We start from the raw sequence: 54981 nt of genomic DNA on the forward strand, positions 1-54981 counted from the left end.
TGGAAAACGCCGTGCCGTACGCGTGCGCCAGTTCGACCGCGCCCGCTTGCGGCAGCAAGGTACTCGCATGGCGCAGCTCGCCCAGCGCCAGGAAGGGGCCGGCATGCGCTGCCTGTTGCGCGCCGATGCCGGCACCGCCCAGCGCCGCGACGGTGAAGGTGCCCAGCAGCGCGCTGACGATGGCCAGCGCCAGGCCTTCGCCCGCCACGCGCGTCGTATTGAAGATGCCGGCCGCCATGCCGGCCCGCTCGACGGGCACGACGCTGATGGCCAGGCCATCCATCAAGCCCCAGGGCAGGCTGATGCCGCAACCGATCAGCAGCAGCGGCCCGATCAGGGTAGCGGGCGGCTGGCCCGGCGCGCAGGCGGACAGCCATAGCAAGCCGCCCGCCGCCAGCAGCAGGCCGCTGGCGCAAATGTGCGCGGCGGCAATGCGCTGCGCCGCCAGGCCGGCCAGGATGGGCAGCACCAGCATGGGCGCCGACAGGGCGATCATCATGCGCCCGGCCTCCAATGCGCTATAACGCTCGATGCCGATGAAGCGGGCCGGCAGCAGCACCAGCAGCACGACGAAGGAAAACGCGGGCGCGGCGGCCAGCAATTGCACGCCGGCAAAGGCGGGCAGGCGGAACAGGGTCAAGTCCAGCATGGGCCGCGCGGCGCGCCGCTCCACGCGAATGAACGCGGCCAGCAGCAAGGCCGCGCCACCAAGCAGTCCCAGGCTGGCGGCGCTGCCCCAGCCACTGTCGGGCGCTTGCAGCAAACCATACGTAAACAGGGACAGCGCGCCCGTAAACGTCAGCGCGCCGGGCCAATCGACGCCCTGCGCCTGCGGGTCGCGCGATTCGCGCATGGCGCGCGCGGCGGCCAGCAGGGCGGCCAGGCCGGCCGCGGCCGTGGCGATGAAGATGGCGCGCCAGCCCGTGTGCGTGATCAAGGTGCCGGCCAGGAAGGGGCCGAAGGCCAGGCCCGTGCCGAAGGCCGTGCCGATCAGGCTGAAGGCGCGCGCGCGGGCCGGGCCATCGAATTCCTGCGCCAGCGCCGCCAGTCCGCTCGACAGGGCCATGGCGCAACCGAGGCCCTGGACGGCGCGCAGCACGTCGAGCCACACAATGCCGGGTGCGGCCGACAGCGCCAGCGCGGCGGCGGAAAATACGGCCATGCCCAGCAAGAACACGCGCTTGCGGCCATAGCGGTCGGCCAGCGCGCCGGCCACCATCAGGCAGCCGCCAAAGCTGAGCATGAAGGCATTCGTGATCCACGCCAGCGCCAGCGGCGTGCCGTGCAGGTCGGCGGCGATGGCAGGGATGGCGATGGCCGGCCCCGTAAAACTGAGTGGCATACATAGCGCGGCCAGGCAGACGGCAGCGAGCACGAAGGCGCGCCGGGCCGGTGAGGCTGGCGTCATACGGTGATTTGTATTCATGGGTAAGGATTCCAGAAAGAGGGAATCTGATGATAATATGGACGCAATCCATGAAAAAGTGGCTGAAAAGCCACTCATAACGGACAAATATTCCCTAATTGAGATGGCGAGACGGCATGGATAATCTGAACGGCATTGCCGCCTTCGTGCGCGCGGCGGAAACTTCCAGCTATGTGGCGGCCGGGCGGCTGCTCGGCGTGTCTGCCTCGGCGGTGGGCAAGAGCGTGGCGCGGCTGGAAGAAAAGCTGGGCGTGCGCCTGCTCAACCGCAGCACGCGGCGCATCAGCCTGAGCAACGAGGGCGCGCTGTTCTATGAGCGCTGCCAGCGCATCCTGGCCGACCTTGGCGATGCCGAGGCGGAATTGTCGCACCTGGCCGAGGCGCCGCGCGGCAAATTGCGCGTCAGCTTGCCCGTGATTGGCTACCGCATCATCCTGCCCCTGCTGGCGGACTTTACGCGCAAGTATCCGGAGATCGAGCTCGACCTCGATTTCAACGACCGCCTGGTCGACGTGGTGGCCGAAGGCATCGACGTGGCCGTGCGCAGCGGTACTCTCACCGATTCGCGGCTGATGGCGCGCGAACTGGGGCCGTTCGCGTTTGCCATCGTCGGCTCGCCCGCGTATTTTTCCCGCCATGGCGTGCCGGCCACGCCGCGCGCGCTGGAAGGGCACGCCTGCGTGCGCTATAAATTCCCCACCACGGGCAAGTTGCAGGAATGGGCGCTGCAGCGTGCCGAGGGAGACAGCGGCGGCGAGTTGCGCTTGCCGACCGCCTTGACCTGCAACAATATCGAAGCCTTGATCGGCGCCGCCACGCAGGGCGTGGGCCTTGCCTATTTGCCCGACTTTATCGTGCGCGACGCCATCGGACGGGGCGAACTGCAAGCCGTGCTGGGCGACTATCTGCTGCACGCGAGCAAGTTCTGGGTGCTGTGGCCATCGAGCCGCCATCTGTCACCGAAAATCCGCGTCTTTGTTGACCATCTGTGTACCCACCTGCATTTTTCAGCGCTACCTCGCGTCCCCTGAACGGTCTGGCAGCCGCCATGGCGGCCAGTTGAGGAATATTCCTACCCCAAAAAGATTTTCCTGACATTGCAGAATATTTATTTGCTGCGATGCGTCACGCCACGCCGCGTGGCGTCAACTTATACCCTTTCTGAATACCCATCATGCGTTAATTAAATTGCCATAAGGAATTTATTTATGTTAATTTAATATTTGTTTCCACAACATTGCATCAACTTCATGGTTGTGGAGATAAGTGCAAGATAAAGCGCAATAAGCATGTAGTAATCAACAATCAGGGCGTGAGCCCGGTTCCGTTCAGGGAGTGTGCATGAAGACAGTCAGTAGGACGCCGCTACATCCGGCGCCAGGCGCGCAAGCTGTACGACACTGGGTGCGCTCCATCATCACGACGCTGATGAAGATTTCCAAGAGCGAACTGCGCCTGTTCGAACTCGATCTGATGGGCGGCATCGCGGAGCAACATGGGCCCGACACCCTGGACTGTTCCAGCTCGAACATGCAGCTGCCGTTCGATCTGCGCCGCACGCCTGACGCCGCTGCATTGGCGGCCTGAAGCGTGCCGCCCATCCTCCTCATTCCGGCCACCCGTCGGCAGCTTTTCGTTGTACCTGGCCTTGCCAGGCCACCTTTTTTACTGTGAAACACATGAATATCACCAAGCAATTAATTCTGACCCTCACCATCGCCTTGCTGGCCCTGCTATTGCTGGGTGCCGGCGGCGCCATCCAGCTGCAGCGCGCCCAGGAACGTTTTGATACCGTGCAAAACCGCATCATCCCCAGCATCCAGGGCTTGAATGCGGCCAAGGGTTTCCTGGCCGATTCGCGCCTGGCCGGCTATCGCCTGTCCGTGTTCTCCAACCTGGCCGACAAGACGGCGCTGGACAAGGCCGTGGCCGACGCCAACACGAATTTCGACAAGGTCATCGCCACCTACCGCGCCGAGCGCCTGTACGACGCGACGGACAGCAAGATGCTCGACGCCGACCAGGCCGCCATGGAAGCGTACCGCCGCGCGCTGGTGCCGTTCTTTGCCGCCGCCTACGCGGGCGACATGGATGGCGTGCGCGCCACCTTGCTGGCCGGCACGCCACTGGCCATCACGGCCGCCGCCGCGAAAAAGAGCATGGATGACCATATCGCCTACAACAACAAGCTGGTCGATGACGTGAAGGCCGAAAGCCTGGCCGCCTACGACACGGCGTTCAACACCATGCTGGCCGTGCTCGGCGTGGCCGTGCTGCTGACGGGCGCGCTGGCCTGGCATATCTACCGCACCATCAGCGGCGGCCTGGGCAATATCGAACACACCTTGGAGCGGGTCAGCGCCTCGCTGGACCTGTCCGCCGCCATGCCCGTCGAGCGCATGGATGAAGTGGGCCGCACGGCCACGGCCTTCAACAAGTTCCTCGAACGCATCGTCGACGTGATCGCCACCGTGCGCACCTCGGCCGATACGGTCAGCGTGGCGGCCGCGCAGATTTCTGCCGGCAATGCGGACTTGTCCGTGCGCACGGAACAGCAGGCGTCGTCGCTGGAAGAAACGGCATCGAGCCTGGAAGAGCTGACCTCGGCCGTGCGCCAGAATACGGACAATGCGCGCCAGGCGAATACCCTGGCCGTGTCCGCCTCGGACGTGGCCCGCAAGGGCGGCGCCGTGGTGGCGCAAGTGGTGGGCACGATGGGTTCGATCAATGAATCGGCGAAGAAGATCGCCGACATTATCGGTGTGATCGACGGCATTGCCTTCCAAACCAATATCCTGGCGCTGAATGCGGCCGTCGAAGCGGCGCGCGCGGGCGAGCAGGGCCGTGGCTTCGCCGTGGTCGCCACCGAGGTGCGCAACCTGGCGCAGCGCTCGGCGGCGGCCGCCAAGGAAATCAAGGGCTTGATCGAGGATTCCGTGGATAAAGTCAACACGGGCAGCGTGCTGGTCGACCAGGCCGGCGCGACGATGGAAGAAATCGTCGCCAGCATCCGTCGCGTGACGGACATCATGGGCGACATCGCCAACGCCAGCCACGAGCAAAGCGCCGGCATCGAGCAAGTCAACCAGGCCATTTCCCAAATGGACCAGGTCACCCAGCAAAACGCAGCCCTCGTGGAAGAGGCGGCCGCAGCAGCGTCCTCGCTGCAAGACCGCGCCGTGGAGCTGGTCGACGTGGTGGCCGTGTTCCGCCTGCGCGGCGATGCCCAGGCAAAACCGTTGAAAGTGGCGGGCGGCTTGCCGGCCCCGGCAACAGCCGCCGCCAGCCGGCGCCTGGCGTTGCTTGGCCGCAGCGCTCGCGCTTGAACCTTGTGACTGCCCCTGTACGCCGGGGGTTTGGTGCTGGCGTCGTCGGATGGGGGCCTTGAGTTCTGCAACTGTGGCGAGTGGCAGTAAAGTTGTTCGGGCTGGCAGGGCGGAGGGAGGGGTACCGCCCGGCTCCTCGCCAGTCAGGGTGTCTGCTTCATTGTCGGGCGTGAGTTCGCTTTCGCCCCAAAGCGGACACAGCTCAACATTTTGCGCCGGCTTTTTCGCCACCGTCGAGACTTTTCACCAATGCGGCTCGATTTTCGAAAAATCGCATATTTTTCATTGTAGCGATGCCCCCACAGCGGGTACAGGTGCATGTCTTCGTTTGCGTAAATGTGTTTTCCTCGCTAAGTGCCTGGCACATTTCGCAGCGCCAGACCCACGGAAATCTTTCAGGTAGAGATACAGAACAGAGGAAAACGAATTGCTGAGCGACTGTCTGGATGCACTCTTCGGGTTTATTTAGGTCAAGCGCTCCGTTAAATTTTATGCAGTCGGTTTGAGCTTTTGCTGGATCGAGATCGTTTACGAGATCCAGCCAGATCCAGTGGATATAAGGTTCATTGTAATCATCAGAAATTGTTAGCATTTCCTGCACGCATTCCCAAGGCATAAGTAGGCCTTGAAGCATCTTTTGGCAAATGCTACTAGAGTAAGTACATAGAGCGCTGTACCAGTCGCTCGGCAGTTCCAATCTTAGTTCGTTTATGGATGACTGAAATAATCGTTCAACTTGATCCGAATCGACGTAGTCGTCCCAGCGGCACACAGCGAGTTCCCAAATGCTAGGCGCATCACAACCGCCTTCCAGCAACTCATTTGCCCAATCGACGTAGTCGAGTGTCTTTATCCAGGATCCATCGATCCTCTTAAAAGCAAGTTCTGTGAAATCCAAGTGTTTCCTTGCAAGGCTTCGGTTTTAGAATGGAATGCGTATGACCGCTTCTGGCCGGAATCAGTCACCAAAATTTCCAGCTAGGCTTCTTCGCAGGGGCTGTGGCTGGGCGAGCTCTAAGCTGGCGGTGTAATTGCCCCATCAAGCTTTGGTAGACCAGCATGGAGAATACCTGCAAATTCCCGACCTTCATATCCCCGCCCAAGTAAGGATGCACTCTCCAACCTAAGCATTCGGCCTCGTCTGGCAGTAAGTTACTTCCAGCGGCAATAGTTTGCCAGTCGGCGCAAAACTCTTCGCTCAGCCATTCCTCCGACCTTTTCATACAATTGTATTGCTCGGCATTTTTGGCAATTTGCACGTAATCCCCCTCCAGCGCAGACAGTCGCCAGATTGCTCCATCAGGGGAGCCAAATACCCAGTCGGCCACTACTGTCAGGAAAAGAGGAGTATCCCGCTCGGGGACCAGCCAGGTCCATTCCGACAAAAGTGCCGAGAGGTCATACTGTTCGGCTGGAACCATAAAGGCGCGTTCGCTCATTAAGTCTTTCTCACTAAATTCCGGGTAGTACGTCAGTCTGCTTTTGGCCGAACTCGGCCTTTAATCAAAGACAATTCGCTGCCCCACCTCGTATGCATTTTCATGGCAATAAAACAGGATGCACGGCGTGTCGTTCGAATAGACCATCGCGTCGTCACGCGAAGGGACAAAAATATCCGACCAATTCTCGACCAGGAACACACTGCTGCAGACGAAGCATGCGTCTTCTCCAAACACCACCACGACCTGCTGACTTCCTGGCATACGGGCACGTAACCACCTGGTCGCGCTGACCACGTCATCACCGAATGCGAACCGCTCGACTGAGCCAACGGTGTTAACGTCCAGGCCGAGATGCGTCTTCGAATCATGAAGGCGCACGACATCATAGGCACGGCGAGCACCTTCGGCATCAAGCCAGACGATATGCGCAGCGTGATGCTTCAGCTCTTCAACCCGCCAATGTGTTGCGTTCATAATCTCTCAACATCCAATAGGCTCACGGTCATGACGAGCGGCAGCTTGTGGTTCCTGCTCGCCGGCGCATCCCTTCATCTTGGCGCCAAATAAGGCTGTCATGATGGTCCGGCTTTGTCTGCGACAAGTATAACCAGAAACCAACTTTATTTATATGATAAGAAAACAGTGTATCCTGCAATCGCAGCAGCTATATTTTTTATCGATGCACAGGAAAAGCGGCACTGTTTGTTCCTGCTGGCGGAGTATCTTTTGATAATTGCTCTGCCGCTGACCAATACCCAGGCTCTGCGCGATGCGGATAGCAGACGCAGTTACTTTTATCACAATGATAGGGAGATCCCCAAATTGGCGCATATCGAAGAAAGCATCCACGTTGCAGTCCCGCCCACGGTCATCGATCAAATCTGGAGCGAAGTCGACCGATGGCACTTGTGGGATCCGGATACCAAGCAAGCCCGGCTCAATGGACCATTCGCCGCTGGAACGCAGGGCAGGATAGTGCCGAACAAGGGGATGGGTATTCCGATGGTGGTTACCGAGCGCTCCGCAGGCCGCTCGTTTACCGTCGAGGGCTACATCCCCCTGTTTCGTATCCACTTTGAGCACACGGTTGCCGCGGTGGATGGCGGAGCGGAAGTCGTTCACCGCGTGTGGTTCACGGGAGCGCTTGCCTTTCTGTTCGGGCCAGGCGTTGCCAGACAAGTCCGGCTAGGGCTACCCAAGACGATGCGCTCACTCAAGGCCTATGCCGAGAAACGCCACGCGACTCTCCATGATGGCGAGGTGGATGGGGCGAAGGCGACAACAGCCTGACATATAGTTTCCCCTCGTCAATTCCTTGCAAAGCACCGCGTCAAATTAACGTGCCCTTCCCGTCATGATGGAATACAATTCCTGCGTGGCAGCCAGCTTGCCTGGCAAGGCCGGGCACGGCGTCACGCTTTGACCTTGGAAAGATGTTTGCTTATGACGCTGCAGTTCCCCCTGCCGAATGTACCTCTTGCGCCGCGCGTGCCCTCCATTCTGTCCAAGCCATTCGGCTCCCTGTTTGCCTTGACCCTGTTCTGCCTGATTCCTGCCGCGTCCGCCTTGGCGGCCGCGCCTGCCAGCAGCAGTGTCATGCTGGAAGAGCTGACCAGCACGGAGCTGCGCAGCCGTATCGACCACGGCGCCACCACCGTGCTGGTGCCGATCGGCGGCGTCGAGCAGAGCGGGCCGTATATTGCGCTGGGCAAGCACAATGTGCGCGCCGCTCTGTTGGCGCGCCAGATTGCGCAAAAGCTGGGCAATACCATCGTCGCGCCCGTCGTTTCCTATGTCCCCGAAGGCAGTATTTCTCCACCGGCCGGCCACATGCGTTTTGCCGGCACGATCTCGATACCGCCAGCCGCTTTCGAAGCCGTGCTGGAAGGGGCGGCGTCCAGCCTGCGCCAGCATGGTTTCCGCGACATCATTTTCCTCGGTGATCACGGTGGTTACCAGAAGAACGAGCAGAATGTGGCAAATAAACTCAATCGGGCCTGGGGCAAAGCTTCTGCGGCGAAAGATGCGCGCGCGTATGCCTTGCTCGACTACTATGACATTACGCAATCGCAATATATTGCCGAGCTGCAAAAGCGCGGCCACAGCAGCGCCGAGATCGGCCTGCACGCGGGTTTGGCGGACGCGGCGCTGATGCTGGCGACGGACCCGTCGCTGGTACGCAGCGAGGCCATGGCCCACGGCCCGAAGCCCGGTGTGGCGGACGGCGTGCGCGGCGACGCGACCCGTGCCACGGTGGAGCTGGGCCAGATCGGCATCAAGCTGCAGGTGGATACGTCGGTGGCTGCCATCAGGCAATTGCTGCAACGTAACAAGTAAATTCTTCGCCGGCAGTGCTGAACTTCCGGCTTTTGCAACGAAACGACGCGAAATCACATGAAAAAATCTCAACGACGCACCATCGTCACCTTGTCCGCCCTGGCTGCCGCACTGGCCGGCCTGGGCGTGGCCAGCCAGGTCATCGGCGCCAGCACACCGGCCCCTGCCGCTGTAGCGCCGGCTGCCGCGTATTCGCCGCTGCCGGGCATGCCGCCGCTGGTGGATCCGAAAAACGTGTATGGCAGCATCGGCAGCAGCAATATGAGCGCCGTCGTCAAGGATCACTTGCGCCGGGTCTACGTGCCCAACCTGCGCTCGAACGATGTGTACGTGATCGACCAGGACAGCCTGAAAGTGGTCGACAAGTTCAAGGTCGGCAGCGGCCCGCAGCACGTGGTGCCGTCGTGGGACTTGCGCACCTTGTGGGTGGCGAACAATGCCGAACGCACGGACAAGGGCAGTCTGACGCCGGTCGACCCCTTGACGGGCAAGCCGGGCAAGGAAGTGCCCGTCGATGATCCCTACAATATGTATTTCACGCCGGATGGCAAGTCGGCCATCGTCGTGGCCGAAGCGCGCCACCGCCTCGATTTCCGCGATCCGAAGACCATGGCGGTGCAGTATTCGATCGACACGCCCCAGTGCGGCGGCATCAACCATGCGGATTTCTCGAATGACGGCCGCTACGCCATGTTCACCTGCGAGTTCGACGGCACCATCGCCAAGATCGACCTGGTGGGGCGCAAGGTCGACGGCTACCTGAAATTGCAGATGCCGGCCAAGCGCTTTGCCGAGTCCGGTCCCGTGGGCGGCCTCGCGAATGAAATCTGCAGCGTCAAGAAGGGCATGCCGCAAGACATACGCATCTCGCCGGACGGCAAGAAATTCTTTATCGCCGACATGGACGCCGACGGCGTGCACATCGTCGATGGCGCCACCCTGAAGGAAATCGGCTTCATCCAGACGGGCGTGGGCGCGCATGGCTTGTACCCGAGCCGTGACGGTAAAAAATTGTACGTGGCCAACCGCGGCACGCACCGCATCCACGGCAAGCGCAATGGCAAGGGCAGCGTCAGCGTGATCGATTTTGCCACCGAAAAAGTGGTGGCGAACTGGCCGATTCCCGGCGGCGGCAGCCCCGACATGGGCAATGTGAGCGCAGATGGCAAGTATCTGTGGCTGTCCGGCCGTTTCGACGACGTGGTCTACCGCATCGATACAAACAGTGGCGACGTGTCCAAGGTGAAAGTCGGCCAGGAACCGCACGGCCTGACCGTGTGGCCGCAGCCTGGCCGCTATTCGCTCGGCCATACGGGCAACCTGCGCTAGGCGAGGCAGGTGCAAGGTAATGGCGATGGGGTAACTGCGCGTGCAAGGTCCGTCCGCACAGGACCTGCTGCTTTGTTTGCCTAAAAGGCAATATTGGCGCATACTGCATTTCCTGTCCCGTCCCCTTACCTGCGAGGAGTACCATCATGATTCTTGATCACATCGGTTTGAATGTCAGCGATGCCCAGGCCAGCAAGGCCTTCTTTTCGGCCGCCCTGGCGCCCCTGGGCGTGTCGGTGGTGATGGAAGAGCAGGGCTGGGTTGGTCTGGGCAAGGATGGCAAGCCCGATTTCTGGTTCGGCGTGGGCGGCGCGCCGCATGCCGGCATGCATCTCGCCTTCGCGGCGGGCAACCGCGCCCAGGTGGACGCGTTTTACCAGGCGGCACTGGCAGCGGGCGGCAAGGATAACGGCGCCCCCGGCATCCGCGCCATGTATCATCCGAATTACTACGGCGCCTTCGTGCTGGGCCCGGACGGTCACAATGTCGAAGCCGTCTGCCACCATCCCGAACCATGACACCGGTCATTCCCAGAAGAGAGCAGCATGAAGCAAAGTGCCACCCTGTTTGCCGACGACGCGGGCCGCTATGCCTACGTGAAAACGGGATTTTCCTGGCCGGCCCTGTTGCTGGGCTCGCTCTGGGCCGTGGCCAAGCGCCGCTGGTGGCTATTGCTGCTCATGCTGGCAATGGATGTCTGCCTGTGGTTTGGCAGCCATCTGGCCAGCGAACTGCACATCGGTCCGATGATGCTGCTGATGGCCGCTGCGGAGCTCAGTTACCTGCTGGCACGTGGCTGGTATGGCAACCGCTGGCTGGAAGCTTCGCTGCGCAGCCATGGCTACAAGCCCGTCGTCCCGGGCACCGGCACCGCGCGTTGAGCGTGCGTGGCACAGATTTTCCTTCCTGTTACTGACGTTTGCCAAGGGCAAGCGGTCCAGCCAAAACTTTCTGCGCAGCTTAGCGCACGTTTGATCCAGATCATCCTTCACCTGCGGTGCTCACGTAGCCTTGGGACTCGCGTTGCAAAGCATCTTCCCACCAATCGGATATGTTTTTCGCGTTTCGTGGCGTAGCCCGGTCGTCTGCTTTACCGTTCGACAGCCGGGGGTGTCGCCCTGTGTTTACCCAACCGCTATTTAATGAGGAACTCCATGTATCCATATTCCCGTAGTGTTACCCCAGCCGCCAAAAACCACCTGGAAGCGCAACTGGCTTTTTTCAATAGTTTGTCGAAGTCCATGTTCCAGTCGGTGCAGCACTTCAATGACCTGAACATGCAGCTGGCGCAAGGCTTGCTGGAAGAAAGCACCGTTACCAGCCAAAACCTGCTGACGGTCGAGCGCGCTGAAGATGTGTTTCAGGTGGCTGCCGCAGCGGGCCAGCCAGCTGCCGAGCAATTGCGCAAGTATCAGCAACAGCTGTCGCGTCTGGCCGCCGATACGCAGGTCGAACTGGCCAATGTGGCCGAGCAGCATGTGAATGAAACGAGCCGTACTGCCAAGGCGCTGGCCGAAGAAGTGGCCCGCACTGCTTCGGAAGAAACGGAGAAAAACGTGCGCAAGCAGCAGGAAGCCATGCAGCGCATCGCCGAACCGTTCCAGGCTTACCATCAAAATGGCGCCAACCGCGATCAGCAGCGCGGCACGCACAGCCGTGACGGTCAAAGCCTGCAAAGCGCCAGCCAGCAGGGTAGCCAGCAGTCGGCCGGCAGCGAAAGCTCCGCCAGCGGCAGCGCCTCGCAAGCGGGCTCCGCACAAAGCAAAACCAGCAGCACCAGCCGTAAAGAGTAAGCGGGCCGTCGCCGGTAGCTGAATGGCAGCTGAATGGCAGCTGAATTCGCATCGCGAGGGCCGAGCCTTGCGATGCGCTTGGTTTGCGCAGCATCGTGCGTAGTGGTCCGGGCAGAGCGCCCGTCCTTCAGGGGGCGGGCGTTTTGTCGTGGGCGCGCGCGACGCCAGCCTGCGTGGCGGCGCTTTGCGCCATGGCTGGACGTGGCGGCGTGGCGGGAATTTCCCGCCCGTCCGTGCCCGCGCCCGCGCCCATCTTCTTACGTGTCGGTACAGTATCGACCTTGCTGTTGGCATCGATAAAGGCGCTCACGGCGTCCAGCGTGGGGGCCAGCATGCGCAGGGGGCTGGCCAGCGAGGCGACCAGAGTGGTATGGCTGACCTTGTCAAAATACGTTTCCGTCACGGGCCGGTTCAGCGCCCGCAAGGCATTGGCCAGGCCGCCCGTATTGCGTAGTGGATTGACCAGCTTGTCCTTGCCGGGCGTTGGGGCGATCAGCAGGGCGGGCGGGGCGTCGGCCGTCACGTGGTGGATGGGCTGCGAAGCGGCGGGCGTGTCCGGGTAAAAGAAGACGGGCCGGGTGGTGGTGTTTTCGATCGGCAAGAAATCGTAGGGACCGGCCAGGCCTATCCAGCCGCGCAAGTCGTGCGGGTGCATGCCGTGGCGCGCCAGCAGGCTGGCGTCGAGCGCCAGCATCGCCGCATTGTAGGCGCCCGCGCTATGGCCCATCACGAACAAACGGGTGGGGTCGCCGCCATGGCGGCGCGATTCCATCGCGGCCCAGGCCACGGCGCGGGCCGCATCCTGCAAAATCTCCGGGTAGTGCACGTCCGGATACAGCCGGTAATCGGCGATCACGGCCAGGTAGCCGCGCGCCGCCAGCGCGTGGCCAACGAAGGCATAGTCGGCGCGCTCGCCCGTCGTCCAGTTACCGCCATAAAAGAACACCACCACGGGTACGGGCCCCGTGCGGATTTTGGGGGCGTACACATCGAGCTTTTGCCGTGGCAGGGGGCCGTAGGCCAGGCCCCGCGTCACCTGCGAGGCACTGCCGGACGACAAGGCATTGATGGCACTCAAGGGTGAGCAGGCGGCCAGGCCGGCAGCGAGCGGGATGGCCGCCAGCAAACCGAGCAATGTAGTGCGCAGGATCGTCATGCCAGCTCCTGATGGTGGTGGTTGATGCTTGCAGTGTAGGCCAGGCAGGGCAGGGCGCACACGGGGAAGTTGCTGTCTAGTATAGATAAATGTTGCATGCGTCAATCAATCCTGCAACAGCCATTTGCGCGCCGTGGCGATGACGGCGTCCGACAAGGTGCGCGTGAGGGGCGTCTGGATATCCCAGGCATGCCAGGTCAGGGGCACGTCGAGCGCCTGACCGGCCGCCACGTCGACCAGCCTGCCAGCGGCCAGCGCCGTTTCCGCCTGCAGCAAAGGCACCATGCCATAAGCATAGCCCGCTTCGATGAAGCGCACGAAGTCGCGCGCGGAACCGAGCACATGGTGCGGATAGCGGCCCGTGTAGCCAAGCCGGTGCTGCAGATAGCGCTCGTGCAGCGCATCCTTGCTGCCAAACGTGATGGCCGGCGCCTGGCTGACGGCCTCCACCGTAAAACCATGGGGAAACCACTGCTGCGCGAACCCTGGCGAGGCCACGCACAGGTAGCGCATGCCGCCCAGCGGCGTGGCCGTGGTGCCGGCCACGAGGTCGTTGGCGCTGGTGACGCAGGCAAACACGCGCCCTTCGCGCAACTGGCTCAGGGTGTGGTCCTGGTCGTCAAGGCGGATATCGAGCAGGCAGGACGGCGGCGAGAGTAGCGGCCCCAGCGCTTCCGGGATCCAGGTGGCGGCGCTGTCGGCGTTGACGGCGATGGCCAGCTCCGGCAATTGCGTGGTGGGCCCGGGCTGGGCGTCGAGCGCCGCTTCGAGCAGCTTGACTTGGCGGTAATGGGCGATCAGGCGCTGGCCCGCTTCCGTCGGCAGGGGCGGGTGGCTACGGATGATCAATAAAGTGCCTTCCAGGTTTTCCAGGGTGCGGATGCGCTGCGACACGGCCGGCTGGCTGATCGCCAGCGCCTGCGCGGCCTTTTCAAAGCTGCCCAAGCCGATCACGGCGTCGAGGGCGGCCAATCCACGGTAATCGACGACGCGCATAAGATTCTCTTATATATGGTTAGAATCATTCATTATACTTATATTTACTTTTTCTTTACACTGTTGAAATAGGGTAACAACTCCACTCTCCCGCGCGGTTCCCCTGGTTCCGCACCACCCTCCACCTACCTCTGATGACTTTGCCGTTGCCGGCAGAGCGTGGGCGGCCGTGCGCGTGATGGAAAGCAATAGAAAGGAATCGATATGGACAGCGCAATTTTCTTGAAAGGCATGGGGCTCGGAGCGAGCCTGATCGTGGCCATCGGCACGCAGAACGCCTTCTTGCTCAAGCAGGGGCTGAAGCGTCATTACGTGCTCACCTGCATCCTCGTCTGCTTGCTGTGCGACGCCATCCTGATCACGGCCGGCGTGGCCGGTATGGGCACCTTCATCGCCGACAACCCGAATTTCCTGCTGTGGGCCAAGGCTGGCGGCGCGACCTTCCTGATTGCGTATGGCTTGCGCGCGGCCAAGTCGGCCTGGCGTCCAACAGCCCTGACGGTGTCGGCGGCCAAGTCGCCGGAAGGCTACTGGGCCGTGATCGGCGCGGCACTGGCGTTCAGCCTGCTGAACCCGCACGCCTTCCTCGATACGGTGATTTTGCTCGGTTCGATCGGCGGCCAGCATGAAGGCGTGGGACGCTTCTACTTCGCCGGCGGCGCCATCATGGCTTCGGCCCTGTGGTTCTTCCTGCTGGGCTTTGGCGCCCGCTACCTGGCGCCCGTGTTTGCCAAGCCCATGGCCTGGCGCGTGCTCGACGGCATCATCGCCGTCGTCATGTGGGCCATCGCCGCCTCGCTGTTCCTGTAATCAGCGGGTCAGGAAGGCCAGCACGCGGCTGGCCAGCTTGCCATACGGCGGCCGCAACAGTGTCAAGGCGCTGTAGCGCGCCTGGTAAAACACGGGCCGCAGCTTGCTGAAAGTGTGAAAACCTTCCACGCCGTGGTAGTGGCCCATGCCGGACTCGCCCACGCCGCCGAAGGGCAGGTCGTGCTGGCCCACGTGGAACAGCGCGTCGTTGACGGACACGCCGCCCGACATCACCCGGTCGATCAGCAGCTGCACAGTCTGCTTATTGTTGCTGAACGGATAGATGGCCAGCGGGCGCGGCCCCGCGTTGATGCTGTCGATCACGGTGTCAAGGTGGGCATAGCCGCGCAGCGGCAGGATGGGGCCGAAGATTTCGCGCGTCAGCAGCAGGCTGTCTGCGGGCGCGTCGAGCACGATGTGCGGCGCGATCTTGCGCGTGGCGCGGTCCCATGCAGGGCCGGGCAGCAGCGAAATCACTTGCGCGCCCCGTTCCCGCGCTTCGTCGAGCGCCTGCAGCAGGCGCTCAAAGGCGGCCTCGTCGATGATGGAGGTGTAGTCGGGCGTGTCCAGCCGCGGGTAGCGCGTGGGCATGATCTGGCGCGCATGCTCGACGAAGGCGGCGATGCTGGCCTCGGGTAGCCAGGCGTGGTCGACGCTGGTGCAGATCTGTCCCGCGTTGAGGTATTTGACAAACAAAATGCGTTCGGCTGCCGTGCGCACGTCAAAATCGGCGCAGACGATGGCCGGCGCCTTGCCGCCTAGCTCCAGCGTCACGGGGCACAGATTGCGCGCGGCCGCCGCCATGACGGCGCGGCCCGTCTGGCCGGAACCCGTAAACAGCAGGTGGTCGAACGGCAGTTGCGAAAAAGCGATGCCAACGCCGCCCGTCTCGTCAAAGAACTGCAGTTTTTCAGGCGGGAAATAGGCGGGCATCGTCTCGATCAATAGCTGCGCCAGGTGGCGCGAATTCTCGCTCATCTTGACCATGGCGCGGTTGCCGGCGGCGAAGATGTAGGTCAAGGGCACGAAGCTCAGGTTGACGGGGAAATTCCACGGCACGATAACGCCCACCACGCCCAGCGGCTGGGGCAGCACGCGGTTGCGGGCGCCTGGAAAATTGCGCCAGTCCACGCTGCGGCGTTGCGGTTTCATCCATTTTTTCAACTGTTTCAGTACGTGATCGATCCCGTCGATGGCGGGGAATATCTCCGCCAGCAAGGTTTCGTGCCGGGAGCGGTTGCCATAATCGGCGCTGATCGCCTCGCATAGCGCGTCTTTATGCTCGCGGATGAAGCGCTGCAAGGTTTGCAGGTCGCGTTTGCGCTCGGCCAGCGTGGGTACGGGGTGGGCCCGGCAGGCGGCACGCTGCACGGCCAGGGCGGCAGCCAGCTCGGCGTTCTTCAGCTCCATGTTGTTTGCGACATCAGGCATTGTTTTCCTTGGCTGGCCGGGCAATGTACGCGCCGTTCCAGCGCACTATAGCGGACTATGCAGATAAGCGCCGCCGCACGATACGCCGTAAAATGTCCGGCAACTGTACGCTACCCTTTCCAGGAATGCCATGACCCCGACCACGCCAGACTCCCTGCACATCGTGTGCCCCCATTGCGACGCCGTCAACCGTTTGCCGGCCGCGCGCCTGATTGAACAGCCCACTTGCGGCAAGTGCCAGAAGGATTTGTTTACGGGCCAGCCCGTGGACCTGGCCAGCGCCCGTTTCCTCAAGCATATCGAACGCAGCGACATTCCCGTGCTGGTGGATTTCTGGGCGCCCTGGTGCGGCCCGTGCCGCAGCATGGCGCCATTCTATGTGCAAGCCGCGAAGACCCTGGAGCCGGCATTTCGCGTCGTCAAGGTCAATACGGAAGCGTCGCCGGACCTGGGCAGCCGTTTCAATATCCGCAGCATTCCCACCTTGGCCCTGTTTTTGCGCGGCGTGGAAGTGGCGCGCCAGCCGGGCGCCATCGATGCGAATGCCATCGTCGCCTGGGCCAGGGACAAAGCCCGCTTGTGAGGCGAGAGGAAAACCATCGCGGTTTTCCATTTGACATTTTGTATGGCGCCATATTATATTGCGCCATATGATCAAACTCGAACAGAAATACACGGCCCTGCTCGCTGACGTGCAGCGCCGCGCCAGCGGTCTCGACATGACGCAGTCCACGGCGCGCCTGCGCCTGTGCTTTGAAGTGCTGGGCCTGGCGTCCGCCATCGATGGCGATTGCGCCTCACGCCTGGGCCGGCATGGCTTGTCGGAAGGGAAATTTGTCTTGTTGTCCCTGCTGCGCGACGTGCCGGGCGGCCTGTCGCCGCATGAACTGGCCGAACGGGCAGGCGTGACGCGCGGCACCATCACGGGCTTGCTCGACGGCCTGGAACGCGACGGTTTCCTGGCGCGCCATCCTGACCAGGTCGACCGGCGCAAGCTGCTGGTGCGCCTGAGCGTCAAGGGAGAAGCTGCGGCAGCCACCCTGGTCGATGAGCACGCGCAGTGGATCGCCAGCCTGTTTGCCGATTTCACGGCCGAGGAAATGCAGTTGTTGAGCGCGCTGCTGGAAAAAGCCTGGCGCAAGACGGACCGAGGTGCGGCATGAGTCGTGGCGTCGCCGACATCGCTCCCGCGCGCCTGGCCCTGCTGAATGGGGGCAGCGTGGCCAGCGCTACCCTGACGGAAGGGCTGGCCATCGATTTCACCGAGCTGCTGGCCGCGGCCGTGCCCGGTATTGGCGGCGCCCGGCTGGACCGGATGCGCGCGCAGGCCACCGCCGGCATCACCAAACGCATGGCCTTGGCGGCGCAATTGCTGCTGGAAGCCGGCGCCGACCCGGCTGTGCTGCAAGCCCACCCGTCCGACACGGTGCGCGGCTGGGTCTGCTTTGTCATCGCCGCCCAGGCTGGCTTGAGCTTACCGCAGCGGCTGGCCGCCATGCGGCCGCTGGCCGACGATGGCCACTTCGGCGTGCGCGAATGGGCCTGGCTGGCGCTGCGGCCCCGTCTGGCGGCGCAGCTTGACGAGGCAATCACCTTGCTGGCGCCGTGGACGGCGGACCCGTCGGAAAGAGTGCGCCGCTTTGCCTGCGAAGCGCTGCGCCCGCGCGGCGTGTGGTGCGCGCATATCGCCCAATTGAAGGAACGGCCGCAGCTGGCCTTGCCCCTGTTGCAGCCCTTGCGCGCCGACCCGGCCGTCTACGTGCAGGATTCCGTGGCCAACTGGCTCAACGATGCAGCCAAGAGCCAGCCGGACTGGGTGCGCAGCCTGTGCGCGCAATGGCGGCTGGAAAGCCCCGTTGCCGCGACACAGCGCATCTGCAAGCGCGCCTTACGTTCGATTTCTTAATTTTTTTGGAGGAAAAACATGCATTACCTGCTAGAACTGTACAGCCCGAAACCGGCCTGGCTGGCCCTCGATGGCGCCGCACGCCAATCGTATTTCGCCACGGTGGGCGCCGGCATGGCGGCCTTGTCGGGCAGCGGCGCCGAAGCGCTGGCCATGGGCGCCATCGACGGCGGCAAGCTGCACGCGGCTACCCAGCAATTCTATGCCGTCTGGCGCTTCCCGGACGAGGCGGCACTGGACGCCTTGCTGGCCGGCATCGCCGCCACGGGCTGGCATGATTACTTTGAGACCATCAATGCGGCGGGACCGGCCGTGGATTTCCCCGCGCACCTGGCGCAGCTGGCCGCCGCCTAAGCGTCCGACGTTTTCCCTGCCGCTGCGGTACAGTTGGCATTTCCATCCGACCACCGACGTTGATGCCGACCAAACTGCTTTCCACCCTGATGCTTGCCCTGGCGCCCATGCTGGCGTCGGCAATCCCTGCCACCCCGCAAGCGCTCGTCGCCGCCGCCCGCAAGCAGGTGGGCGTCACCGTGCAGTACGATCCGCGCTACGAACGGCTCGCCTATCCGGGCGGCGACGTACCGCTGGAGCGGGGCGTGTGCACGGACGTGGTCGTGCGCGCCTACCGCCAGCTGGGGCAGGACTTGCAGGTGCTGGTGCACGAAGACATGCGCAAGGCGTGGCAGGTGTACCAGCAGCAGGGGCGCTGGCAAATGAAAGGGCCGGACCGCAATATCGACCACCGCCGCGTGCCGAACCTGGGCACCTACTTTGCCCGCCACGGCACCAGCTTGCGGCCAAGCAAGGAAGCGAACGCTTACCGCGCGGGCGACATCGTCACCTGGCGCCTGCCGCGCAACCTGACCCACATCGGCATCGTCAGCGACAAGCAATCGTGGAGCGGCGTGCCGCTGATCATCCACAACATCGGCGAGGGCGCGCGCGAGGAAAATATTCTGTTCAGCTATCCGATCACGGGACACTACCGCTGGCAGCCGCGTTGACGGGGAGGGGTGCTATTTCCTGCAAAATCGTCAGCACGAGGGCCAGCGCCGTGTCGATATCGAGCTTGTCGATGGCGCCATAGCCGAGGAACAGGCCTTCATGGCGGGCGGTGCCATGGTAAAAGCCCGATAGCGCATACAGGCTGACGTCGGCCAGGCGTGCGCGGCGCAGCAATTCGGCGATATCGAGCGGCGCCTGCGCCAGGGCCGCCACGTGGAAGCCGGCGCTGGCCGGCACCAAACGGAACCACGGCGCCAGCGGGCCGTTGAACCAGTGCTGCAGCCGCTCGCGCCGCCCCGCATAGATGTCGTGGCAGCGGCGTATGTGGCGCAGCAAATGGCCGTCGCCGATGAACTTGGCCAGCGCATGCTGGCCCAGGCTGGCCGTATGGCAATCGCTCAGGTATTTCACCGTCTGCACGGCGGGCACGAGGGCTTGCGGCAGCACCACATAACCCAGGCGCAATTCCGGCAGCATGATCTTGGAAAAGCTGCCCACGTGCGCCACGATGCCGTAGCGGTCCATGCTTTGCAGCGCATCCTCGGGCCGGCCTTCGTAGCGGAAGGCGCTGTCGTAATCGTCCTCGACGATGATGGCACCCATTTGCTGGGCCCGCTCCAGCAAGGCATGCCGGCGCGCCATGCTCATCGGCATGCCCAGCGGAAATTGATGCGCGGGCGTGACATAGATCAAGCGCGTGCCATCGGGAATCTGCCCGACGATGAGGCCATCCTCATCCACTTCGATGCCCACCACGCGGGCGCCCTGGCTGGCGAATACGGCGCGCGCCACCGGGTAGCCAGGTTCTTCCACGGCAACCGTGTCGCCCGGCTCCAGCAGGGTCAGCGCCAGCAGGTGCAAGGCTTGCTGCGCGCCGCTGGTGACGAGCACCTGTTCTTCGGTGCAATGGATGCCGCGGCTGAAAGCGGCATGGCCGGCGATCGCCGCGCGCAAGGCGGGCAAGCCTTCCACAGGGCCATAGCGGCCGCGCGCCTGGCCGCCCTGGCGCAGCGCGTGCAGCATGCAGGCGCGCCATTCATCCTGCGGGAAGTGCGAGGGCGTGGCGCGTCCGCCGATGAAGGCGTAGCGCGCGGGCGTTTCCTGGCTGGCGCGGCGCAAGGGCGTGGGCGTCGCTTCCCAGCGAGCGATGCGCTGCGCGCTGGCCAGCGGCGTGCTGGCGTGGCGGCGCTGCGGCGACGCGTGCGGCGTCTGCACGAAGCTGCCCACGCCCACTTTGCCGACCAGCAGCTTTTCGTAACCGAGCTTGTCATACACGTCGGACACCGTCTTGCGCGACAGGCCCAACTGGCTGGCCAGCAGGCGCGAAGGCGGCAATTGCTGCCCGTCCGTCAGCCGGCCCGAGCGGATGGCTGCGCTGAGCTGGCGGTACAACTGGCCGCCCAGGTCGCGCGTGCCGTCGATCAGGATATGTAATTCCATGGGGTTTCTGCTGGTGGTCTGCCGGTTTTCGGGGGGATTGGCCTGCCGCGCGTTCTTCTTGCGCTTCTACAATGGTGCATCTCTCATCATCAAGGAATGCATCATGACACAGCAACGACTCGATTTTACACAAGCTTCGCCCGACGCCGTCAAGGCCATGTACGCGCTGGAAGCGGCGATCGCCAGGCTGGGCGTGGAACACTCGCTGCTCGAACTGATCCGCCTGCGCGCCTCGCAAATCAATGGCTGCGCCTTTTGCGTGGACATGCACACGAGCGACGCGCGCAAGGCGGGCGAAACGGAGCGCCGCCTGTATGCAGTCTCCGTCTGGCGCGAAACCCCGTTCTTCACGCCGCGCGAGCGGGCCGTGCTGGCCTGGACGGAAGCGCTGACCCTGCTGCCACAAAGCCAGGCACCCGATGACGTGTATGCGGCGCTGGCACAGCAATTGACGCAGGCGGAAATGGTCAACGTCACCCTGGCCATCGGTTCCATCAACACCTGGAACCGCCTGGCCGTGGGCTTTCGCAAGATGCCCGAATAAGTCCTGTGTTCGTTCGCGAACAGACGTATGGCTTGCTGCTGCGTAGGCTGGCAGGACGATTGATCAGCCAGGGGAGCAGCCATGCAAGCACATACCGGGGAAGGCGCCGACAAGACGTTGGAGCAGGAGGAAGAGGCGCGCCGCGCATTCATCGCCGAACTGTGGCGGCGCTTTGAAGCCTTGCAGGAATGGGCCGTCAGCCACTGGCCCGACCAGCAACACCCGCTCAGTTCCGCCGACTTCGTCGAATCGCGCAAGGAGATTTTGAGCTTGCGTTCGCCGGCGGGGTCGTTGAACCAGCCGTCGCAGAACAATGAAGCGGAACCGGAGCAGGGCGGGGCGCAGTACCTGGATGTGACGCCAGCGCCTTGGCCGTAGGTCGGATTAGCGGGGCCACCGAGGCGCTTGCGCGTAATCCGACGTCACCCGCCAATAATGTTGTCGGATTACGGCCCTCCGGGCCTAATCCGACCTACGCGTCGCTTTTACCCTGCGCAAACACCCAGCAAATCAAACTCACCACCAGCCCCGCCATCACGCCATACGCCAGGTTCAAGGCGCTGTCGAACAGCAGCGGCGCCACCAGGCCCGAGACCAGCGCGAACAGCAGCATCTGGATGAACGATTGCATCGACGACGCCAGGCCGCTGTTGTTGGGGAAGTGGTTCAGCGCCATCAGGGTCATCGGCGGCATGGCGAGCGACAGGGCGAACGAGTAGAAGAACAATGGCAGCACGGCCCATGGCACTTCGGCGGCAAAGAAGTAGTTGTAGCCGATGTTGGCGACAGCCGCCACCAGCATCAGGATGAAGCCGGCCCAGATCATCTGGCGCTGGCTGTAGCGGTGGGCGATTTTCGCCGACAGGGCCGAACCGAACACCATGCCGCTAATTAAGGGAATGAACAGCCAGGCGAATGCCGTCTCCGGCAAATGCAGGATGTTGATGATGAAGTAGGCGGCCGAGCCGATGTACAGGGCGAAGCCGCCGAAGGCGGCGCCGATGGCCGTCGACAGCAGCAGGAACTGGCGGTGGCACAGCACTTTCCAGTAATTGACGGCGATGTCGCCCAGGTGGAAGGCGTGGCGCTGCTCCTTCGGCAGGCTCTCCGGCAGTGCGCGCCAGACGACGACGAACATCAGCACGCCGAAGGCCGTGAGGAACCAGAAGATCGCGCGCCAGCCCAGGCCCACCTGCAGCCAGCCGCCCAGCACGGGCGCAATCGCCGGCGCCAGCGCGAACACCATCATGATGTGCGACAGGATTTTCTGCGCGGCGGCGCCCGAATAGCGGTCTTGCACGATGGCGCGGCCGATCACGGAGCCGGCGCCTGCCGACAATCCCTGCAGCACGCGCCAGGCCAGCAGCCAGCCCAGCGACGGCGCCAGCGCGGCGCCCACGGAGGCGATCACATACAGCACCAGCGAGACGAGAATCACGGGACGGCGGCCGAACGAATCGGACAGGGTGCCGTAAAACAGCATCATGAAGGCGAACGTGAACAGGAAAAAGCTCAGCGTCTGCTGCACCAGCAGGGGGCTGGCATTGAAATCTTGCACGATGGAGGGGAACGACGGCAGATAGGTGTCAATTGCAAGCGGTCCGACCATCGCCAGGCCCGCCAAAATCCAGGTTAATAATTTAGTCATGTCAAAGAGTGTTTTTGTTAGTCCGTCATTTTACGCTAGTGCCCGGAATCGGGTTTGGCGCCGGCGCTGTTTGCCATTCATATGCGTTTTTCGCATATCAAAGCTCGCAATCCTTCGTTGGCTTTGTCTGTCTGCGCCGTTAAGATCAGGCGACCCGGCCTGTTTGCCGTTTTCTGGAAGTGATACGCCATGCACAGCATTTATCCCGCAGCGCCCGCCGACGACACGGCCCAGTGGAACCTGGGGCCCGTGATCCAGGCGCTGCGCAGCTCGCGCGAAGACAAGCACAAGATCCGCCATAACGGCAGGGTGCGCGAACTGCCGTCGCGCGAAGCGCTGACCACCATCGTCAACGGCTTGTCGGCGGCGCTGTTTCCCACGCATTACGGCCGGCCCAACCTGACCGATGAAAGCATCGACTATTTTGTCGGCGACACGCTCAATACCACCCTGAACCGCCTCAGTGAACAGGTGCGGCGCGGCTTGCTCTTTTCTGTACCTGCCGGCGATGAGGGTGATGGCGCCAGCGACGATGCGGCCCTGGCGCAGCAGGCGCGCGACATCACGCGCGCGTTTGCCGCCAGCCTGCCCGCTATCCGCGCCTTGCTGGTGTCGGACGTGCAGGCCGCGTATGCGGGCGACCCGGCCGCCACCTCGGTGGCCGAGATCATGCTGTGCTACCCGGGCACCATCGCCATCCTGTACCACCGCCTCGCGCACCGGCTGCACGCGCTCGGCGCGCCGTTCCTGGCGCGCCTGATCGCCGATATCGCGCACACCCTGACGGGCATCGACATCCATCCGGGCGCACGCATCGGCGCGTCCTTCTTCATCGACCACGGCACGGGGGTGGTGATCGGCGAGACGGCCATCATCGGCCAAAGGGTGCGCCTGTACCAGGCCGTGACCCTGGGCGCCAAGCGTTTTCCGGCCGACGCAAGCGGCGCGCTGATCAAGGGCACGCCGCGCCATCCCATCGTCGAGGACGACGTGGTCATCTACGCGGGCGCAACCGTGCTGGGGCGCATCACCATCGGCGCGGGATCGACCATCGGGGGGAATGTGTGGCTGACGCAGAGCGTGCCGGCGAACAGTAATGTATCGCAGGCGCAGATGCGCAACGATTAGGTGTGGCGAAAGGGGAGTAACCCCAGAGCTAAGGCTGGGGTCAGACCCGGCGGGTCTGACCCCACAGCTTTACTTCACAGTCAGCGCTTCATAGCGTGCCACGGGCACGCCATCCTTCAGCAGCAGCAATTCCTGGTCGGCATAGCGGTAGCCATTGACTTCGCCCAGGGTGGTCAGGAGCAGGCGTTCGAGGTCCATGTCCTGCGGCTGGCACATCATCATGGTGCCGGCCAGCTGTCCAAAGTTCAAGGTGCTGACGCCATCGCTGGTGTAGCCGCCCATCATCTGGTTGCAGCCGCTGTGGCCACTGGCGCGGCCTTCGGCCAGATGCAGGGTCACTTCGCGCTGTTCAGGCGCCTTGCGCACCACTTGCTTGCCCTTCAATTCCTTCAGCTTCCACGGCGTGCCCGTCAGCTTCGGCGCCGGTTTGGCGGGCGAGGTGGCGCCTGGCGCGGCGGCAGCAGCGTCGCTGCGCACGGGCGTTTGCGCACAGCCGGCCGTGATGGCGACGATGGCGGCGAGGGGAATCAGTCTGGCGATCTTGAACATGGCAATCCTTCTTTAAATGAATGGCGCCAGCGTAGCAGATCGGCGCCACGCCAGCGTGCACGGTTGACAAGCCTACCGCTCCTGTTCCAGGCGCGCGTCAAGCACCGTGCGCGCCGCCGCCACATAGGCGCGGCAAGCCTGCGGGTCGATGAACGCCTCGCTGCCGGACGTGGCGCTCGCTTCCAGCCGCTCCCACAATTGCGACGCCTCCGGATGCGCCGAGATCAGCACGTCGCAGGGCAGCTGTTCCAGCGTCTCGAAGCTGCGGCGCAAGTCCGCCACCGCGTTAGGATACTCGCTGCTGGCGCTGAACTTGAAGCCGGGACGCGAAACGGCATTGATGCTATCCGCGTAGACCATGTTCAGACAGCGGGGGCCGTCGCACGATTGCCACGTCCAGCTCAGGCCTCCGGGCGTGTGGCCCGGCGTGGCGTGCGCCGTCAGTTGAATTGGGCCGACGTTGAACTGGCCGCCGTCGCGCGCCAGGCGCATGTCCTTGACGGGCGGGTACTTCGGCAGCGCATGGTATTGCGGGTCGTCGGGACCCACTTCGCCCGACGCCAGGTCCAGCGCGGCCGACGGGCTGGCGGCCACCAGCGCATCGCTGCGCCGCTGCAGTTCGGCCAGGCCGCCCGCATGGTCGATATGGCCGTGCGAATTGAGGATCAGCTTGACGTCCTCGATGCGAAAGCCCAGGGCGGCGATATTGGCGATGATCTTGGGCGCCGATTCCGGCAAGCCGCCGTCGATCAGCACGTGGCCCTGCGGCGACGTCACCAGCACGGAACTGAGGCCTTTCACGCCCACATAATAGGTATTGCCGAAGATGCGAAACGGCGCCTGGTCCGCATTCCGGGTGGCGCAGACGTCGCAGCCCGGGGTCTGCGCCTGGGCTGCGGGGCCTGCCAGCAGCAGGGTCATGGCCAGCGCGCGTGTAAGAGTGGAGGGCATTGCGATCCTTATCCGTGTTGCCAGGGTGGCGTATGCTGACACGGAACGGAGCTGGACGCAAACGTCACAAGGACGGTGGCGGCGCGTCGCCAGCGTCCTTGTACACCAGTTCGATCAGGGTGTCGTCCGCATAGCGGGTATCGCCCACGGGCGCCAGGAAGGACGTGCCGCCATTTTTTACCTGCAGCGCGACGCGGCGCTCCCCGTCGAGCAGGGTGGCGCTGGCGATGGCAGGATCGCTGTGCGTGCCCATCTTGAGTGCGTCGGCTGCGCACCAGTCGGTGGTGCGCAGCTTGGCGGCGACCAAGGTGCGTATCAAAAATGGGATCTCTTTCTTGGCAATGGCGACCGTCACCTGGCATTGCAGGCGCAAGTCGCCCAGGCGGCGCATGCCGGGCGGCACATCGTCGCTGCGGACGCTGGCCTGCCAGCGGAACTGGCCTTGCTTCCTGTTTGTGACCAGGTCCGCATCTTCGCTGTCGGCTTGCGCACTGCGGGGCAGCACAAAGCTGCCATTGGCCGACAGGGGCACGGTGATCGTGGTGTCGCTGCCGGCGATGCGCAATGCCACATCCTGCATGATGTCCGCCGGAGCGTCGGGGCCGGGAATCAGCTGGAAGCGCACTTCGCGCGCCTTCGGTGCCAGTGCATGGTGGTCGTCAAAGGCATCGAGGCCCGCCGCCATCACGCGGTAGGATTTGAGTTCCGGATTGCGGATGCTGTTGACGTGGATGGTCTGGCTGGTGTCGGCCGCTGCGTCAGCCTGCGTGCCGGCGTGCGCCGTGCAGTGGCTGAGGGCCAGGATGGCGAGGACGGGAAGGAAAGAAGGGTGCACGTAGCCGCCTGTTTTTTTAACATGGCAAGCTAACATGAATGGCGAGACTTGTCACTGGCGCCGTCAGGCCGCCGCCAGCGCCCCCTCGCCCGGTGCGATGCTGACCTGGCGGCCCGCGTGATCGGCGGGCAGGCGCGGGCCCTGGCCGAAGACCTTGTGGCGCAGGGTGCCTTCCTCGTATTGGGTGCGGTAGCGACCGCGCCGCTGCAGTTCCGGCACGATGTGGCTTACCACGTCGGCCATGCTGTCGTGGGCCACGGCGAAGGCGAGATTGAAGCCGTCGATACCCGTGTCATCGAGCCAGCTTTCCAGCTGGTCGGCCACCTGGCGCGCATCGCCCACCAGCACCGGGCCGCGTCCGCCCAGGCCGATGTATTCGGCTGCCTCGCGCACCGTCCACTTGCGGTCCGGGTCGGCCTGGCTGAACGAAGCCAGCGCCGAGCGGCCGGCCGGGGAATCGATGTAGTCGATGGTGGCATCGAGCGGGTAGCGGCTGAAATCGACGCCCGTCCAACCGGACAGCAGCACGAGCGCCGCCTCGATATTCACGTGGCGCAGATAATCAGCGTGCTTGGCGCGCGCTTCCGCTTCCGTGGGGCCCGTGATGACGAGCGCCTGCGCGTAGATCAGCAGCGCATCGCCATCGCGCCCGCTTTGCCGCACGGCGGCGCGCAAGTCGTCCGCATAGCGTTTCACCACCGTCTTGCTGGGGCCACTGACGAAGGTCGCTTCCGCGTGGCGTGCCGCAAAGCGCGTGCCGCGCGGCGAGGTGCCCGCCTGGTACAGCAGGGGCGTGCGCTGCGGCGACGGCTCGCACAAATGGATGCCGGGCACCTGGTAGTGGCGCCCGGCATGGTTGATCGGATGGACCTTGGCCGGATCGGCGTAGATGCCGCGCGCCTTGTCGTTGACGACGGCGTCGTCGTCCCAGCTTTTTTCCCACAGCTTGTAGACGACGTCGAGGTATTCGTCGGCCAGGTCGTAGCGCTCGTCATGACCCAGTTGCTGCTGCAAACCCAGGTTGCGCGCCGCGCTGTCCAGATAGCCGGTGACGATGTTCCAGCCGATGCGCCCTCCCGTCAGGTGGTCGAGCGTGGAGATCCGGCGCGCGAACGTGTACGGGTGCTCGTAGGTGAGGGCGCAGGTGACGCCGAAACCCAGGTGCGTGGTGGCCTGCGCCATGATGGGCACGAGCGCCAGCGGGTCGTTCAGCGGCACTTGCACGCCGTGTTCCAGGGCCGCATCGAGGCTGCCCCGGTACACGTCATACACGCCCAGCACGTCGGCCAGGAACACCGCGTCGAACAGGCCCGTTTCCAGCAGCTGCGCCAGCTCCGTCCAGTGCGCGGGGTCGGTATAGCGGTGGCTGCGGTCGCGCGCATGCGTCCACAGCCCCGGCGACTGGTGGCCGACGGTATTCATCTGGAAGGCGTTGAAGCGTATCGTCTTTGCCATGGCTTATTTCGCGGCTGTCTGCAACGCTTGCTGGTAATCGGGTTTCGAATAGCCGGCAAAGTGTTTATTTGTGATGGCGAGGAATTCGCGCGAGCGGTAGGCGGCCGCCAGGTCTTTCGCGAACTGCTTGTCCTTGTCGGCCGTGCGGATGGCCACCAGGTTGATGTAGTTGGGCGAGATCTTCTCGGCCACCAGCGCCTCCGTCAGCTTCAGCCCCGACGCCAGCGCGTAATTGCCGTTGATGAAGGAATAGTCGGTGTCGCCCAGCGAGCGTGGCAGCTGCGCCGCCTCCAGCGGCAGCAGCTTGATTTTCTTCGTGTTGACGGCGATATCCTTTTCCGACGCGCGCACGGGGTCGAAGCTGGGGCGCAGCTTGATCCATCCCAGCTGGTCGAGCAGCACCAGCGCGCGCGCCTGGTTGGTCGGATCGTTCGGCAAGCCCACCGTCGTGCCTTCCTTCACGTCGTCCAGCGTCTTGTGCTTCTTGCTGTAGATGGCGATCGGCGCCGTGGGTATCGTGATCAGGTCCGTCAGCGCCAGCTTGTGCTCCAGCGCGAATTTTTTTAAATAGACGATGTGCTGGAAGACGTTGGCGTCGAGCGAACCCTCGGCCAGCGCGAAGTTCGGCTGGATGTAGTCGTTGAATTCCACCAGCCTGACCTTGTAGCCCTGTTTTTCCAGTATCGGCTTGATGCCCAGCTTGATCTGGTCCGCGTACGGCCCGGCGCTGGTGCCAATGGTGATGTCTTTCGGGTCCTTGGCGTGGGCGAAGCTGGCCGTCAAGGCCAGGGTCAGGGCGGTGAGGAGGATGCTGCGGCGGGCGATGCTCATGGTGGCTCCTTGGTGAGTGAATCAGGAATATGCCGTCGGCTCGGGCACTGTGCCTGTCAAGGCAAAGCGTCCCAGGTCGCGCAGCTTGTAGTCGATGGGGTCGTGCAGGGTATGCACGCGCACGTTGCGCCAGTAGCGGTCGAAGCCATACTGGGCCGAGGTGGAGCGGGCGCCCGTCAGTTCGAACATCTGGCTGCTGATCTCCAGGCCCGCCTGGTGCGCCAGGCATTTGGCTTCGGCCACGGCCACGGCCAGCAAGCCCCGTTCGCGCGCCGTCACCAGCGCACCCTTGCGAAACACCTTTTCCAGTTCTTGCGCCGCAGCGTCGGCCAGCACTTGCGCGGGGCGCAGCAAGAGCCACAGCTGGCCGTAGCGGTGCTGCACCAATGGGTCGTCCGTTGCCTTGGCCACGCCCGAGGCAAACCAGGCTTTCGCCTGTACGTCCGTGTACTGGCGCGCCGCCTCGAACGCGCCTTCGGCGATACCCAGATACAAATTCGCCATGATCAGCTGCGCGATCTGCGAGCGCACGGTCGCTTGCGGCGTGGCGGCCTGCGCGGGCGCCTGCAGCACGAGGTCGCGCGGCAGGGCGACAGCGTGGAAATGCACATTGCCGCTGTCCGTCTGGCGCTGGCCGAAGGCATCCCAGTCCGCCTGCACGGTGATGCCATCGTGGCGCGTGGGCAGGGCGGCGATCAGCGCCGTCTGCGTGGGCGCATGCCAGGCCGAGACGGTCAGCCAGTCGGAACCGACGGAGCCGGAAGAAAAGCTCTTGATGCCGTCAAGGAGATAGCCGTCGTCGCTGTCGCTGGCCGTGACTCTTTTGTCGAGGGGATTGAGGGCATTGCCCCAGAACAGGCGCTCGTCGACGGTCAGGGTGAGCAGGCGGCGCTGCTGCTGCGCGCTGCCATACAGCTGCAAACCGGCCAGCTGCAAATGGTGGAAACCGAAGACGTGCGCCAGCGCGCTGTCGGCCCGCGCCAGGATGCGGATCACCTGGTAGACGAGGGGCCACGACGCGCCCTGGCCGCCGAATTCCACGGGAATCGACAAGGTCAGCAAGCCTGAATCGCGCAGCCATTCGCGTTCCTGCGCCGCATGGCCGCCGGCCTGGTCGCGGGCATTGGCCGTTTCGGCCAGGCGCGCGGCCAGCGAGGTGGCGATGCGGATGGCGTCTTGCAGGGGTTCCGTCACGGGCGGCTGGGGCTGGGCGGCATGGAGTAAAGCGCTAGACATGAGTGACATTCCAGAAAGACGATGACGCCGATATTGCACCGCCAGGCGCGTGCCGTACACGAAGAAAACCGCGCATGGATATGCGAAAAAAGCCGCGCGGCAGAATGCGCGATGGCGTGCGGGGCGTCAGGCCCGGATAGTCAAAAAACGCATATCGAAGCGCGAAAGCATTCGTTTTGCGGGGCCGCTGATGGCGATAGGCTGCAAGCATCCGGGCAACGCCACTTTCGATCACCTACAGGGACGGGCATCACATGAGCATCTTGTTATTGGGCGGTAGCCCGCAACTCCCATCGAGTTCCAGCCGCTTGCTGCTGCATATCGGCGAACAGCTGGCGCTGCAGGGCCACAGCTGCGCCAGACTGCATGTGCGCGACTTGCCGGCGCGTGCGCTGCTGCTGGCCGACTACGACGATGCGGCGATTGCCCGCGCCGTGCGCGACGTGGCCGACGCCGACGCCATCGTGATCGCCACGCCCATCTACAAGGCGTCGTATACAGGGCTGCTGAAAGCTTTCCTCGACCTGCTGCCGCAAGATGGCCTGGCCGGCAAGCTGGTGCTGCCGCTGGCCACGGGCGGCGGCCATGCGCATACCCTGGCGCTCGACTATGCGCTGCGTCCCGTGCTCCATGCGCTGGGCGCCAAGCAGGTGTTTACCAGCATCTACGCCAATGCACAGCAGCTGGACTGGCACGAAGAACGGGGCCTGAGCCTGGACGCGCCGATTGCCGCACGCGTGCAGGCCGGCATCGAGGAGCTTGCCACGGGCCTGTTCGTGCTGCAGGGCCGCCGTCCGAGCGCACCGGCCGATATTTCAGTACCCGTGCGTACGCTGCAAGAGCAGCCTTACGCTCCCCACTATCAAGCCGCCTGATTATTTACCGACCAAGGAACCACCATGACACACCGCCACGCACAACGACTTTCGCGCCGTACCACTTTGGGCTTGCTGTTTGCCGCCGCTGCTGGCGTGATGGCGGCCGGCATGCCGGCTGCGGCGCTCGCGCAAACCAAGGCAGAGGTGCGTATTGGCTACCAGAAATACGGCACCCTGACCCTGCTGAAGGGGCGCGGCACGCTGGAAAAACGCCTGGCCGAACAGGGCGTGGGCGTGAAATGGACGGAATTCCCGGCCGGCCCCGTGCTGCTGGAAGGCTTGAACGTGGGCAGCATCGATTTCGGCACCGTGGGCGAGGCGCCGCCGATCTTCGCCCAGGCGGCCGGCGCCAACCTGGTCTACGTCGGCAATGAGCCGGCGTCGCCGGCCAGCGAAGCCATCGTCGTGCCCAAGGGTTCCGGCCTGCGCACCCTGGCCGACTTGAAGGGCAAGAAGATCGCCCTGAACAAGGGCTCGAACGTGCATTACCTGTTATTGAAAGCGCTGGAAAAGGCCGGCGTCGCCTACGCCGACATCCAGCCCGTGTTCCTGCCGCCGGCCGATGCGCGCGCCGCTTTCGAGCGGGGCAGCGTGGATGCCTGGGCCATCTGGGATCCGTTCCTGGCGGCCGCCGAAAAGCAGCTGGGCGCGCGCGTACTGGCCGATGGCAAGGGCCTGGTGGCGAACTACCAGTTTTACCTGGCTTCGCGCACGTATGCGGAAAAGCATCCCGAGATCCTGCGCATCGTGCTCGATGAAGTGGCGAAGGTCGATGACTGGGGCCGCAACAACCCGGACGAAGTGGCGACGATTCTCGCCGCACAGACAGGCTTGAGCAAGGATGTCGTGGCGCTGGCCGCCTCGCGCTATGCGTATGGCGTCAAACCCGTGTCCGTCGACGTCATCGCTTCGCAGCAAAGGGTGGCGGACGCCTTTTCCAGCCTGAAGCTGATACCCAAACCGATCATCGTCAAGGACGCGCTGCTGCCGGCGCGCCAGCTCGCTACCAGCGCAAAATAAGGAACAACTATCATGTCATTGAATGTCTTCTGGTTCATCCCCACCCACGGCGACAGCCGTTACCTGGGCACGTCGCAGGGCGCGCGTCCCGTCGATGCCGATTATTTGCGCCAGGTGGCCGTGGCCGCCGACACGCTCGGCTACGACGGCGTGCTGCTGCCGACGGGCCGCTCCTGCGAAGATGCATGGGTGGTGGCCTCGTCGCTGATCAGCGTGACGCAAAAGCTCAAATTCCTCGTGGCCATCCGCCCCGGCCTGTCCACGCCCGGCCTGGCCGTGCGCATGGCGTCCACGTTTGACCGCCTGTCGAACGGGCGCTTGCTGATCAACGTCGTCACGGGTGGCGACCAGGGCGAGCTGGAAGCGGACGGCCTGTTTGCCGACCACGCCAAGCGCTATGAAATCTCCGATGAATTCATCAAGGTGTGGCGCGCCACCTTGGCGGGCGAGGGCGGCGCGGCCGGCTACGATTTCGAGGGCAGGCATATCCAGGTGAAGGGTGCGAAAACCCTGTATCCGCCCGTGCAGAAACCGTATCCACCGCTGTATTTCGGCGGTTCGTCGGAACCGGCGCATGCACTGGCGGCCGAGCAGATGGACGTGTACCTGACGTGGGGCGAGCCGCCCGCTGCCGTCGCCGAGAAAATCGCCGACATTCGCGCGCGCGCGGCAAAACACGGTCGCACGGTCCGGTTTGGCATCCGCTTGCACGTGATCGTGCGCGAAACGAACGAGGCGGCCTGGCGCGCGGCCGATGAACTGATCAGCCATCTGGACGACGACATCATCGCCAAGGCGCAGGCGGCCTTCGGCAAGATGGATTCCGTGGGCCAGCAGCGCATGGCGGCCCTGCATGGCGGGCGGCGCGACAAGCTCGAAGTGTCGCCCAACCTGTGGGCCGGCGTGGGCCTGGTGCGCGGCGGCGCGGGCACGGCCCTCGTGGGCGACGGGCCGACCGTCGTGGCGCGCATGCAGGAATACGCGGACCTGGGCATCGACACCTTCATTTTTTCGGGCTACCCGCACCTGGAAGAAGCGTACCGCTTTGCCGAACTGGTGTTCCCGCTGCTGGGCAAGGGCAAGGCCGTGGGTGAGCAGTCCTTGAGCGGCCCTTTCGGCGAAGTCATGGCCAGCAATATCGTGCCGGCCGCGCCACAGAAAAAGGCGGCCTGAGATGGCGGCCGCCTCCATACAACGGGCAGGCGCCGCGCCGTGGCGTGATTCGCTGGCGCCGTGGGCCTTGCCCGTGGCGCTGCTGCTGGCCTGGCAGCTGGCGGCGCAGTGGGGCTGGCTGTCGAGCCGCATCCTGCCCGAGCCGTGGGCCGTGGCGAAAGCCTTCTGGCACCTGGCCGCCTCGGGCGAATTGTGGCTGCACCTGAAAACGAGCTTGTGGCGCGCCACGGTGGGTTTTGCCGTCGGCGCGGGACTGGGCTTGCTGCTGGGCTTATTGACGGGCAGCTTCCGCCATGCGGAAACCCTGCTCGACACGACCCTGCAAATGGTGCGCAACATCCCGGCCCTCGCTTTGATTCCGCTGGTGATCCTGTGGTTCGGCATCGATGAAACGGCCAAGCTGTTTCTGCTGGCCGTCGGCGTCTTCTTTCCCGTCTACCTGAACACCTTCCACGGCATCCGTTCGGCTGACCAGGGCTTGATCGAAATGGCGAAAAGCTATGGTCTCTCGGGCTGGCCGCTGTACCGCGACGTGATCCTGCCCGCCGCCATGCCGTCCATTCTGGTCGGCGTGCGCTTTTCGCTGGGCCTCGTGTGGGTGCTGCTGATCGTCGCCGAAACCATTTCGGCGCAGGCCGGCATCGGCTACATGACCATGAATGCCCGCGAATTTCTGCAAACGGACGTGGTGCTGGTGGGGATTTTGCTGTACGCCTTGCTGGGCAAGCTGGCCGACCTGTTTTCGCGCCGGCTGGAGCGCCACTGCCTGCGCTGGAATCCCGCCTACCGATAGTGACGAAATGAGGAAAGAAAATACCATGCTGCTCGCTCCCATCCAGATCGAAACGGATTTTTTGTCGCACTTCGTGCAGTACGACCCGGCCAGCGCGCCGCCGCAGGCGAAGGTCGCCCCGCAAGCTCCGTTGGCGCGCCGTGGCGTGCCTTTGGAACTGACGCAATTGAGCAAGGCCTATGGCGAACGCCCAGTGTTGAAAAACGTCGACCTGCAACTGGAAGCGGGAGAGTTCGTCGCCATCGTGGGGCGCAGCGGCTGCGGCAAGAGTACCTTGCTGCGCTCGATCGCGGGACTGGAAAGCATCGATGACGGCAGCATCGCCATCGGCAGCGGCGTGGGCGCGCCCGACATCCGCATCATGTTCCAGGAATCGCGTCTGCTGCCGTGGAAGACGGTGCTCGACAACGTGGCCTTGGGGCTACCCCGCTGCGTCGGCGCGGCGGCCGCCTCGCTGTGGACGGTGGGCCTGGCCGAGCGGGCCGACGACTGGCCGTCGGCCCTGTCGGGCGGGCAGAAGCAGCGCGTGGCGCTGGCGCGCGCCCTCGTGCACGAGCCGCAACTGCTGCTGCTCGACGAACCCCTGGGCGCGCTCGACGCCCTGACGCGCATCGAGATGCAGCAGCTGATCGAGTCGCTGTGGCTGGCGCGGGGCTTTACGGCCGTGCTGGTGACGCACGACGTGGCCGAAGCCGTGGCCCTGGCCGACCGCGTGCTGCTGATCGAGGATGGCCAGATCACCATGGACGTGCAGGTGGACTTGCCGCGCCCGCGCCAGCGCGGCCATGCGGCTTTCGCCGCGCTGGAGCAGGCTATCTTGTCGCGCGTGCTGCAGCCGCAGGGTCGGACAACTGCGCCAGCACGATGAACCCATCCGCATCGACGCTTGCCACGATGGCTTCATAATTGGCGATGGCAGGGTGGCGCGTGGCCAGCGGGTGCGCATGCGTGGCGGTGACGACGATGACCTTCGCGCCCGCCGCTTCACCGGCCTCGATGCCGACGGACGCATCCTCGAACACCAGGCACTCGGCTGGCGCCACGCCCAGTTTTTCCGCGGCCAGCAGGTAGCAATCGGGTTTTGGTTTGCCGGCCTTGACGTCTTCCGCCGTCACCATGATGGCGGGGATCGGCATGCCGGCCGCCTTCAGGCGGGCCGTGGCCAGCGCGCGCGGCGCCGAGGTGACGATGGCCCATTGCGCGGGCGGCAGCGATTGCAAAAAGCGCAGCGCGCCCGCGATTTCAATAATCCCTTCCACATCGATGATTTCCGCATCCGTGATGCCCTGCGATTCGCGCTGCGCGTCGACGCCGGGCAAGCGCAGCTTGGCGATGGTGTCGACCGAGCGCGCGCCGTGAATGGTAGGCAGGAACGCCGCCACGTCGAGGCCCTGACGCTGCGCCCACGTGCTCCAGATGCGTTCGGCGGCGGCGATGGAATTGATGACGGTGCCGTCCATGTCGAACAGAAAAGCGCGGTAGCGGCCGGCGGCCGACGGTAGCGGGGATGAAGACGGCGAGGGCAGTGCGGACATGGCTTCCTTCCGGATGATGGGCTGGAAGCCATTGTAACGGCAGTCGATTTTTATTTCACAGGTACACTGATTCAAACCTGGCCACGGGCGCGCCATCCTTGAGCAGGATCAGCTTCTCGCCGTCGAGCTGGTAGCCCGTCACGCTGTTCAAATTGGCCAGCACGGCGCTTTCCAGCTGCATCAAAGGGGGCGGGCAAGCCATGCGCGTGCCGGCCAGTTGCGTGAAGCGCAGGGCCGTGCCGGCCAGCGTATAGCCGCCCATGACGCGGTTGCAGCCAGTGAAACCGGTGACCTTGCCATCGTCGGTGAGGGTAATGCGCACTTCGCGCTCCTGCTGCGGCGCCATCGCCACGGGAGCGCCATCGAGCTGCGTGAGCTTCCAGTAGGTATTCGTCAGGCTGGCGTTCGGCTTGGCGCTGTCGCTGGTGGCGGCGCAGCCGCCGGCCATGGCGATGGCGGCGGCGAGGGGAAGGTATTTAAGATGATGCGTCAGGCGATGCAGCATGGGATGCTCCTGTGAGAGGGGAATCCCTGCAGACTAGCAGGTTTTGCGCGCCGCTCAGCGCACGGCAGCGGTGATTGTTTCCATTTTGCCAGTCCTGGCATTAAACTCATGCTTTCTATTGTTTTAATGTTGATCGGGGAGCCGGGCCGATGCTGCAAGCGCAATCGCTGGATAATCGACTCGTGGCCACCACTGCCGACGACGTGCTGGTCGACCGCATCGTGCCCGGCGCGCCGCTGGTGATCGCCTTCGGTTTCGTCTCGTGGACCACGCGTCCCGCCTTCGATTTTTACGGGCGCCTGAGAAAACTGGAACAGGCCAGCGGCCAGCATCTGAACAAAATCCTCGTGCGCGATTCGGGCAATGCCTGGTACCACCGCCGCATCGCGGGCCTGGGCAGCCACGTCGACGAAACGGCGCAAGCCTTGCGCGAGCTCGTGCGCCGCATCGCACCAAGTACCGTCACCACCGTCGGCCAGTCCATGGGCGCGTACGCGGCCGTCATGTATGGCTTGCTGCTCGACGCGCAGCAGATCGTCGCCTTCGGGCCGCTGTCCTTCCTCGACGTGCGGCAGGCACGTTTGTACCATGAGCTGCGCTGGTTGCCCGTGATGGAGTCGCTGGCGCAAGACCCGCCGGCGTCGGGCTACTACGACCTGGCGGCCCTGTGCCGCGCCAGGGCGACGGACGCCACGCAACTGCACCTGGTGTTCGGCACGCGGCCGGATATGGCCAACGGGGGGGCCAGCGCCAGCGAATCGGTCAACCTCGACGCCATGCACGCGCAGCGCCTGGCGGCCTTCGGCCGCTCTACCTTGCATCCGTTTCCCCAGTCGGGCCACGCCGTGGTGCAGCACCTGATCGACACGAAGCGCATCAATGGTCTACTGGCCAAGTGCATACTGGGTCTTGCGCTGGAAGAGGAAGCCATGCCGGACATCAGCCGCGAGTGGCAGGACTGGGTGGCGGAAAACCTGCGTTTGGGCTGCGCCGGCGAACAGCTGGTGGCGGTGCTGCAGCAGCACGGTTTTTCGCTGGCCTGCAGCATGGCGGCCGTGGATGCTGCCCGCGCCAAGGCCCCATGACGCCGCAGTTCGAACTCGACACCCTGAAAATGCGCCTCGCGGCGCCCGAACTGGCGGCGCTCGACTTGCGCGTGCGGGTGCAGCGCGCGCTGCGCCAGCTGATACTCGACGGCGTGCTGGCGCCGGGCCTGCGCCTGCCTGCCACGCGCGCGCTGGCGCAGTCGCTGGGCGTGTCGCGCGACACGGTGGAAATGGCGTATGCGCAGCTGCGCCTCGATGGCTATCTGCGGCGGCAATCGGGATCGGGCAGTTTTGTCTCGCCGACGATAGGGGCTAGCTTGCTGGGCAAGCCGGCGGTAGCGCCATTGTCCATGCCGGCGCAGCCGGTGGCCCTGAGCGCGCGCGGCGCGCAGATACTCGCCAGTGGCGGCGTGCTTGATCAGCAAAGCGTCAAAGCTTTCGCCACGGGCTTGCCGGAAACGCGCGCCTTTCCGCTCGACGTGTGGGAGCGCTTGCGGCGCCAGGCGGCCGGCGAACACCGTGCCGGCATACTGCTGCACGGCGACCCGCAAGGGGCCGAGCCTTTGCGCCAGGCCATCGCCGATTATGTGAACCTGGAGCGGGGCGCACGGGCCACGGCGGATCAGGTGCTGGTCTTGAGCAGCACGCGCCAGGCGCTGTACCTGTGCGCGCAGGTGCTGGCCGATGCGCATGGCCCGATATTGATGGAAGACCCCGGCTATTTCGGCGCGCGCAAGGCGTTCGAGATGGCGCAGCTGCGCGTCGTGCCCGTGCCCGTCGATGCAGATGGCTTGTCCATCGAGCACCTGCGGGCGGACCGCAGTGGCGCCAACACGGTGTACGTCACGCCGTCGCATCAGTACCCGACGGGCGCCACGCTGGCGCTCGATCGCCGCCTGGCCCTGACCGCCTGGGCGGCCGAGCGCCAGGGCTGGATCATCGAGGATGATTACGACAGCCAGTTTCACTATGCGGGCTTGCCGACGGCGTGCGTGCAGGGGCTGGACACGCAGCAGCGCACGATTTACCTGGGCACCTTCGCCAAGTCGCTGTATCCGGGGCTGCGCATCGGCTACATGGTGCTGCCGCCCGCGCTGGTGAAACCGATGACGCATGCGCGCAGCATCCTCGATGGCCACACGCCGCAACTGGACCAGTTGACACTGGCCCGTTTCATCGCCGACGGCCATTTCGCGGCCCACGTGCGCGCCATGCGCAAGGTCTACGCCGTGCGCCGCGATGCGATGGCGCAGGCCGTGCAGCGGCACCTGCCGCACGTGGTCACGGCGCAGCTGCCGCCCGGCGGCTTGCAGATGCCCTGTCTGCTGCACGAGGGCAGGGACGAGCTGGAAACGATACGGCTGGCGGCGCAGGCGGGCATCGTGCTGCCGGGCCTGAGCCGGCTGTACGCGACGCCAACGCCACCAAAGCGTGGCGGCTGGCTGCTGGGCTTTGCGGCGCTCACGCCGCACGAGATCGACAGCGGCATCGTCCGCCTGGCCCGCGCGCTAGGCTGATGCTGTCAAAGTGGTCTGCTATATGCGCTTGAATTGGCCTGCTTTGGCAGTCCATATGGCCATTAAGATGCTCCCTTTTAATTGCAGGGGCACACACATGACAACCACCACCACCACCGCCGCCATGGCCGACCGGCTGCACTGGCGCGATATCGCTGCCCCCACCATGGCGGCCTGTATTTCCGTCCTCGTCAACTATGGCGGCACCTTCGTGCTGGTATTCCAGGCGGCCCAGCTGGCCCAGCTGAGCGCCGCGCAGACGGCGTCCTGGGTCTGGTCGCTGAGCATCGGCGTGGGCGTGACGGGCATCTGGCTCAGCTACCGCTACCGCGCGCCCATCATCACGGCCTGGTCGACGCCCGGCGTGGCTTTTCTTGCCACCGTGATGCCGCACACGCCGTATGCCGAGGTGATCGGCGCCTATATGATTTCCGCCATCGCCTTCATTTTGCTGGGCATGTCCGGCGCCTTCGAACGCCTGGTGCGGCTGATCCCCGGCGGTATCGCCGCCGGCTTGCTGGCCGGTATCTTGCTGCAGTTTGGCGTGAATGCGTTTGGCGGCGCCAGCGCCGATCCCGTGCTGGTCGTAGTATTGCTGCTGTCGTACGCGGTGCTGCGCCGTTTCACGGCACGCTTTGCCGTGGTCGGCATCATGCTGACCGGCCTGGCCCTGCTGCTGGCGCAGGGGCGCATCGATGCGCAAGGCATAGCACTGGCCTTTGCCGCGCCCGTGTTCGAGATGCCGCGCTTTTCCGTGGCGTCCCTGCTGGGCGTGGCGCTGCCCCTGTTCCTGATCACCCTGACGGGGCAATACATGCCCGGCATGCTGGTGCTGCGCAATGACGGCTACCCCGTCAGCGCCAACCCCATCTTGACGGTGACAGGGCTCGGCTCGCTGCTCATGGCGCCGTTCGGCGCGCACGCCTTCAACGTGGCCGCCATCACGGCCGCCATCTGCACGGGCAAGGATGCACATGCGGACCCGTCGAAGCGCTACGTCGCGGGCCTGGCGTGCGGCGTGCTGTACATTCTGGTGGGTATCTTCGGCGTCACCCTGGCCAGCCTGTTCATGGTCTTGCCGCGCAGTTTTATTACGGCGCTGGCGGGCCTGGCCTTGCTGGGCGCCATCGGCAACAGCCTGGCGCAGGCGATGGCGGACGTGCGCATGCGCGAAACGGCCTTGATTACTTTCCTGGCGACGGCGGCGAACGTGACCCTGCTGGGCGTGGGCGGCGCCCTGTGGGGGCTGGCGGCGGGGCTGGCGGCGCACGTGCTGATGCATGGCTGGCGCAAGGCGGCATAGCAAGACAGGTTGCCCATGTTGCCCGCCGCCGCATACAATTGCTGCGCCCGTGCCCGTTGGCACCGTCCTTTTCCCGATGTGAGCGATGGCCGACCTGACTTCCCTGGCGCAGTATCTGCTGGCGATCACGCCCGCCTTCCTCGTCTGCGCCGCCTTGCTGCTGGCGGTGCCGCGCTCGGTGCCGCTGCTGCGCGTGCTCGTGCACATCGTGTTTTTCGTGCTGGCGCGCGATGCGATGACGGCGCACGGCTACTGGCAAGTGGCGGCGGGCGGCTTGCGCTTCACGGCGCCGCCGCTGGTCTTGCTGGCGCTGGGCGCCATGTCGCTGGGGCTGGTGGCCAGCACGTGCTGGCTGGAAAGCGAGGCGCGCCGCCAGATCCATTGGATGGGCATGCGCCCGGCCCTGTCCGTGCTGCTGGGCGTGGCGGGCGCTTGCCTGATCGTCGCGCTGGCGACGGGCTTGAAAGCCCTGTTTGGCTTGCCGTCCCTGCCGCCCGTCGCGCCATCCGCGCTGCCCTTGCTGCTCGGTTTTGCGCTGGCGGCCAATTGTTATGAGGAATTGCTGTTTCGCGGCTTGCTGCAGCAGCAATTGCGCGCGTCGCTGCCGGCCTGGCGCGCGGCGCTCGTGTCGGGCCTGCTGTTTGGCCTGTGCCACGCTTTTCTTGCCACCACCGTCACGCAGGTGGGCGCGCCCATCCTCGTCTTCACCGTGATCGAAGGCGTGGTGGCGGGACTGGTATATTGCCGTGCCGGCTTGCTGGGCGCGTCCCTGGCCCATGGCCTGGCGATTTTTGCGCTGGCCGCCGGCTGGGTGTGAATATTTACTAATTAATGAAAAGCGAGAAAGCGATGCCTGTCAGTTCCTACCTGAATACCCGTCCCGTCCTGGGCGAGCGCGTGTACCTGCATGACACGGCGCAAGTGATTGGCGATGTGCAGATCGGCGACGACTGCTCCATCTGGTGCAACAGCGTGCTGCGCGGCGACGTCAACCGCATCGTCATCGGCGAAGGCAGCAATATCCAGGATTTTTCCATGGGCCATGTGTCGCACAAGAATGCGGCCAAGCCCGATGGTTCTCCCTTGACCATCGGCAAGTACGTGACCATCGGCCACTCCGTGATCTTGCACGGCTGCACGATAGGCGACGAATGCCTGATCGGCATGGGCAGCATCGTCATGGATGACGTGGTGGTGGAAAAGCACGTGATGCTGGGCGCGGGCAGCCTCGTGTCGCCGGGCAAGGTGCTGGAAAGCGGCCATCTGTACGTGGGCCGCCCGGCCGCCAAGGTGCGCGCACTGACGGAAGCGGAGATCGCCTACCTGCGCTATTCGGCCGAGCACTACGTGCGCGTGAAGAACAATTACCTGGCAGGCGGCGACGGCGCCTGAGCGCCAGCGTCGTCAAGGCGGCGCAGTTCCGGCCGCGGCGCCAGGTCGTCCGGCAGGCGCAGGCCGGACACCAGGCCCAGACGCCGCAACAGCAGCAGCACCCACCAGCCCGGGTCCCATTCGCCCGGCTGAAGGCCCAGCCTGGCTGAACCCGGATACGCGTGGTGGTTGTTGTGCCAGCATTCGCCCATGGTCAGCAGCGATGTCAGGCGGATATTTTTGCCTTGCACGGCGGCGCCATCGACGTAAAAATGCATCTGGCCATGGTTGTGGGCAAAGTAGCCGATCAGCCAGTGGCCGAGCACGCCGGCGCTGATCCGCGCGCAGACGCCCCAGCAGACCAGGCCCCAGCCGCCCCAGACAAATAGCGCGACGGCCCACGGCAGTTGCTGCAGCATCCAGGTAGCTTCCAGAAAACGATAGAAACGGTCGTGCGCGATGCGCGGCTCGATGGCGATGTGCGGCGGATGGTCGAGTTCCAGGCGGCAGAACAATTGCCAGCAGGCATCGCGCCAGAAACCGGCGCCGTGGCGCAGATAGGGGTGGCAGTCGGGCAGGCGCTGGGCATAGTCGCGCAGTTCGTGCTGGCGCAGCAAGGCCAGCGGGCCGCTCAGGCCCACCAGCACGCCCAGGTAGACGAGTACATACTCCAGCCATTGCGGGCAGGCAAAGCTGTCGTGGATCAGTTTGCGGTGGCTGCCCAGCGAGTGGCCGAACAGCAGGACGATGGCCGTGCCGGCCGCAAACAGCAGCAGGCCGGTCCAGCTGAAGAAGCACAGGGCGCCAGACACGGCGCCGGCCAGCATGGCCGCCAGCCATAGCGATGGCAACGGCGCAAAGCGCACCGTACCGTCCAGCACGCTGTTGGCGTGGCTGGCGCGGGCGCGGTGGCTTTCCAGGCTGGCTGCCGTCATCAACCCTTGGGGGCCGACGACGGTTGCGTGTACTTGTCGAAGTTGGTGATGTAATCGTTGAAGTTGTCAGTCAGCATGCGCTTGTACTGTTCCGTGAAGAAGGCCACGGCGCCTTCCTTTTCTTCCTGCATCTTGGCCACGTCGTTGCTCTTGCTAGCGACGAGGAAGGCGTTGAAGCGGGCGGCTGCGTACAGCAGCGAGGTGGCCACTTCATTGCCGCCGCTGTGCATGCATTGCTCATTGGCCAGGGCGATGACCTGGTCGGCGCGTTCCCAGAATTCCGGGCCCGGTGCTGGTTTTGTCGTTGGTGTGTTCATGAAAATCCCTATGAAAGTGCGCGCCAGTCTACACAGGGGGCCGCGGGCTGTCCAGCCGCGCGGCTGCCGGTCAGGACGCCTGCAGGATCTGTTCCAGCAAAACGGGCAGCGGCTGGCGGATGTCGAGCACGATGCCGTCTTCGTCCGGCTGCAAGGGCTGCAGGGTGGCCAGCTGGCTGTCGAGCAGGCTGGGCGGCATGAAATGGCCGGGGCGCTGCAGGCGGCGCTCCAGCACGTCGCGCGGACCGTCCAGGTGGACAAAGCGCAGGGCCGGGTCGCCCTCGCGCAGTACGTCGCGGTAGGCGCGCTTCAGGGCCGAGCAGGACACGACGAGGCCGCTGCCTTGCGCACGGGCCGTGGCGATGCGCTCGCGCAGGGTGGCCAGCCAGCCGGCCCGGTCGGCATCGTCGAGCGCAATGCCGGCGGCCATCTTGGCCACGTTTTCCGGGGCATGCACGTCGTCGCCCTCCACGTAGGGCACGCTCAAGGCGTCGGCCAGCAGGCTGCCGACGGCGCTCTTGCCGCAGCCGGACACGCCCATCACGACCCAGCGCACGGCGGGCACGCCCAAGCTCAAGGCGCCGAAACGATGACGGTGACGCGGCGGTTTTCCGCCTGGCCAGCCTTGGTGGCGTTCGAGGCCACGGGCTTGCTCATGCCCAGACCCTTGACGACGATATTGCCGCGTGGAATGCCGACCACGCCCATCGCATCGGCCACCACGTTGGCGCGCGCCAGCGACAGCTTGTTGTTGAGTACTTCGGCACCTTCGTTGTCCGTATGGCCTTCCACGCGCATGTGGGTAATGCCCACTTTCAGCAGGGCGGCGCTGATTTTCTGGATGGCGGCCCGGCTCGGCGCCGTCAGGCTGGAAGCGCCGAAATCGAACAGCAGCTTGTCGGTAAAGCTCAGCTCCCAGCCTTCGTCCGTCTGCTTGAAGCCCTGTTCCGTCAAGGTGGCGACTTGCTCGGCGTTGAACAGCGGTTTGGTCTCTGGCGTGCTCTGGCAGGCGGCCAGCAGGCCCAGCATGAACAGACCGAGCAAGCCGCGGCGTAATTGTGTGTAGATGAATTGCATGGTGTTGCTCCTTGGGGTCAGGGGTGAGTGTGGGGTTGCGGCAGGCGCGCCACCTGGCGCGTGCCGCGCTGCGCCTGCTTGGCGCGGTACATGGCTTCGTCCGCCGCACCGACCAGCGAGACGGCGTCGATGGCGTGATCGGGGAAGACGGCCACGCCGATGGTCAGCGAGCTGACGATGCTGTTGCCGGTAGGCAGTTCAATGGCTTGCGCCATGGCGGTGATGATGTTGTCGGCGATGTGCATGGCGTCGCTGCTGTTGCGCAGCGGCTTGAGCAGGATGGCGAATTCGTCGCCGCCCAGGCGCGCCACCAGGTCGCCCTCGCGCAATTGCTGCTTGATGCGCGCGGCGATCGTTACCAGCACGCGGTCGCCCGAGGCATGGCCAAACGTGTCGTTGATGTATTTGAAACGGTCGCTGTCGAGGAACAACACGGCCACCTTGCCATTGCCGATGCGCGCTTCGAGGATGGCGCGTTCCAGCTCCGCTTCCATGAAGGCGCGGTTCGACAGGCCCGTCAGGCTGTCGTGGTTGGCGCGGTGCGACAGCGAGGCGTGTTCCTTTTGCAGATGGCTTTGCCACGCCTCCAGTTCGTCGAGCAGGGCGTTGAAGTCGTCATTGAGCTGGTTCAGTTCGGCGATGTTGGCGGGCGGCACGCGCAATTCGAACGAGCGGTCGCGCCGCACGCGGTGGGCCGTTTCCGCCAGGTGGCGCAGGGGCGAGGTGATTTCCGTTTCCATGCGGCGCGACAGGCGCACGGCGACGACCAGGCTCAGTACGAGGCAAGCGAGCAGGCAGGAGAGGCCGCTCAGCAGGAAGGGCAGCAGGCTGCGGCTGTGCGGCACCAGGGTGATGCTGCCGATGGCCTGGTCATTGCGCATGACGGGGAAGGTCAGCGAATCGGGCAGCATCCAGCCCGTCAGCGCGCGTTCGATGTAGTAGCGTGTGCCGTGTTCGCCCCGTTCCCAGCGGGCCAGCACCTTGCCGGCCTTGTCGCTCACCTGTGCCTGGTCGATATCTTCATTCACGCCGATCAAGGCCAGCGCTTCTTTGGCGACCAAGGCGTCGCCAAAGACGACGGCCCCTTCCACCGTGTAGCTCATCGAGCGGGCCACCAGGCGCAGGTTGCGGTCCGAATAGACGCGCAGGGCCAGCAGCGCCACGGCCGTCAGGGTCAGGCCGGCCGCCAGCACGGCAATCAGCGACACGCTCAGGTGGGCGCGCCGCAGCACGCTGTCGAGCGTGCGGCGGGGCTTGCGCGCCGACTGGGGAGGCATGCTGGCGCTCATGGCTGCGGTGCCTTGCGACGCGCAATTTGCAAGGCGTTCGGATGCACGCGCAGGCCGCTGCGGGCGATGGCGTCGAGGTTGACGTCAAAACCGATCTGCGCGTCGTTCAGGCGCAGGCAGAACATGGTGCCCACGCTGCAGGCCGTGCCGGGTTCGGCGACCGATAAAATAGGCTTGCCGATGATCTGCGCCAGCAGTTGGTCGCGTTCGCCCTCGGGCAGGCTGCCCAGGTAGATGACGTCGCATTCACTGGCAGCGGTGGCCGCCGCCGGGACTTTCACGCGGATGCGCTGGCCCAGGCTGGAGGCGGGCTTGTCGACGATGGCCGCCCCGTAGCGGGGCACGCCAAGCATGCAGACGCGCACTTCCGGGCGCGCCACGGGCCAGCGCACATAACTGATGATGCCAAACAGGACCTGGGCCACCTCGGCCGGTCGCCTGGCGTCGGCCGCCGCGCCCGTCTGCGCCCACGCCGCGCACGGCGTCAGCGCGCCGTAGGCGAACAGCGAGGCCAGCAGCGAGGTCAGCAGCACTGCGAGCAGGGCGGGCGGCGCGGGGCGCTGCCGGTGGCGGTGGGAGGAGGGCACGGCGTCGGGTATCTTTATGCAGGTCGGGCGGCGATTCACATCCTTACTCAACAACACAGACTGTACGGAAGTCCATGCTGAAAGTAAATGATGGCGCTACGCCATAAAGCTTGCATTATAAACACGAATGCTGAAACTTGCATTCTTTACCATGATAATTAACTGATCGACACTATTATCGTGCAACAGAGTGTTGCTATTCTTCCAGCGTCGCTTCCAGCAAGTCGATTTCGCGCAGCAGGCGCAAATGGATGGTGTCGTCGAGTTCGCCCGAGATGCGGCGGCGGTACAGTTCATCGCGTTCCGCATTCAGCGCTTCCAGGCGCAGCGCCCGTTCGGCCTTGGCCAGTTCCTGCAGCCGTGTCGCCTCGTCGTTGCTGCTTTCGCCGTACGCGAGGCGGCGCCGGTAGGCTTCGATCAGGCGGTTGGCCGCCTCGGTGACGACTTGCTGCTTGTCATTCTTGTCGATGCCTTCGCAGACTTTTTCCAGCCGCGCGATGGCCGCTTCGGCGGCAGCGGCGCGGGCATCGCGCTCTTCCGTCGAGCGGCGCGCGGGCGGCGCGAACACCAGGCCCTTGGTCAGCAGGGGCAGGGTGACGCTGGCCAGTATCAGCGACAGCAAGATCACGCCCATGGCCAGGAAGATGACGAGGTCGCGCGCGGGGAAACGATTTCCGTCAGGCAAAAACAACGGCAGGGTCAGGATGCCGGCCAGGGTCAGCGCACCGCGCACCCCCGCAAACGAGGCCACCAGCAGCAGGCGCAGGCTGGGGCGGGCCAGCAGCGCCGCGTCCTTCGGTTCGCCGGCCATTTTCTTGTGGTGCTTGAACAGGGTCAGTTTCATGGAAATGAAGACCCAGATGAAGCGCATGAAGGTCAGCCCCACCGTGATGGCGATGACGAACAGCGGCAGTTTCCAGGCGCTGCCGGCGCCCACTTCCATGGAGGCGGCGGGCAAGCCGGCCACGGTGGTGGGCAGTTGCGCGCCCAGCATGACGAAGATCACGCCATTCAAGACCAGTTGCACGGTATCCCACACGGCCTTGCGCTGGGTGCGCGTGGCGGCCAGCGGGCGGCCGATCAGGTCGGCGTAATGCATGGACACGCCGGCCGTGGCGGCGGCCAGGATGCCGGAACCGTGAATTTGCTCGGCACCCAGGTAGGCGGCGAACGGAATCAAGATGCTGATGAGGATTTGCAAGCCAGGTTCTTCACCGACCTTGCTCACCAGCCATTTATTCGCCAGGCCCACGCCCCAGGAAATAGCCAGGCCGATGACGATGCCGCCGCCCGCTTCCTGCAGGAAACTGAGCGAGGCGGCGCCGATGGAAAAGCCGCCCGTCATCATGGCGCCCACGGCAAACGTGAAACAGACGAGGCCCGAGGCGTCGTTGAGCAGCGATTCGCCTTCGAGGATATGCATCAGGCGCGGGGGGATCGGGTTGCCGGCCGCGATCGCCGAGACGGCCACGGGGTCCGTCGGCGACAGGATGGCGCCCAGCGCGAAGGCGACGGCCAGCGGCACGCTGGGGATCAGCCAGTCGATGAAGAAACCCATGCCCAGCACGGTAAACAGCACCAAGCCGATGGCCAGCATCAGGATCGAGCGCGCATCGGAAAAGAAGGCACCCTTGGGAATGCGCCAGCCATCGAGAAACAGCAGCGGCGGAATGAAGAGCAGGAAGAAAATATCGGGATCGAGCGGCACTTGCACGCCAAACAGGGCCAATCCCGTGCCGCCGGCGATCTGAATCAGGGGCAGCGGCAGCTTGACCCAGCGCGAACGGGCGATGAAGCCGCACAGGACGACGCTCAAGACGAGGATGAGGATGATGGTAACGGTATGCATGAAGGAGCGGCGGCGTGCTGAAACGCTGATTATAAGGTGCAGCCCGCCTGCGGCGTTGCCTGCGTGTCATTGCGTACATACAACAAGTCACAATCGCGGTAAGATTCTCCCTATCATTGTCAACATTTACCCTGCTGCTGCCGTCCGTGCGCGGCAGGCGCGTGCTTAGCCTTCTATCGGACTCCTGTTTTGCTCAAGAAAATCTTCACCGGCTTGCTGCTGTCGCTGGCATTGCTCATCGTGGCGGCGCTGGCTGCCTACTTGTATTACTGGCGCCCCGCGCTGGCGCCCATCGATCCGCCTGCCGCCACGGCATTTTCCCCGCAAGTGGTGGAGAAGGGCCGCATTTTGGCCGGCATGGGCAATTGCGCCGCCTGCCATACGGCCCAGGGCGGCGCCGATTACGCGGGCGGCCATGGCCTGGCCACGCCGTTCGGCACGATCTACGCGACGAATATCACGCCGGACCGGCAAACGGGCATCGGCCGCTGGTCGCTGGCCGCCTTCCAGCGGGCCATGCGCGAAGGCGTGGGCCGCGATGGCGCCCATTTGTATCCCGTCTTTCCGTACACGCATTTCAACCTCGTCTCGGACGCCGACCTGACGGCCTTGTACGCGTATCTCATGACGCGCCCGCCTGTGTATGCGGTCGCGCCCGCCAACAGCGTGCCGTTCCCCCTGAACCTGCGCCCCTTGCAGGCGGGCTGGAAGCTGCTGTTTTTCAAGCCAGCGACGTATCGGCTCGATGCCGCGCAAGGGCTGGACTGGAACCGGGGCCGCTACCTGGCCGAGGGCCTGGCGCATTGCGCCGCCTGCCACACGCCGCGCAATGCGCTGGGCGCCGAGCTTGCCGGTTCATCCTATCTGGGCGCGGCCATCGACCACTGGTATGCGCCGGCCTTGACCAGCGCCAACACGGCGCCCTTGCCGTGGACGCAGGACGAGCTGTACGCCTTTTTGCGCACGGGCGCGACGGCCCTGCACGGCGTGGCGGCAGGGCCCATGTCGGCCGTCGTGCACGAAGGCATGGGCGCTTCGCCCGACAGCGATATCCGCGCGCTGTCCGTGTATTTCGCGGGCGTGGCCTGCGCCGAACAGCGCCAGGTCGATACCGGTACTGTCGTGAAAGCGGGCATCGCGCGTTCGCAGCGCGTCAGCCTGGTCGACAACGACCGGGGCGCCAGCCTGTACGTGGCCGCCTGCGCATCGTGCCATTCAAACAGCGATGGCAAGCCCGCGGCCCTGCGGCCGGAACTGAGCCTGAACAGCGCCGTCAGCGCGCCCGATCCCGCCAACCTGATCCAGGTGATATTGCACGGCATCAGCAAGGACGACGCCATGCCCGGCGTGTTGATGCCCGGCTTTGCCGCCTCGCTGACGGACAACGACGTGGCCCAGCTGGCCGCCTATCTGCGCCGCAGCCGCAGCCACCAGCCGGCCTGGACGAATCTGGACGCGGCCGTGGCACGTGCGCGTGCCGGCAAGTAATTACTGAAAGTTTCTTATGTACAACCTTATTGTCAATGGCCAGCCCTTCGGCACCGAGAGCGACGCCGAGACGCCCCTGCTGTGGGTGCTGCGCGACGAAGTTCAATTAAAAGGCACGAAGTTTGGCTGCGGCATCGGCATGTGCGGCGCCTGCACCGTGCACGTCGATGGCCGCGCCATGCGCGCGTGCATCACGCCGATTGCCGCCGTGGCCGGCTGCGCCATCACCACCATCGAAGGCCTCTCGCCCGATGGCACGCACCCACTGCAGCGGGCGTGGCTGGCCACGCAAGCGCCCCAGTGCGGTTATTGCCAGTCGGGCCAGATCATGCAGGCGGCCACTTTGTTGAAAGATTATCCGCAGCCGACGGATGCGAATATCGATGCCGTCATGAGCGGCAACCTGTGCCGCTGCATGGCGTATGTGCGCATCCGCAAGGCCATCAAGCTGGCAGCCGGCATGCAGGAGGCGCCCGGTGTTTAAGCTGCCAAAAGAAAATTCTGTTGCACGTCCCAGCGCGCTGGGCCGGCGCGGTTTCCTGATCGCCGCCGCCGGCACAGGGTTTACGCTGGCTTTCTTGCGCGCCGACAGCTCATTGGCTGCCGCCAAGGCGGCATCCGTACCGCCTGCCAAGCCTGCCGCACCAGCCGTGTTCGACCCCAGCATCTGGTTTCAGATCGGCCGCGACGGCATCGTCACCGTCAACATCGCCAAGGCGGAAATGGGTCAGCATATCGGCACGGCGCTGGCGCGCATCGTGGCCGAGGAGCTGGAAGCGGACTGGAGCAAGGTGCGCCTGCATTACGTGGACACGGACCCGAAATGGGGGCTGATGGTGACGGGCGGCAGCTGGTCCGTCTGGCAGAATTTCGACCCGCTCAGCCGTGCCGGCGCGGCCGGCCGCCTCGCGCTGGTGGAAGAAGGCGCGCGCCTGCTGCGCCTGCCCGTGTCCGCCTGCCACGCCAGGCTCGGCGTCGTGCATGGCCGGGGGCGCTCGATCAGCTATGGCGACATCGTGCGCCGTGGCAAGCTGGCGCGCCAGTACACGCCCGGGCAATTGCAAGCCATCGTGCTCAAGACGCCGCGGCAGCGCAGCCTGATCGGCCAGCAGGTGCAGGCGCTCGACATCCCCGCGAAAATCAATGGCACGGCCGTGTACGGCATCGATGCGGAAGTCGAGGGCATGCTGTTTGCGCGCCCGAAGATCCCGCCCACGCGCTACGGCGCGAAAGTGGTGTCCATCGACGACTCGGCGGCGAAAAAGGTGCAGGGCTACCTGCGTTCGTTCGCCTTGCAAGACCCCAGCGGCACGGTGCCCGGCTGGGTCATGGTGGTGGCCGACACGTATGCGGCCGCCATGCGCGCGGCCGACCTGGTGCAAGTGAAATGGCGGGCCGGCGCGGCGGCCCACGTGGCGGAACAGGATATCCTCAACTATGCTGGCAAGCAACTGGCCGATGCCAGCCTGGGCGCCCGCGTGGTCGATGATGATGGCGTGGAGCAAGCGTTCAACGATGCCAGCCTGCAACTGGAACGCCACTACACGACCAGCACCGTGCTGCATTTCCAGCTGGAACCGGTCAATGCCTTGGCGCAGGAAATCGACGGCGTCTGGCATATTCATGCGGGCAATCAATGGCAATCGCTGATCCTGCCCGTGCTGGCGCAAGCGTTGAACGTGCCGGAAAACAAGGTGATGCTGCATACCTATCTGCTCGGCGGCGGCTTCGGGCGGCGTCTGAATGGCGATTATTGCGTGCCGGCCGCGCTGGCCGCGCAAGCCGTGGGACGGCCCGTCAAGATGATATGCACGCGGGCCGACGATGCCCGTTTCGATTCGCCCCGTTCGCCCTCCGTGCAGCATGTGCGCATGGCGTTCGACGACGCTGGCAAGGTGTCGGCGATGGTGCACGAAGCGAGCGCAGGCTGGCCTACGCAAGTGATGATCCCCGCCTTCCTGGCCAAGGATAAGCAGGGCCATCCGTACGATCCGTTTGCCATCGCCGGCGCCGACCACTGGTACACGGTGGGCGCGCAGCGCGTGCGGGCCGTGTCGAACGACCTGGCCAACAGCAGTTTCCGCCCCGGCTGGCTGCGCTCCGTGGGTCCGGGCTGGACGAATTGGGCGGTGGAAAGTTTCATGGACGAGGCGGCGCAGGCGGCCAAGGTCGATCCGCTGGCCTTCCGTTTATCCCTGCTGCAGGCCACGGGGAGAAATGCGGGCAGCGCGCCGAACGCCGTCGGCGGCGCCGCGCGCCTGGCCCACGTGCTGCAGCGCGTGGCGGAAAAAGCAGGTTGGGGCACGGCCATGCCGCCCGACACGGGCCTGGGCATTGCCGCCACGTTCGGCCAGGAGCGCGACATGCCCACCTGGACGGCCTGCGTTGCGCGGGTAAAAGTGGATCGCAGTACTTGCATGGTGAAAGTCGAAAAGCTGTTCATGGTGATCGACGCGGGCAGCATCGTCGACCCCGATGGCGCGCTGGCGCAGGCGGAAGGGGGCGCCCTGTGGGGCGTCAGCATGGCCTTGCATGAAGGCACGGCTTTCCTCAACGGCGAAGTAAAGGATACCAACCTGAATACCTACACACCGCTGCGCATGGCCGACGTGCCCGAGCTCGACATCGAATTTGTTGCCAGTACGCAAACTTCGACGGGCATGGGCGAGCCGCCCACGACGGCCGTGGCGCCGGCGATAGGCAACGCCATCTTTGCCGCTGTCGCTTCGCGCGTGCGGCATTTGCCGATCCGCCCGGAAGCCGTGCTGAAGGGGCTGGACCGGCACGGCGCCGTCTGATGCGGACGCGCGGCGAATTTGACGTGCGCCGCGCGTGAACGGGCGCAGGCTGCTACACTGAGGTCAGCACCCTGGGCATGCAGGCTGTGCCCGGCCCGGCAAGATCCCAGCTCGATTGCGGAGGCAACCATGCAAGAACAATTTGTCAGCATTACGGCCGATGAACTTCAAATGGATGGCGTGCTCGACATGCCCGAGCGGCCCGTCGGCATCGTCCTGTTTGCCCACGGCGCAGGCGCCGACAGCGACTATCTGGGCGCCTCCAGCCACGCCACTTCCCAGGATTTTTTGCGAGCGGGCATCGCCACCTTGCGCTTCGACCAGGCCGGTGTCGGGCCTGGCGGCGGCAGCAATGGCCATGCGTATTTCGTGCGCAGCGATATCGTGCTGCTGGCGCGCCAGCTGGAAAAAGCCCTGGGCTGGCTGCAGGTCGACCCGTCCACGCGGCGCCTGCCCTGCGGCCTGTACGGCTATGGCACCAGCGCGGCCGTCGTGATGCAGCTGGCGGCCTGGCGCAGCGCGGAAATCGCCGCACTGGCCGTCTGCGATGGCCAGGTGGAAATGGCCGGCAAGGCGGCGCTGGAAAACGTGCGCGTGCCATCGTTGCTGATCGTGGGCGGGCGCGACCCCGACGTGGCTGGCCTGAACCGCATGGCGTTTGCCACCTTGCGCTGCGACAAACAACTGGAACAGATCGCCGCGCCTGGCGGCCCCGACACGCGCCACCAGGCCGCCCTGCTGGCTACCGACTGGTACACGCGCCATTTCAGCGGGCATACCAGTACGGCGCAGTAGCTGGATTGGGGCTCAGGCGGCGCGCAAGTTCTTCGCATGACGGGCGCAGCTCAGCTCTAAAGGCTGGCCGGCGCAGCGGTACGCCGCTTCGAACACATCGGGGTGCAGTTGATCCGGCAAGAACTTGTCGATAAATAAAAATAATTCGACATATTTCTTGATGATTTTATTGGTGGGTAATGTTTAAAAAACCACATCGCTTTCGGGCGGATTAGATACGTCAACGAAGTAAATGATCTGAGAAGCGCAAACGGCTAACACGTATTCCGCGACCTCGGCTGTTGCAGCACCACCTTCAGCTCCACCATGGCCGACGCCCTGGCCACCGCTGCGATAAGCGTAGATAGCTGTGGTTATTTGTGCAAGCGTCTTTGGGACAGTGACTTCTTTTGTATTGCCCAACCATTTGGCTAGATCTCCAAGCGTTGTGGCTTTCGCGGTAGGGAATAAAGCTTTTCCAGCAGCTTCAACCGCACAAACAGCTTCCTTTACGCAATTTTCATAATCAGGGTTCGTGCGCTCACGAAAGAATTTCATTGCCTTGTCGTAGTGCTTACGAGCCCCTAGTAATCGCGAATCTCCGAGAACAACTTGTGCTCTAGTAGTAATATCAACGGTATGTCTCCGGCCACGCCGAAGAACGAGGCCGTCTTTAAATTCGAATGCTAATTCTTCTTCTGCAAACAATCGCTGAAGTCCACTTGCAATGAACGCCTGAACCTCAGATTTTGAGGTTACTACATGGTATTCATCATATTGGTTATATCCGATTTCCTTAGCTAGGTAACTATAAAGACGCTCACAGAAGTCGTATGTCTTGTCCCAGTGCAATACCCCAAGTGCCTCTTGAGCGTGTTTTTTTGCTAGCTGGTAACTGGCGACTTTTGATGTTTCGTACTCAATGGGTGGAATTCGAGCAATACGTTGAAGCTCGTTCGCTACGGTTGTCCAATTAGAAATAAAGTCTCGATTAATAAGATCTAGTAAAAGATGTGATAATCCAATTTTTGCGGTTATAGGAAAATCCAAATCGATCTGTCTATGTGCGCCTCTATTTCTGGCTGAAAACGGCGCGTCTGGTAAGTTTGTCATTTGATAATTTATAATTGGAAGCACGAGTGCTGATGTTTACTATTTTGGGCTGGTGTATTGACACCATTAGTCACGAGGGTCCATATCTTCCTCATCTCGTGTCAGTCCGAAGAGTTCTGCCACAGCCAAGGAAAGTTCTGGTTTAATATCGTAGTGTTCATTCAGTAGTGCAGTGAAGAATGCAAATACATCGCTGTCGGAAGCAATCCATGCGATCTGGTTGTTGTTGAGTGCAGCGGTAAAAAGTAATTCAACATCGTCTTTGCTGAGCGTGGCGCGTAATTCTTCGAGTTTGGCTATCGCGGAATGCGTGGATGTGAACGCCATGCTATCGATTAGGTCGGTTATTGCGCTATTTTTTTCCGCAATAACGGATTCCATAGTCATAGTCTGGACCGCCATGTTCGACTCTTCAATCTCTCGGTTTTGATCAGAAGGGGCAGGTGCCAGGTGTTCGATGGAGGATGCAGTTTGATGTACTTGCTCAGCGATTAATGCGGCTTCGCTTTCGAGAGAAATTAGATACTTGTCGATAAATGGGCGCAACTCACTATAAAGATACAGGCATGCATTCTTTTTTCTGCTCCATTCCTTTTCTAAAAAGGGGTGAGCACGTCCCGTATTCATTCCTGATACGTAGTCGCTGTCTTTAGAAACGATGTGTAGGTCTTCATTCGGCACGTTTTGGAGTAGGTATTCCCAGTTGTATTGGTCACCTACGCTCCCAGATTTACCTGGAGGATTTCCCTTTTGCATACGTGATATGGCGCGTTGAAAAATTACATCATCTTCCGCATAAACATTTGCTTTTCCAATCAGCTCACTAAGTACCTTATCCGCCGAAAGCGTATGACTTGAAGCCTCCGTTGCCGCTTGATTAATCATTAAGTTTCGCGCCTTAAGAGCTGAGTCCACCGCAGCAGAATAGATTGCAGCGTGGGGGTTGTCTTGCATGTGGCGCGGGATCGAGGTCGGGAAGCTTTCTTTTTTTGAATTGATCGGCCGACGCTTTTAACTTAGGTTCCCGATTGCGTTCCAACTCGTTGAGTACTTGTTGCGGGAGATGAAGTTGAATCCTGTCATCGCCTAAGTTCTCAATCAACTTCTTAAGCTGACCAAGATCGTCTTTAGTATATGAATAGAAAGTCAAAAATACATTGGTATCAACGAATAGGTGAATGCGTGCCATCTTTGCCTTTGTTAATTACTGTACCTGAGTTGTCTGCCGCTTAAATAGGTCATCGCAAATTATGTTTGTAATTTCATCATACCTGAGGCTACGCTGCCCACATTGCATAAGAGCAACAGTCACTAAATCGACTCGACGACACTCAGTTACCCTGTGTCGAATCATGGGGATTGACGTGACTGGTGACGCCGCATGACGTGTTGCTACTCAGCATACCTTGCTGTAGTGTATTGAACAACAGCTAAGTGCTTGACGTTCTAGTGCCGGAACTAGAAGTGTTTCGTGCATTATTTGTACACGACAGCAGGTCGTCATGTAAGTGCTTGATTACTTTGATGTATTCCAGACCCTAACAATACACAAGGTATAACGCAGGTTTGGGCAATGCGACACGCGATCACGTAAGCTGTTGATTTCTATGATGTTCCTACACTTATTCACATTCTCGACACGCCCATGAATAAATCCCCAAACCTTGATCCCGAAAATGACATGCAGTGCTACGTAGCTGCTGGGTGGTAGGTGGCATCAAGTAAATTATCGCGGTAAGCGGCTGGGCTAATTACTTTTCCGAAAGTACCTGTTTGCACATTCACTGAATTCGTAATTCACAGAATCGACGCTATACACTCCGCAGTTGATAAGATCTGCTGCAGCTAAGTCAAACAATACGAAATTAAGTCCTTTCCCAAGACCGCTTTTGAAGCATACGCCATCGAGCCCATTATCTAAAAAGAATTCAACCAGAACTTGTGTTGGAATGTAACTTGAACTCGTGTCGCCGCGAGAAACAGGGCGGCTAAATGCCTGATTGATCTGCCACCAAATCGCATTCCGAATCCCTTCC

General features: G+C 63.5%; 60 protein-coding genes and 1 pseudogene (1 of these 61 only partly in view). 32 read left to right on the forward strand and 29 right to left on the reverse strand.

What is annotated here, in order from left to right:
- Window positions 1–1426: MFS transporter (locus CLU91_RS00005; protein ID WP_232730561.1), on the reverse strand; the 1426-nt coding region annotated here is incomplete at its 3' end.
- A 116-nt stretch (window positions 1427–1542) separates the two neighbouring features.
- Between CLU91_RS00005 and CLU91_RS00010 the strand changes: the two genes are divergently transcribed.
- The 3 genes from CLU91_RS00010 to CLU91_RS00020 all read left to right on the forward strand — a co-directional run bounded on the left by CLU91_RS00010 (window position 1543) and on the right by CLU91_RS00020 (window position 4752).
- Window positions 1543–2457: a LysR family transcriptional regulator gene (locus tag CLU91_RS00010; protein WP_100872437.1), complete on the forward strand. Its 915-nt coding sequence runs from the start codon at window positions 1543–1545 to the stop codon at window positions 2455–2457.
- 310 nt (window positions 2458–2767) lie between these two features.
- Complete coding sequence (locus CLU91_RS00015; protein WP_232730562.1) at window positions 2768–3013, forward strand: hypothetical protein; 246 nt, start codon at window positions 2768–2770, stop codon at window positions 3011–3013.
- 92 nt (window positions 3014–3105) lie between these two features.
- Window positions 3106–4752, forward strand: a complete 1647-nt coding sequence (locus CLU91_RS00020) for a methyl-accepting chemotaxis protein (protein WP_100872438.1) — start codon at window positions 3106–3108, stop codon at window positions 4750–4752.
- Between the two features lie 202 nt (window positions 4753–4954).
- Here CLU91_RS00020 and CLU91_RS00025 read toward each other — a convergent pair whose 3' ends face one another.
- From CLU91_RS00025 to CLU91_RS00035, 3 genes are all read right to left on the reverse strand, one after another.
- Window positions 4955–5650, reverse strand: coding sequence for a hypothetical protein (locus tag CLU91_RS00025; protein WP_100872439.1), 696 nt, complete (start codon window positions 5648–5650; stop codon window positions 4955–4957).
- Window positions 5651–5714: 64 nt separating this feature from the next.
- A complete protein-coding gene (locus CLU91_RS00030; RefSeq protein ID WP_100872440.1) occupies window positions 5715–6191 on the reverse strand; it encodes a hypothetical protein in 477 nt (158 codons plus the stop codon).
- Window positions 6192–6251: 60 nt separating this feature from the next.
- Window positions 6252–6668: a hypothetical protein gene (locus CLU91_RS00035; RefSeq protein ID WP_100872441.1), complete on the reverse strand. Its 417-nt coding sequence runs from the start codon at window positions 6666–6668 to the stop codon at window positions 6252–6254.
- 168 nt (window positions 6669–6836) lie between these two features.
- Between CLU91_RS00035 and CLU91_RS00040 the strand changes: the two genes are divergently transcribed.
- The 6 genes from CLU91_RS00040 (at window position 6837) to CLU91_RS00065 (ending at window position 11653) form a co-directional block, all read left to right on the forward strand.
- On the forward strand, window positions 6837–7484 hold the full coding sequence (locus CLU91_RS00040) for an SRPBCC family protein (RefSeq protein WP_232730563.1): 648 nt from the start codon (window positions 6837–6839) through the stop codon (window positions 7482–7484).
- Between the two features lie 153 nt (window positions 7485–7637).
- Window positions 7638–8531 carry a creatininase family protein gene (locus tag CLU91_RS00045; RefSeq protein ID WP_100872442.1) on the forward strand — a complete coding sequence of 298 codons (894 nt, stop codon included), beginning with the start codon at window positions 7638–7640 and terminating at the stop codon, window positions 8529–8531.
- 57 nt (window positions 8532–8588) lie between these two features.
- On the forward strand, window positions 8589–9860 hold the full coding sequence (locus tag CLU91_RS00050) for a YVTN family beta-propeller repeat protein (protein ID WP_100872443.1): 1272 nt from the start codon (window positions 8589–8591) through the stop codon (window positions 9858–9860).
- 146 nt (window positions 9861–10006) lie between these two features.
- Window positions 10007–10378 (forward strand): VOC family protein, encoded by a 372-nt coding sequence (locus CLU91_RS00055; RefSeq protein ID WP_100872444.1) that lies wholly within the window; start codon window positions 10007–10009, stop codon window positions 10376–10378.
- Window positions 10379–10405: 27 nt separating this feature from the next.
- The gene (locus CLU91_RS00060) at window positions 10406–10741 is read left to right on the forward strand and encodes a hypothetical protein (protein WP_100872445.1); all 336 of its coding nucleotides are present in this window, start codon (window positions 10406–10408) and stop codon (window positions 10739–10741) included.
- A gap of 273 nt (window positions 10742–11014) precedes the next feature.
- Complete coding sequence (locus CLU91_RS00065; RefSeq protein ID WP_100872446.1) at window positions 11015–11653, forward strand: phasin family protein; 639 nt, start codon at window positions 11015–11017, stop codon at window positions 11651–11653.
- A 127-nt stretch (window positions 11654–11780) separates the two neighbouring features.
- Here the strand turns inward: CLU91_RS00065 and CLU91_RS00070 are convergent, their stop codons facing one another.
- Together CLU91_RS00070 and CLU91_RS00075 are read right to left on the reverse strand one after the other, a co-directional pair.
- Entirely contained in the window at window positions 11781–12809 is a 1029-nt protein-coding gene (locus CLU91_RS00070) for an alpha/beta hydrolase (protein ID WP_100872447.1), read from the reverse strand.
- A 105-nt stretch (window positions 12810–12914) separates the two neighbouring features.
- Window positions 12915–13805 (reverse strand): LysR family transcriptional regulator ArgP, encoded by an 891-nt coding sequence (locus CLU91_RS00075; RefSeq protein WP_100872448.1) that lies wholly within the window; start codon window positions 13803–13805, stop codon window positions 12915–12917.
- Between the two features lie 204 nt (window positions 13806–14009).
- Here CLU91_RS00075 and CLU91_RS00080 point away from each other — a divergent pair, with 204 nt between their 5' ends.
- Window positions 14010–14615, forward strand: a complete 606-nt coding sequence (locus CLU91_RS00080) for a LysE/ArgO family amino acid transporter (protein WP_100872449.1) — start codon at window positions 14010–14012, stop codon at window positions 14613–14615.
- On the opposite strand, the gene CLU91_RS00085 is transcribed toward CLU91_RS00080, so the two are convergent.
- Window positions 14616–16046: a coniferyl aldehyde dehydrogenase gene (locus CLU91_RS00085; RefSeq protein WP_100872450.1), complete on the reverse strand. Its 1431-nt coding sequence runs from the start codon at window positions 16044–16046 to the stop codon at window positions 14616–14618.
- Window positions 16047–16176: 130 nt separating this feature from the next.
- Between CLU91_RS00085 and trxC the strand changes: the two genes are divergently transcribed.
- The 5 genes from trxC (at window position 16177) to CLU91_RS00110 (ending at window position 18959) form a co-directional block, all read left to right on the forward strand.
- Entirely contained in the window at window positions 16177–16629 is a 453-nt protein-coding gene (trxC, locus tag CLU91_RS00090) for a thioredoxin TrxC (RefSeq protein WP_099759744.1), read from the forward strand.
- Window positions 16630–16699: 70 nt separating this feature from the next.
- On the forward strand, window positions 16700–17209 hold the full coding sequence (locus tag CLU91_RS00095) for a MarR family winged helix-turn-helix transcriptional regulator (RefSeq protein ID WP_442906589.1): 510 nt from the start codon (window positions 16700–16702) through the stop codon (window positions 17207–17209).
- Entirely contained in the window at window positions 17206–17952 is a 747-nt protein-coding gene (locus tag CLU91_RS00100; protein WP_100872452.1) for a HEAT repeat domain-containing protein, read from the forward strand. The genes CLU91_RS00095 and CLU91_RS00100 overlap by 4 nt, the downstream gene beginning before the upstream one ends.
- A gap of 18 nt (window positions 17953–17970) precedes the next feature.
- Window positions 17971–18306: a DUF6616 family protein gene (locus tag CLU91_RS00105; protein WP_100872453.1), complete on the forward strand. Its 336-nt coding sequence runs from the start codon at window positions 17971–17973 to the stop codon at window positions 18304–18306.
- Between the two features lie 62 nt (window positions 18307–18368).
- Window positions 18369–18959, forward strand: coding sequence for a DUF1287 domain-containing protein (locus CLU91_RS00110; RefSeq protein ID WP_198521188.1), 591 nt, complete (start codon window positions 18369–18371; stop codon window positions 18957–18959).
- Here CLU91_RS00110 and pdxR (CLU91_RS00115) read toward each other — a convergent pair.
- Window positions 18928–20400, reverse strand: a complete 1473-nt coding sequence (gene pdxR / locus CLU91_RS00115) for a MocR-like pyridoxine biosynthesis transcription factor PdxR (RefSeq protein ID WP_100872454.1) — start codon at window positions 20398–20400, stop codon at window positions 18928–18930. The genes CLU91_RS00110 and pdxR (CLU91_RS00115) overlap by 32 nt on opposite strands.
- Before the next feature lie 103 nt (window positions 20401–20503).
- Between pdxR (CLU91_RS00115) and CLU91_RS00120 the strand changes: the two genes are divergently transcribed.
- Together CLU91_RS00120 and CLU91_RS00125 are read left to right on the forward strand one after the other, a co-directional pair.
- Entirely contained in the window at window positions 20504–20944 is a 441-nt protein-coding gene (locus CLU91_RS00120) for a carboxymuconolactone decarboxylase family protein (protein ID WP_100876502.1), read from the forward strand.
- Between the two features lie 81 nt (window positions 20945–21025).
- On the forward strand, window positions 21026–21322 hold the full coding sequence (locus tag CLU91_RS00125; RefSeq protein ID WP_100872455.1) for a hypothetical protein: 297 nt from the start codon (window positions 21026–21028) through the stop codon (window positions 21320–21322).
- Between the two features lie 94 nt (window positions 21323–21416).
- Here the strand turns inward: CLU91_RS00125 and CLU91_RS00130 are convergent, their stop codons facing one another.
- Window positions 21417–22592 carry a multidrug effflux MFS transporter gene (locus tag CLU91_RS00130; RefSeq protein ID WP_100872456.1) on the reverse strand — a complete coding sequence of 392 codons (1176 nt, stop codon included), beginning with the start codon at window positions 22590–22592 and terminating at the stop codon, window positions 21417–21419.
- Between the two features lie 189 nt (window positions 22593–22781).
- Here CLU91_RS00130 and epsC point away from each other — a divergent pair, with 189 nt between their 5' ends.
- Window positions 22782–23720 (forward strand): serine O-acetyltransferase EpsC, encoded by a 939-nt coding sequence (gene epsC, locus CLU91_RS00135; protein WP_100872457.1) that lies wholly within the window; start codon window positions 22782–22784, stop codon window positions 23718–23720.
- A 69-nt stretch (window positions 23721–23789) separates the two neighbouring features.
- Here epsC and CLU91_RS00140 read toward each other — a convergent pair whose 3' ends face one another.
- The 6 genes from CLU91_RS00140 to CLU91_RS00165 all read right to left on the reverse strand — a co-directional run bounded on the left by CLU91_RS00140 (window position 23790) and on the right by CLU91_RS00165 (window position 29577).
- A complete protein-coding gene (locus CLU91_RS00140) occupies window positions 23790–24269 on the reverse strand; it encodes an META domain-containing protein (protein WP_100872458.1) in 480 nt (159 codons plus the stop codon).
- A gap of 72 nt (window positions 24270–24341) precedes the next feature.
- On the reverse strand, window positions 24342–25220 hold the full coding sequence (gene bla / locus CLU91_RS00145) for a subclass B3 metallo-beta-lactamase (RefSeq protein ID WP_232730564.1): 879 nt from the start codon (window positions 25218–25220) through the stop codon (window positions 24342–24344).
- A 64-nt stretch (window positions 25221–25284) separates the two neighbouring features.
- Window positions 25285–26055, reverse strand: coding sequence for a hypothetical protein (locus CLU91_RS00150; protein WP_100872460.1), 771 nt, complete (start codon window positions 26053–26055; stop codon window positions 25285–25287).
- A gap of 63 nt (window positions 26056–26118) precedes the next feature.
- A complete protein-coding gene (locus CLU91_RS00155; RefSeq protein ID WP_100872461.1) occupies window positions 26119–27510 on the reverse strand; it encodes an LLM class flavin-dependent oxidoreductase in 1392 nt (463 codons plus the stop codon).
- Window positions 27511–27513: 3 nt separating this feature from the next.
- Window positions 27514–28341 carry a MetQ/NlpA family ABC transporter substrate-binding protein gene (locus tag CLU91_RS00160; RefSeq protein WP_100872462.1) on the reverse strand — a complete coding sequence of 276 codons (828 nt, stop codon included), beginning with the start codon at window positions 28339–28341 and terminating at the stop codon, window positions 27514–27516.
- A gap of 21 nt (window positions 28342–28362) precedes the next feature.
- The gene (locus CLU91_RS00165; RefSeq protein WP_100872463.1) at window positions 28363–29577 is read right to left on the reverse strand and encodes an acyl-CoA dehydrogenase family protein; all 1215 of its coding nucleotides are present in this window, start codon (window positions 29575–29577) and stop codon (window positions 28363–28365) included.
- A 254-nt stretch (window positions 29578–29831) separates the two neighbouring features.
- Between CLU91_RS00165 and ssuE the strand changes: the two genes are divergently transcribed.
- From ssuE to CLU91_RS00190, 5 genes are read left to right on the forward strand one after another with little or no spacing between them, the layout of a single operon-like run.
- Entirely contained in the window at window positions 29832–30452 is a 621-nt protein-coding gene (gene ssuE / locus CLU91_RS00170; protein ID WP_100872464.1) for an NADPH-dependent FMN reductase, read from the forward strand.
- Window positions 30453–30476: 24 nt separating this feature from the next.
- On the forward strand, window positions 30477–31475 hold the full coding sequence (locus CLU91_RS00175; protein ID WP_198521190.1) for a sulfonate ABC transporter substrate-binding protein: 999 nt from the start codon (window positions 30477–30479) through the stop codon (window positions 31473–31475).
- A gap of 12 nt (window positions 31476–31487) precedes the next feature.
- A complete protein-coding gene (ssuD, locus tag CLU91_RS00180; protein WP_100872466.1) occupies window positions 31488–32648 on the forward strand; it encodes an FMNH2-dependent alkanesulfonate monooxygenase in 1161 nt (386 codons plus the stop codon).
- A 1-nt stretch (window position 32649) separates the two neighbouring features.
- Window positions 32650–33441, forward strand: coding sequence for an aliphatic sulfonate ABC transporter permease SsuC (ssuC, locus tag CLU91_RS00185; protein WP_100872467.1), 792 nt, complete (start codon window positions 32650–32652; stop codon window positions 33439–33441).
- Window positions 33442–33466: 25 nt separating this feature from the next.
- Complete coding sequence (locus tag CLU91_RS00190) at window positions 33467–34309, forward strand: ATP-binding cassette domain-containing protein (RefSeq protein WP_100872468.1); 843 nt, start codon at window positions 33467–33469, stop codon at window positions 34307–34309.
- On the opposite strand, the gene CLU91_RS00195 is transcribed toward CLU91_RS00190, so the two are convergent.
- Window positions 34254–34976 carry an HAD-IA family hydrolase gene (locus CLU91_RS00195; RefSeq protein WP_100872469.1) on the reverse strand — a complete coding sequence of 241 codons (723 nt, stop codon included), beginning with the start codon at window positions 34974–34976 and terminating at the stop codon, window positions 34254–34256. The two genes, CLU91_RS00190 and CLU91_RS00195, sit on opposite strands and share 56 nt — an antisense overlap.
- 55 nt (window positions 34977–35031) lie before the next feature.
- Window positions 35032–35481, reverse strand: coding sequence for an META domain-containing protein (locus tag CLU91_RS00200; RefSeq protein ID WP_100872470.1), 450 nt, complete (start codon window positions 35479–35481; stop codon window positions 35032–35034).
- Between the two features lie 182 nt (window positions 35482–35663).
- Here CLU91_RS00200 and CLU91_RS00205 point away from each other — a divergent pair, with 182 nt between their 5' ends.
- From CLU91_RS00205 to CLU91_RS00225, 5 genes are all read left to right on the forward strand, one after another.
- Complete coding sequence (locus tag CLU91_RS00205) at window positions 35664–36566, forward strand: hypothetical protein (RefSeq protein ID WP_232730565.1); 903 nt, start codon at window positions 35664–35666, stop codon at window positions 36564–36566.
- Window positions 36563–38044, forward strand: a complete 1482-nt coding sequence (pdxR, locus tag CLU91_RS00210) for a MocR-like pyridoxine biosynthesis transcription factor PdxR (RefSeq protein ID WP_100872472.1) — start codon at window positions 36563–36565, stop codon at window positions 38042–38044. The genes CLU91_RS00205 and pdxR (CLU91_RS00210) overlap by 4 nt, the downstream gene beginning before the upstream one ends.
- Window positions 38045–38168: 124 nt before the next feature.
- Window positions 38169–39347 carry a benzoate/H(+) symporter BenE family transporter gene (locus tag CLU91_RS00215; RefSeq protein ID WP_100876503.1) on the forward strand — a complete coding sequence of 393 codons (1179 nt, stop codon included), beginning with the start codon at window positions 38169–38171 and terminating at the stop codon, window positions 39345–39347.
- Window positions 39348–39432: 85 nt separating this feature from the next.
- Entirely contained in the window at window positions 39433–40164 is a 732-nt protein-coding gene (locus tag CLU91_RS00220; protein WP_100872473.1) for a CPBP family intramembrane glutamic endopeptidase, read from the forward strand.
- A gap of 32 nt (window positions 40165–40196) precedes the next feature.
- The gene (locus tag CLU91_RS00225; protein ID WP_100872474.1) at window positions 40197–40739 is read left to right on the forward strand and encodes a gamma carbonic anhydrase family protein; all 543 of its coding nucleotides are present in this window, start codon (window positions 40197–40199) and stop codon (window positions 40737–40739) included.
- Here CLU91_RS00225 and CLU91_RS00230 read toward each other — a convergent pair.
- From CLU91_RS00230 to CLU91_RS00260, 7 genes are all read right to left on the reverse strand, one after another.
- On the reverse strand, window positions 40712–41653 hold the full coding sequence (locus CLU91_RS00230; RefSeq protein ID WP_100872475.1) for an acyl-CoA desaturase: 942 nt from the start codon (window positions 41651–41653) through the stop codon (window positions 40712–40714). The two genes, CLU91_RS00225 and CLU91_RS00230, sit on opposite strands and share 28 nt — an antisense overlap.
- A complete protein-coding gene (locus tag CLU91_RS00235) occupies window positions 41653–41970 on the reverse strand; it encodes a DUF3144 domain-containing protein (protein ID WP_100872476.1) in 318 nt (105 codons plus the stop codon). The genes CLU91_RS00230 and CLU91_RS00235 overlap by 1 nt, the downstream gene beginning before the upstream one ends.
- Window positions 41971–42040: 70 nt before the next feature.
- Complete coding sequence (locus CLU91_RS00240; protein WP_442906590.1) at window positions 42041–42535, reverse strand: gluconokinase; 495 nt, start codon at window positions 42533–42535, stop codon at window positions 42041–42043.
- A gap of 8 nt (window positions 42536–42543) precedes the next feature.
- Window positions 42544–43047 (reverse strand): OmpA family protein, encoded by a 504-nt coding sequence (locus CLU91_RS00245; protein ID WP_100872477.1) that lies wholly within the window; start codon window positions 43045–43047, stop codon window positions 42544–42546.
- 17 nt (window positions 43048–43064) lie between these two features.
- Complete coding sequence (locus tag CLU91_RS00250) at window positions 43065–44336, reverse strand: diguanylate cyclase domain-containing protein (protein ID WP_100872478.1); 1272 nt, start codon at window positions 44334–44336, stop codon at window positions 43065–43067.
- The gene (locus CLU91_RS00255) at window positions 44333–44923 is read right to left on the reverse strand and encodes a YfiR family protein (protein ID WP_232730566.1); all 591 of its coding nucleotides are present in this window, start codon (window positions 44921–44923) and stop codon (window positions 44333–44335) included. The genes CLU91_RS00250 and CLU91_RS00255 overlap by 4 nt, the downstream gene beginning before the upstream one ends.
- Before the next feature lie 196 nt (window positions 44924–45119).
- The gene (locus CLU91_RS00260; RefSeq protein WP_096238416.1) at window positions 45120–46772 is read right to left on the reverse strand and encodes a Na+/H+ antiporter; all 1653 of its coding nucleotides are present in this window, start codon (window positions 46770–46772) and stop codon (window positions 45120–45122) included.
- A gap of 189 nt (window positions 46773–46961) precedes the next feature.
- On the opposite strand from CLU91_RS00260, the gene CLU91_RS00265 reads away from it, so the two are divergent.
- The 4 genes from CLU91_RS00265 to CLU91_RS00280 all read left to right on the forward strand — a co-directional run bounded on the left by CLU91_RS00265 (window position 46962) and on the right by CLU91_RS00280 (window position 51853).
- The gene (locus tag CLU91_RS00265; protein WP_100872479.1) at window positions 46962–48260 is read left to right on the forward strand and encodes a cytochrome c; all 1299 of its coding nucleotides are present in this window, start codon (window positions 46962–46964) and stop codon (window positions 48258–48260) included.
- Between the two features lie 16 nt (window positions 48261–48276).
- Window positions 48277–48744, forward strand: a complete 468-nt coding sequence (locus CLU91_RS00270) for a (2Fe-2S)-binding protein (RefSeq protein WP_100872480.1) — start codon at window positions 48277–48279, stop codon at window positions 48742–48744.
- Window positions 48737–51058 (forward strand): xanthine dehydrogenase family protein molybdopterin-binding subunit, encoded by a 2322-nt coding sequence (locus CLU91_RS00275; RefSeq protein WP_100872481.1) that lies wholly within the window; start codon window positions 48737–48739, stop codon window positions 51056–51058. The genes CLU91_RS00270 and CLU91_RS00275 overlap by 8 nt, the downstream gene beginning before the upstream one ends.
- A 129-nt stretch (window positions 51059–51187) precedes the next feature.
- Window positions 51188–51853 carry a dienelactone hydrolase family protein gene (locus tag CLU91_RS00280; RefSeq protein WP_100872482.1) on the forward strand — a complete coding sequence of 222 codons (666 nt, stop codon included), beginning with the start codon at window positions 51188–51190 and terminating at the stop codon, window positions 51851–51853.
- A 33-nt stretch (window positions 51854–51886) separates the two neighbouring features.
- On the opposite strand, the pseudogene CLU91_RS28775 reads toward CLU91_RS00280, so the two are convergent.
- The 5 genes and pseudogenes from CLU91_RS28775 to CLU91_RS00290 all read right to left on the reverse strand — a co-directional run.
- Window positions 51887–51982: pseudogene (locus tag CLU91_RS28775) on the reverse strand (S-formylglutathione hydrolase); the annotation flags it as partial.
- 54 nt (window positions 51983–52036) lie between these two features.
- Window positions 52037–52945, reverse strand: a complete 909-nt coding sequence (locus CLU91_RS27660; RefSeq protein WP_157814517.1) for a hypothetical protein — start codon at window positions 52943–52945, stop codon at window positions 52037–52039.
- A 66-nt stretch (window positions 52946–53011) separates the two neighbouring features.
- Window positions 53012–53899 (reverse strand): PIN domain-containing protein, encoded by an 888-nt coding sequence (locus CLU91_RS27665; protein ID WP_157814518.1) that lies wholly within the window; start codon window positions 53897–53899, stop codon window positions 53012–53014.
- Window positions 53844–54134 carry a PIN domain-containing protein gene (locus tag CLU91_RS28780; RefSeq protein WP_198521192.1) on the reverse strand — a complete coding sequence of 97 codons (291 nt, stop codon included), beginning with the start codon at window positions 54132–54134 and terminating at the stop codon, window positions 53844–53846. The genes CLU91_RS27665 and CLU91_RS28780 overlap by 56 nt, the downstream gene beginning before the upstream one ends.
- Window positions 54135–54692: 558 nt before the next feature.
- Window positions 54693–54981: the final stretch of an RES family NAD+ phosphorylase gene (locus CLU91_RS00290; RefSeq protein ID WP_157814519.1), read on the reverse strand. 464 nt of this gene lie beyond the right edge of the window; 289 of the gene's 753 nt are visible here — the last part of the coding sequence; the start codon falls outside the window, past its right edge — the gene reads right to left on this strand; its stop codon occupies window positions 54693–54695.

Source organism: Janthinobacterium sp. 64, assembly GCF_002813325.1.
GTDB lineage: Bacteria > Pseudomonadota > Gammaproteobacteria > Burkholderiales > Burkholderiaceae_D > Janthinobacterium.

Excerpts from the sequence above, each read along its gene's own strand:
- CLU91_RS00010 (WP_100872437.1), top strand. The coding sequence starts at position 1,543 with ATGGATAATCTGAACGGCATTGCCGCCTTCGTGCGCGCGGCGGAAACT.
- CLU91_RS00015 (WP_232730562.1), top strand. The coding sequence starts at position 2,768 with ATGAAGACAGTCAGTAGGACGCCGCTACATCCGGCGCCAGGCGCGCAA.
- CLU91_RS00020 (WP_100872438.1), top strand. The coding sequence starts at position 3,106 with ATGAATATCACCAAGCAATTAATTCTGACCCTCACCATCGCCTTGCTG.
- CLU91_RS00030 (WP_100872440.1), bottom strand. The coding sequence starts at position 6,191 with ATGAGCGAACGCGCCTTTATGGTTCCAGCCGAACAGTATGACCTCTCG.
- CLU91_RS00035 (WP_100872441.1), bottom strand. The coding sequence starts at position 6,668 with ATGAACGCAACACATTGGCGGGTTGAAGAGCTGAAGCATCACGCTGCG.
- CLU91_RS00045 (WP_100872442.1), top strand. The coding sequence starts at position 7,638 with ATGACGCTGCAGTTCCCCCTGCCGAATGTACCTCTTGCGCCGCGCGTG.
- CLU91_RS00050 (WP_100872443.1), top strand. The coding sequence starts at position 8,589 with ATGAAAAAATCTCAACGACGCACCATCGTCACCTTGTCCGCCCTGGCT.
- CLU91_RS00055 (WP_100872444.1), top strand. The coding sequence starts at position 10,007 with ATGATTCTTGATCACATCGGTTTGAATGTCAGCGATGCCCAGGCCAGC.
- CLU91_RS00060 (WP_100872445.1), top strand. The coding sequence starts at position 10,406 with ATGAAGCAAAGTGCCACCCTGTTTGCCGACGACGCGGGCCGCTATGCC.
- CLU91_RS00065 (WP_100872446.1), top strand. The coding sequence starts at position 11,015 with ATGTATCCATATTCCCGTAGTGTTACCCCAGCCGCCAAAAACCACCTG.
- CLU91_RS00070 (WP_100872447.1), bottom strand. The coding sequence starts at position 12,809 with ATGACGATCCTGCGCACTACATTGCTCGGTTTGCTGGCGGCCATCCCG.
- CLU91_RS00075 (WP_100872448.1), bottom strand. The coding sequence starts at position 13,805 with ATGCGCGTCGTCGATTACCGTGGATTGGCCGCCCTCGACGCCGTGATC.
- CLU91_RS00080 (WP_100872449.1), top strand. The coding sequence starts at position 14,010 with ATGGACAGCGCAATTTTCTTGAAAGGCATGGGGCTCGGAGCGAGCCTG.
- CLU91_RS00085 (WP_100872450.1), bottom strand. The coding sequence starts at position 16,046 with ATGCCTGATGTCGCAAACAACATGGAGCTGAAGAACGCCGAGCTGGCT.
- trxC (WP_099759744.1), top strand. The coding sequence starts at position 16,177 with ATGACCCCGACCACGCCAGACTCCCTGCACATCGTGTGCCCCCATTGC.
- CLU91_RS00100 (WP_100872452.1), top strand. The coding sequence starts at position 17,206 with ATGAGTCGTGGCGTCGCCGACATCGCTCCCGCGCGCCTGGCCCTGCTG.
- CLU91_RS00105 (WP_100872453.1), top strand. The coding sequence starts at position 17,971 with ATGCATTACCTGCTAGAACTGTACAGCCCGAAACCGGCCTGGCTGGCC.
- CLU91_RS00110 (WP_198521188.1), top strand. The coding sequence starts at position 18,369 with ATGCCGACCAAACTGCTTTCCACCCTGATGCTTGCCCTGGCGCCCATG.
- pdxR (WP_100872454.1), bottom strand. The coding sequence starts at position 20,400 with ATGGAATTACATATCCTGATCGACGGCACGCGCGACCTGGGCGGCCAG.
- CLU91_RS00120 (WP_100876502.1), top strand. The coding sequence starts at position 20,504 with ATGACACAGCAACGACTCGATTTTACACAAGCTTCGCCCGACGCCGTC.
- CLU91_RS00125 (WP_100872455.1), top strand. The coding sequence starts at position 21,026 with ATGCAAGCACATACCGGGGAAGGCGCCGACAAGACGTTGGAGCAGGAG.
- CLU91_RS00130 (WP_100872456.1), bottom strand. The coding sequence starts at position 22,592 with ATGACTAAATTATTAACCTGGATTTTGGCGGGCCTGGCGATGGTCGGA.
- epsC (WP_100872457.1), top strand. The coding sequence starts at position 22,782 with ATGCACAGCATTTATCCCGCAGCGCCCGCCGACGACACGGCCCAGTGG.
- CLU91_RS00140 (WP_100872458.1), bottom strand. The coding sequence starts at position 24,269 with ATGTTCAAGATCGCCAGACTGATTCCCCTCGCCGCCATCGTCGCCATC.
- bla (WP_232730564.1), bottom strand. The coding sequence starts at position 25,220 with ATGCCCTCCACTCTTACACGCGCGCTGGCCATGACCCTGCTGCTGGCA.
- CLU91_RS00155 (WP_100872461.1), bottom strand. The coding sequence starts at position 27,510 with ATGGCAAAGACGATACGCTTCAACGCCTTCCAGATGAATACCGTCGGC.
- CLU91_RS00160 (WP_100872462.1), bottom strand. The coding sequence starts at position 28,341 with ATGAGCATCGCCCGCCGCAGCATCCTCCTCACCGCCCTGACCCTGGCC.
- CLU91_RS00165 (WP_100872463.1), bottom strand. The coding sequence starts at position 29,577 with ATGTCTAGCGCTTTACTCCATGCCGCCCAGCCCCAGCCGCCCGTGACG.
- ssuE (WP_100872464.1), top strand. The coding sequence starts at position 29,832 with ATGAGCATCTTGTTATTGGGCGGTAGCCCGCAACTCCCATCGAGTTCC.
- CLU91_RS00175 (WP_198521190.1), top strand. The coding sequence starts at position 30,477 with ATGACACACCGCCACGCACAACGACTTTCGCGCCGTACCACTTTGGGC.
- ssuD (WP_100872466.1), top strand. The coding sequence starts at position 31,488 with ATGTCATTGAATGTCTTCTGGTTCATCCCCACCCACGGCGACAGCCGT.
- ssuC (WP_100872467.1), top strand. The coding sequence starts at position 32,650 with ATGGCGGCCGCCTCCATACAACGGGCAGGCGCCGCGCCGTGGCGTGAT.
- CLU91_RS00190 (WP_100872468.1), top strand. The coding sequence starts at position 33,467 with ATGCTGCTCGCTCCCATCCAGATCGAAACGGATTTTTTGTCGCACTTC.
- CLU91_RS00195 (WP_100872469.1), bottom strand. The coding sequence starts at position 34,976 with ATGTCCGCACTGCCCTCGCCGTCTTCATCCCCGCTACCGTCGGCCGCC.
- CLU91_RS00200 (WP_100872470.1), bottom strand. The coding sequence starts at position 35,481 with ATGCTGCATCGCCTGACGCATCATCTTAAATACCTTCCCCTCGCCGCC.
- pdxR (WP_100872472.1), top strand. The coding sequence starts at position 36,563 with ATGACGCCGCAGTTCGAACTCGACACCCTGAAAATGCGCCTCGCGGCG.
- CLU91_RS00215 (WP_100876503.1), top strand. The coding sequence starts at position 38,169 with ATGGCCGACCGGCTGCACTGGCGCGATATCGCTGCCCCCACCATGGCG.
- CLU91_RS00220 (WP_100872473.1), top strand. The coding sequence starts at position 39,433 with ATGGCCGACCTGACTTCCCTGGCGCAGTATCTGCTGGCGATCACGCCC.
- CLU91_RS00225 (WP_100872474.1), top strand. The coding sequence starts at position 40,197 with ATGCCTGTCAGTTCCTACCTGAATACCCGTCCCGTCCTGGGCGAGCGC.
- CLU91_RS00230 (WP_100872475.1), bottom strand. The coding sequence starts at position 41,653 with ATGACGGCAGCCAGCCTGGAAAGCCACCGCGCCCGCGCCAGCCACGCC.
- CLU91_RS00235 (WP_100872476.1), bottom strand. The coding sequence starts at position 41,970 with ATGAACACACCAACGACAAAACCAGCACCGGGCCCGGAATTCTGGGAA.
- CLU91_RS00245 (WP_100872477.1), bottom strand. The coding sequence starts at position 43,047 with ATGCAATTCATCTACACACAATTACGCCGCGGCTTGCTCGGTCTGTTC.
- CLU91_RS00250 (WP_100872478.1), bottom strand. The coding sequence starts at position 44,336 with ATGAGCGCCAGCATGCCTCCCCAGTCGGCGCGCAAGCCCCGCCGCACG.
- CLU91_RS00260 (WP_096238416.1), bottom strand. The coding sequence starts at position 46,772 with ATGCATACCGTTACCATCATCCTCATCCTCGTCTTGAGCGTCGTCCTG.
- CLU91_RS00270 (WP_100872480.1), top strand. The coding sequence starts at position 48,277 with ATGTACAACCTTATTGTCAATGGCCAGCCCTTCGGCACCGAGAGCGAC.
- CLU91_RS00280 (WP_100872482.1), top strand. The coding sequence starts at position 51,188 with ATGCAAGAACAATTTGTCAGCATTACGGCCGATGAACTTCAAATGGAT.
- CLU91_RS27660 (WP_157814517.1), bottom strand. The coding sequence starts at position 52,945 with ATGACAAACTTACCAGACGCGCCGTTTTCAGCCAGAAATAGAGGCGCA.
- CLU91_RS27665 (WP_157814518.1), bottom strand. The coding sequence starts at position 53,899 with ATGCAAGACAACCCCCACGCTGCAATCTATTCTGCTGCGGTGGACTCA.
- CLU91_RS28780 (WP_198521192.1), bottom strand. The coding sequence starts at position 54,134 with ATGGCACGCATTCACCTATTCGTTGATACCAATGTATTTTTGACTTTC.